Genomic DNA, 54,706 nt, shown 5'->3' with positions numbered 1-54,706 from the left:
ACCGGCTGACCACCGACCGCCGTCGACCAAACGCATCGACCGAGTTACGAGACAGCCCTTAGCGAGCAACTCTCGCCGAGCGGCGAGGAAGTCGAGATAGTTGTCGACCTTCCACAGTTCGTGGTCCATCGGGATCCACTGGCTCTCCAACGCGCCGGGATGCTTTTCCTGCACGTCGGCGAAGTAGTCCTCAGGCGCGCGTTTGCCGATCGACAGGTTGGTCTGCTGCGTGAGGAAGCAAAAGTTGGCGACCGCGTTGACCTCGGCCCGGTGGTAGCCGGTCTTGTAGAGCAACGCCTTGGGGAAGATGTGGTGCACCTGGAGCGAGGTGAGGGTGTCCGAGGATCTCGCTTTTCAGTGGTAGGCCGGTGCCGAAGTCGCGGGCGTCGAGCACGCGGGTCAGCAGGTACAGCAGCGGGTAGAACCGGGAGCCTTTGCCGAAGCCTTCGAAGTCTTGGCCGTCGATGGTGAGTTTGCCACCGCGCCACCGGGTGAGGCTAGCGATCAAGCCGTCGATGCCGTCCCGGTTGAGCGCGTCGTAGTCCTGGGTCAGCATGGTCTCCGTGGAGCCGGCGAATCGGCCGCGGAGGGCGGACTGCACGTACCAGAACAGCATCCGGTCGCGCTGTGCGCCATCGGCGAAGCCGCCGCCGTAGCAGCTGATGAGGCTGCTTTCGGCGTTGTAGCCGAACTCGGCGACGCCGCTTGGTCCGGTCGAGCGGGTTAGCAGACAACGGTCGTTCCAGATTTAGTCGGTGACGTGCGGGCCGCCGACCCGGGTAGCGAACGGACTTGCGGAAGTGCAAGTTTGATTATTGTGCGGGCGGATCGAGGCGGTGTGGGTTCGAATCCCCCTACGGACCAGGCGACGGCGCCTGCCGGCTCCGGAATTTTGGAGACTTTCGGCTGGTCACGCTACAGATGCGGGCCGGCGTGGAGGTTCGCCTTCAAGGCGGGTCCCGTACAACATGGGAACGCGGCACGTCCAGCGACGACGCTGCGTTCGTCGTCGTAGACGCCGCTTGGGCGCTACCGGCGAGGGGTAGTAAGACCGGCGATGTGTCTCGTGGGGGAGTGAGCTGCAGACGCCTCGCGATAGGCGGCCACTCGAACCCGGTGGACCTTGCTGGGATCGAACCCGGTGGACCTGGCGGCGTTGACTTCGCAACCGAAGATCGCCGCGCGCGACGCCGCGCCAAGCTTGCCATCCTCGCCAAGCTCCACTTCCGGCACCGTGCGGTCAACGCCTTTAATTGGAACTGGGCGCACCAGGCGGCCGCAGCCTCGGACTTCAAGGCTGCACGCCGGGTCGTTGCGGACTTCATAACCTCCCGGCGCACTGCCGAACACGCAGCCGCTGAGGAGCAGGAACGGTTACACCGCTACGCCGGGTCGGATGGCGTTGACAACGATGGCCGCCGTCTCGACCGACGGGAGTTCAAGGAGACGATGCACGCACTCAACTGGTTGGCACGTGCCAGATGGGGTGGTATCGGAACCACGGCAAGCGGTACCAGGCGGATCTACTGGAGAAGTTCGGCAACGACTTCACCGATCAGGGTTGCCAGCGGAGCCGGGTATCACGATAAGGGTGTCTAAGAACGGCCAATCCTGGTACGCCTGGCGGCGCACCGTGAGCGGGTGGTGCTTCGCCATCGGGGCGGCCGGGCCGCCGCCGGATCAGTGGCAGCACGACGGCCCGGAACCGCCCCAGGGATTGCCAGGCAAAGACAAGTCATGGGGTAACGACTCTTCCTCCACGGAAGCGAGCCGCAATTGGAAGCTTTAGCTACGGCAGCGCTACTTTTGCTTTCGTCGCCGTTGCGTTCTCTTGTCGTATGGCGGCTCGTTGTACCGTTCCAGCATTGGAAAACCAGCCGCTGTCACCTTGAACACTGCCTCATCAGGCGGTATTTCAGGCAGAACATCGTGATTTGGGTGCAGGTATATGTACTGGTAGGCATTGTGCGCCAACATCTGGTTGGCGGTAACTGCCGTTTCAATAGATGCCGGGAACTTGGGTGGCAGCGGTTGGACATCCAAACACAGGATAAGGAGAAGCCTAGGGCTGAGCGGAAACCAGATCTCTTCCGCATTCAGAAACCCGATTCCCCTCAAGGGGTTAGGACGGCTGGTATAGCGAACCACGGGTTCGTCACAAGTGAGCAATAGCGGGCCGGAAAATTCCGCCAGATACCAGTGGCGACGCATGAGCATCTTGTAAATTCTAAAGGAAGCCTCGCCCATTATCCTGAGATGATCGTTCGGATCGGGCACGAACCTATATTCATCGAGGTTCTGAACGAATTCGGCCGCCTCCCGTACGCGATCCTCCGTTGGCTCCTCACCCTGCTGGCGCATGCGTTGAACTATTTGCGTTTCGTCGATACCTGACAGTTGCAGTCGCGTCAACAAATCGGCTTGCAGCTCAATCGACTTCCTCGTCCTTTTGCCGCGCACCGCCTGAAACGCAAGCAGCGTTGCAAGGGCATGCTTATCATCTGGTGGGGGCGGGAAAATGCCGAAGGTAGGATGGACGATGTTCGAAATTGCGGAGCTTGCCCGGCCCTCGATATGGGACAGAAGTTGCTCTAGGTAACCCGAGAACCCGCCCTTCAGGTCAATGAAGGTGTAAAAGTCCTTCTCAGCGCCCGCTTCCTTAATGTTGACACGGCGTCTGTCACCGCCCGGCTTCTCCACTACCTCGATCTGGCGGGCCGTATTGGCCCACCGCTCAAGGTAGAAGCGAGGAACGATGTGGTGACGACTCCCGACGCCTACATTCGGGTCTCCGGGAAACGGCCACTCTTCCGCTCGGCCCTCTTCGTCATTGCCTGCCATGCGTACCGCCCAATAACGTCCAGTAACCCACCGCGTTCGGCGTGCCTACGGTAGACAGGCCGGACAACACCCGCAACCAAGAAACGTTCGCCGTGTCTGGATGCAAGGATCGAGTCAGGGGCACGGATGCCGCCGAGAGACGCGGCAGCATCCCCGCCTGTTCTTCTAGGCCAGTGCCTTGATCCGTTCCTCTATCAGCTCAGCCGATTCGTTCTGCTCCAGGGCTGCATCGGCAAGCTGGTGATAAGCATCCGCGAAGCGGTCGGCCTGCGGTGCCTCGACGTAGTGCTGTCCACCCAGCCCATCCTCGTACCCGACCGGCGGGTACGGGTGCGGCATCTCGAACAGCCAGAACCGACCGCTGAGGCCGGGGTGGATCGCAACCTCGCTTGGCAGCACGCGGATGACCGCCCTGTCGCCCTGCTGGAGGTCACGCAAGTTGACAAGCTGCGCGCGTAACGTTTCTACGCCGCCAACCGTCCGGTGGAGCGCCCATTCGTCAACGACGGCCTCGATTTTTATGTCAGCGGCAGCCAAGGCGCGCTGAAGGTTGCGGCGCTGTTCACTGGAGCGCGCGTCCTTGCTGCCGGGCTGGGCGAAGCGGGCTACCAGCTCGTTGTACCGCGGCGTCTGCACGGGCTCGGGCACCATGCCGGGATCGGACAGACACAGCCGCTCGGCGCGCGCCGCCAGCCACGGCAGGTCGATGAATGACGCGTCCGCATCGTCGTCGGGCTCCGGGCTCCAGCGATGCGTAGGCCAGACGTTCTCGGCCAAGCGTAGCGACCGGTCGCGCTGAGCCGAGTCGTGGATGCCGTACAGCTCCAGCAGGTTCACCACGTCGGCGCGCGGGATGGGCCACTCCGCCTTTTCATAACGGGCGAGTGCGGACGGGTCGCGGTTCAAGTGTTCCGCGACGAGCCTGAGCGTCAGACCGCGCTCCTCGCGGAGCTGGCGCAGACGTTCCCCAAGCCACAAGCTCCGCCAACTGGCGGATTACTGCATTGCTCTCCTGAATGCTGCGCTTAAGAGGTATGAGGCACGGACGCGTCGGTAACCCGTTCCCCCTTTCGCGCTGCGGCCTTGTCATGTCCTGCTCTCGGCGGCTTGTTGAGGCGAACAATCTCCACGATCAGGTAAGCGAAGAAGGCGGCCAGGCTGAGAAGGAAGAGTCCCGTATATATCCACCGCTTAGTAGTAGACAATGCGGTTTCGCCGTTGGTCATCTCCATCAGCGGAAGAACCATACCCGCCACCGCTATTCCGGCGAGAAGTAGGACGGCGACGATGAGTCCTTCCGGCTTGCTTACGCCAGCGAGAGCCTCTCGTGCGTGGCTCCGGTCACGCTCCGTGTCTTGCATTGCCTGCTTCGCAGCCGACTCGTTCGCGCGCAACTGAAGATACGGGGCAGACTTAATGCCGCGAGTCGCTTTGCTCCATGACTCACGGTCAAGTTGAGGTAGCTCCCACGAAGTATTGGGAAGCAATCCAAAGAGGCCGGACCCACGCCTTGTCCGTGCGGCGTCTTTTCTCCGGTGTGTCTCCCACTCCGCTTCGAGCAATCTGGCAATTCTAGCCGCAACGCGCCGCTCGACGCCATCCGGGAATCGTTGCAGGAAACCATCGCGTTCTTGTTCGTTCGACCATGTACGTCTTCCTTCATCCAACAGGCCCGCCTTTTTCGCCTCGGTCATCACCAATGTTGTGGCAGCGACGGCCTGATCGTAATAGGTACGCAACTCCTCGCCGTCTTTAAGCTCGTCATCGTAGGACGCGTAAGCCTTCTCGAAGGTTGGCTCTTTCTCTGCAAAGACATGATCGAGCGCATATTCGATGAAAGTGCCACCGTCCTCGTCCAGGCGAGCACGGTGGATCTCGGCGTACTCATCGCGACGCGCGACAGATAGTTCGGCCAGCTCGCGCTCGCGGCGTTCCAGCGAGCTGCGCTCACCGACCAGGGCGACGAGCCGAGCGATCAGGAGACCGGCGATGATCGCCACCAGCGCAGCACCGGACTGGACGAGCGTGGAGAGCAAAGGCGTGCCGTCGACAGCTTCCGCGGGTAGAGGTAGCGGGCTGCCAGTGGCGGGCACGACGGATGGCGAGACCTCGACGGCTGGCGTCGGCGTGACGACCGCGGTTGCCGCCGGCGACGTGGGCGCTGGCTGTGCGTGGAACACCTTTACTCCTGTTGCAGACCGACTGATGATCATATAGCCAGCACCCCAGCCCCTAGCGCCTGCATCCGTACCGGCGCATCAGGCGCTGCTCTGCCACCCGTAGTAAGTGGATCGCCCGCGCAGCTACGACGCAGAAGTGTCGTACCGGCTCGCTATCTTGGCCCACGCTTCAGGCATCGCTTCCCATTTGAAAGGTCCGACAGATGAAGCTTGCCCGACTCCGCAAGACTCCGAGGAAGATTCATGTAACGCCTGACGAGGTGAAGACCGGGTGCGGAGCCTTCATTCCGGAGGATGCTCAGCTCAGCAGGGACACGGCCGAGTGGTACCTCCATACCAACTGCTATAACTGCACCTACCGACTCTGGCCAGCTAACACCGGCTACATCCGGCCACGCGACGGCCAGGACTTCCCACCACGGCGCGAGTGTCCTCATTACCCTGGCCGGGAGCTAGATCCAAAGAGCTGCCAGACGTGCACACCCTTCAACCCGGCTATCGCGCGCCCGTGTCCCAAGGGTTGCTCGGAACCGCACGACCCGCGCCTGGGCCTGCCGCCCTGTACCGTCTACCCTCCGCAGCGCGAAGTGCCGGACGGTGAACGGTGTCCAGAGGGATGTGAGACGGAGTCCACCGTGATGGGCCGTGCCAACCCCGGAGTATTCCTGGACTTCGACTTCTCTGACGGTGCAATGACGCGCTGTTGTCACTGCGGTGAGCGCGTCCCGCCATACAACTACGACTAGAACGGTGGCGGGTCGTCAGAGGATGGAACTGGAGCGGGCCATTGCCAGACCGCACTCGGCAATGGCAGATTCGTAACGACGAACAGGTTGAGGATATCGGTGCGGTCCATAAAAAGGATCTGACTACGCTTGGAGGCATCGAGCTTGTTGCCGAGCCAGTTGCGGGCAGCCTTGGTGATCTCGCCACCCGCGACAATAAAGGCGTGGTCAACGAGAACTCTCTTGCCGATCTCAGGATCGAAGATTGCGTGACCGAGCATCATAAGGGCCTGATTGTGGATCTCGGCGACGTTGGCGTTCCCCGTCTTCGTCACCCCAGACGAATCAAGCTTGCCCTTCTTCGCCTGGATACCGAAGTACAGCACGTGCTGGGTCGGCAGCGTGTACCGCATCCAGACGTCCTTGCCGTATTCCAGGGCCTTGTCCTTGTGACCGGCCGCGGTGATCCGGTGGAAGCCGAGCTGTCGGAACAGCGGCAGCAGGACCTCCTCGATCAGCTCGTCTTCTGAGCAGGTCTCGACAGAGGTTGGTGATCACGGGGGGGACTTTTAGGGCGCCTGATGGCTTAGGCCACAACCCCTACAAGGCTGTGACCTCACCGGAGACAAGCTGCGGGATCAGCGCGTCTCGGAGTTGGCGTGCGGCTTGGATGACCTGTTCGTGCGCCTGGATCTTGTCGTGTATGGCTGCGGCGACCTTGACCACGATGTTCTGGATCTCCAGCGGGGGTAGGGCGAGGGGTAGCCTGCTGACGATTTCGCTGGTGAGACTGGGCACGACGCCTTGCTGGATCTGGCCGGTGAGGAAGTCGTGAACCGATGGGTGTCTCAGGTAGCAGTCGAGGTAGCACGGCAGGAGAGCCGAGCGGGCGGCGTCGGTGACGCGGATCCGGATGGTGGAGCTGCCCATCAGCCACCGCGATTCGGCTGTGGTGATAAGGGCATGGCTGGTGGTGGCGCGGAGCCGGGCGAGCAGGATGTCGCCTTCGGCAAGCTCGTACCGGTCGAGACGTCGTGCTTTGTCACGGCTCACCATGTAGGCCGGTGTTGACGTGATGCGGCCGTCGCTGATGTCGGTGGTATTGACGACGGGGATGCCGGAGGCGACCCGGTCTGCCGCCTTCAGGACTGATCCGCCAGGTCCGGCTTGTACGGTGCAGACCTCGTCGAGTCGCCGATGCTGCCAGTTGGCGGGGGTGGGGCTGATCAGTGGTTCCATGGGTGCAACCGATCGAGGAGTTGGTCTAGGGCGCGGTTGGCGGTGGCGGCCGTGATGTCGAGCGTTCGGAGGATGGCGCGCAGGTCGACGACGGTCGTCGCTCGCGGTTCCAGCGCAGTGTCCGGCGCGGCAGGGCGGTGGTAGGCCGCCGCGCGCAGGTCGTAGCCGGTCTGTTCGAGTCGGTCGACGGTGACCGCCGTCGCGGTCACGCTGTTGACCCGCTGGAGCAGGTCGCCGCTGCCTTCGAGCCATTCCTGGTAGAGGGCGACGATGGTGTCGCTGCCGACGTCGGTGAGGACGCGGTGTGTGGCGCCGTCGCGTTCTGTGGCCTCTTTCCCGTCGATCAGCAGGACCTTATGGTGCCGTCGCTCCTCGGGACGGCCGAGAACCCACAAAGTGATTGGACTCGTTGTCTCCCGGAACAGTCGGCCGGGCAGCTCGATGACGCAGCGCACGGCGCCTCGCGTCACCATGGTGGCGCGGATCTGCTTGTCCTTGGGGTTCCGGCTGGAGGCTGTGGTGTTGGGCATGATGACGACGGCCCTGCCTGCGGGAGCCAGGGCCGTTGCGGCTAGTTGCAGCCAGGCGAAGTTCGCGTTGTGGCGGGGCGGCTCGCCGTAGGGCCAGGCTGCGGGTGGGAAGGCTGCCGAGGGCTGCCAGTCGTCCATCTTGAACGGTGGGTTCGTCACGATGACCTCGTAGGGGCCGACACCTATGTCGATCACGGTGGGATGGTCGGGCGGCTGGTCGCCGAGGTCGATAGGCGCGCCGTGAACTGCGGCGTTCATGACGGCGAGACGCCAGGTCCGTGCGGCTAGGGCGCGACCGCTGACCCGGCCCGGCGGTATTGGGCCGAGTCCGGACGGTCGCTGATGCGCCAACACCGCAGTCAGGATCTCGCCGGACCCGCAGCACGGATTATGCACTCTGTCGACCGGCTTGGGATCAGCGAGCCGCACCATCAGCCGGGCCACTTCTGCCGGGGTCAGGTATTCGTCGGTGCTGCGGTGGCGGGCTTGCGCGAACCGGTCGAGGAGGAAGTCAAACGCGTCTGGCGCTGTCATCCGCCCGGCCTTCTCGACCGGTTGCGGATCAAGGCCGGGCAGGACGTGCCTCCGCAGAGCGTCGACGGTGGCGCTGAGACGGTTTCGCCACCACCCGTCCTCCGTAATCTTGTTTATCATGTCGGTGCGCATGATGTGGGCAAACGGCTGCGCATACCAGACGTGACGGAAGACCTCGGAGATCCGCTGCGCAGGTGCGTTCGCGATCAGCGCCCATCCGTCCGGAGTCATCGCTTGAACGCCAACCAGCGACATGACCAGTTCCTGGTACATGCTGGGGTCTTCGCTCTGGTCGTAGCCGGATTCCAGATGTTTCCACAGGCCGGTCTTGAGCCGGGCGACCGGTGAGCGGACTGCGGATTCCGCGCGGAGAACAGCAGTGTGTAGGCCGGTCGCGCTGCGGAACCGGTGACCGTAGGTCACGCCGGGTGCCTCATTCGCCCCCAGGTCACTCTTCTGGACCTTGCGGCGGTCAAGCCATGCCGCGACATCGACGGCGGGAAACACCATCTGCTGATCTCCCTGGATCGGCTTGGGAAAGTCGGAGTGCCGATGCGCCCACTTGCTGACGGCCTGCTCCGTGACCCCGGCCGCCTGGGCGATCTGTGCCCGGGTCATCAAGGACTGTTCTCCGGGGTTCTCCGGCACGCGCCGGCCGGGGTCAAACACCGTCGCGGTCTCCCTTGTCCGGACCTCGGAAGGCGCGGATCAGCCGCTCCAGGCGGTGTGTGCGACCCTCGTTCAAGATCACCCATCCGACGAAGCCGACGAACAGCACCACCGTCGGGACAACAATCCGTGCGTCAACGGTCCCCAACACGTCGATCAACCTGGCAACCATGCCCGGCTCCTCCTCTGATGCGCTTGCCATGGAGTTGACCGTAGGCAGGCATTCTCACGCGGGCCAGCGCGTAGCCATGGTACGCCCTAATCTGTTTCCTCCCTGAGCCGAAGCCGGAGGCGATAGTTCCCCGTATGCGTAAACGCGCGTCGATACACGCGGCTGCGGCAGTTGCGCCGCAGCTGGTTAGGTCACTCGCCGATGACCGTCACGGTGACGTTGCCCCGTTTCGGGCGGCGATGCCGTGCGGTGCCCACCGCACCACCTCGACCACCTGGACCGGCAGGTCTGACTCTCGGTTGACGCACTGCGTCCACAAACAAACGTCCCCACCCCGATCAGTACCGGGTCCAGCTGCGCGGTCACCAAGTCCAGGCCGCGCAGCACTGGTGGCGATCACCGGACTATGAGCCGCCGAGGAGAGCGCTTGGCCAGGGACGCCTCCACTACCATGAGGATCCGTGATGACACCCGCGGGTGACGCCCATCTGGAGCCCAGGCTGGTGGGTGACATCTCCGGCCGGTTCTACGTTCCCGCCTACCAGCGCGGCTATCGGTGGGGCGCGGTCGAGGTGCGCCGGCTCCTCGACGATATCTGGGGAAGCCGCGACGAGCCGTACTATCTCCAGCCGGTGGTTCTGAAGCCGCACGGTAACGAATGGGAGCTGGTAGACGGCCAGCAGCGGCTCACGACACTGTTCCTGATCTTTCAGTTCATGAGGCGCGAGGGATTGCAGAGCACCGGTGCCGGTTACTCCCTTCGGTACGAGACGAGGGAGGGAAGCGCCGCCTACCTGGAGGAACTGGATCCGGAGCAGAGCCGGCAGAACATCGACTTCTTCCACATCCACGAGTCCTACCAGTGCATCCGCGCTTGGTTCGACGCGCACGGCGGCCGGCGCCAGTACGTCGCAAACAAGTTCTACGGCGCGCTGTTCGAGCAGGTGCGAGTCATCTGGTACGAGGCCACAGACGACCTGGACGCCGTCACGCTGTTCACCCGGCTGAACGTCGGCCGCATTCCGCTCACGGACGCCGAGCTAGTCAAGGCCCTCCTGCTGTCGCGAAGCCGCGGTGGTCCCGGCGTGACCGACCGTGCGCTGGAGATCGCGGCGCAGTGGGATGGCATCGAGCGCGACCTGCGCAACCCGGAGCTGTGGGCGTTCATCACCGGTACGGCGTCATCCAGCCCGACGCACATCAGCTTGCTGCTGGACAGCATTGCGGGCGGGCCTCTCGGCCGCGAACGGCCGCCGTTCCACACCTTCGAGACGCTCAGGAAACAGATCGCGGACCGACCGCAGGAGTTCTGGAACCAGGTGGTCGACCTGCATTCCCTGGTGGTGGGGTGGTACGAGAACCGCGACCTCTTCCACAAGATCGGTTTCCTGGTGGCGCAGGGTGCGTCGTTGCGTGGCCTGATCGATCTCGCCAGGAACAAGACCAAGTCGAGGTTCGAGAGCGACCTTGACCGACTGGTGCGGGACCGGCTGCGGTTGTCTGAGGCCGATCTGCGGGAGCTCGGCTACGACAAGGAGGACAAGGCAGGCCGGGCGCTGCTGCTGATGAACGTCGAGACCGTCCGACGCAGGAGAGGCTCCTCCGAGCGGTACTCCTTCCGAGAGCACGCCGCCGGGCGGTGGTCGCTGGAGCACATTCACGCGCAGAACGCCGAACAGCTCAGCACGGTGGCGCAGTGGACGCAGTGGCTGCAACTGCACCGCAAGGCGCTGCTGATCCTCGACGACGTCGACCCGGCCACAAAGATGGCCGTGCTGGAGCGGGTCGACTCGGTGCTGGCCAGTTCGGCCATCACAGAAGCCAACTTCCGTGCGTGCGAACGGGAACTGACTGCGCTGCTCTCGCCCGATGCCTCGGGTGTCGGCGGCGTGGACTCGATCGCCAACCTGGCGCTGCTTGAGCGGAGCGACAACAGCGCGCTGCGCAACTCCGTGTTCGCCGTGAAGCGGGCCGTGATGATCGACCGAGATCGGAAGGGGTCGTACATCCCGGTGTGCACCAGGAACGTGTTCCTCAAGTACTACTCGCCGGCCGGCGAGCACCAGATGCACTTCTGGAGTGCCGACGACCGGGAGCACTACTTCGCCGAGATGCTCGACGTGCTGCACGCCTACCTGCTGCCCGACGCGGAGGTGACGCCGTGAAGGGCTACCTGACGTCGTATGTGGGCCTCTTCACTGCCCGGCCCGAAGGTGGGCCGGACATCGGTGGCGTCGAGATTCCACTCATCCAGCGTGACTACGCCCAGGGCCGTCAGGACGACCGGGCGCGGGAGATCCGCGTCGACTTCCTGGAGGTTTTGCTCGACGCGATCGCCGGGAGTGAGCCAGTCGGCCTCGACTTCGTGTACGGCCGGATCGAGGGCACGACGTTTTGTCCCCTCGACGGGCAGCAGCGGCTGACCACGCTGTTCCTACTGCACTGGTACCTTGCCTCGGCGGCCGGCTGCCTGGACGCCGGGGCGGCCTGGACCCGGTTCTCCTACGCAACGCGCCCGAGCGCGCGCCTCTTCTGCCAGCGACTGGCCGCCAACCCGCTGCCCCCGGCCGCGCATGCGCCGTCGACCTGGATCACCGACCAGGCGTGGTACCTACACGTGTGGCACAACGACCCGACCATCCAGGCCATGCTCGTGATGGTCGACTCGATCCATGAACAACTTCGGCGCCTCCATCCTGACCACGATCCGCAGGCCATGTGGGACCGCCTCACCCACGCCGAGTCGCCCGCCGTGTCGTTCTACGTGTTGCCGCTGGACGACATGGCATCCGACGAGGACCTCTACATCAAGATGAACTCCCGGGGCAAGCCGCTCACGCCGTTCGAGAATTTCAAGGCACGCTTCGAGCAGGACATCCGGCACTCCGACCGAGCCGACGAGTTCGCGCACAAGATCGACGGGCCGTGGTCGGACCTTCTGTGGCCGTACCACGGCGGTGACAACCTCGTTGACGACGAGTTCTTCAACTATCTCGGCTACATCACCGAACTATGCGAACTCCGCGAGGGCCGTGTCGAATCTGGACAGCTTGGCCGCCGGGCACGCGCCGTGTTCGGCGAGGCTAACCCGCGCGCCGGCGACCACATCGATTTCCTGTTCGGCGCGTTCGACAACTGGAAGAACGCCGCCCACATCGCTGCGACCTTCAGCGATGTGCTGTCGACGGTGCTGCCCGGCCAGGATCGCTACGACTGGCGGAAGGTCGTGCAGTTCGGCGGTGCCGGCACCGACCCGTTCGGGCAGTGTCTCCGGCGCGGTCCCGGAAACCTGGCTGCCCCGCAGCGCCTGCTGCTGTACGCGTTCCTCCTGCACCTGATCGAAGGCACCGAAGACTTCCCCCGCCGGCTCCGCATACTGCGCAACCTCATCGCGGCCTCCGAGAATGAGCTGCGCGCTAGCTACATGCCGGCCCTGGTCAAGGACGTCGAGAAGCTAATCGTCAACGGCGACCTTGACGCCGTGACTAGGTTCAGTGGCAACCAGATCGACGACGAACGCCGCAAGCATGAGTTCCTTGAAGCCAACTCCGAACTCGCGCCCGCCCTCTTCAGGCTGGAAGACCATCCAATTCTACGGGGCGCGCTGAGCGCGTTCGAGCTCGACAGCGAAACCTTCACGCGACGCGCGCGAGCACTCGAGACCGCGCTCGCGGACCGGCGGCAATGGCTCGGTCTGACCGGCGCGCTCCTCACCTTCGGCGACTATCAGCGCCAGCGACCAAACTCCGGGTCGTGGCAGTTCGGCTCCGCCGACAACGAGGCCGTATGGCGGGATCTCCTCACCGGGACCACGTACCGGGGCCTCCAGTCGATACGAACCGTCCTCGGCCACCTGCTGGACGGCCTGGCCGGCAGCGACAGCGACCCCGGCGACTACTTCGAGCATGTGATCGGCGCGTGGCTGGCCGAGCGCGAGGACTCCAAGACCTTCGACTGGCGCTACTACCTCGTAAAATACCCGTCCATGCGAACCGGCACGACCGGCATCTACTACGGTGTCGACGGTCAGCTCGGCTACTCCATGTGCATGCTGCGCACGACGCGGCTCAACGGCTACTACCGCGACCCGATACTGCTGCAGGTCTGGCAGTCCAGCGGCGTCGGCAATCGGGTCGAGGACCCTTGGTTCACCGGTTACGAGACGAATGCCCGCTGGCTGCGGTTGGTGCAAAGCGGCGTCGGCATGCGCAGCATCGACGTCGGCTTCGCGCTCGATGTTCCCGACGATGAGGCCACAAAGGCAAAGTTCGCCGTAGTCTTCGAGCAGCACGGGCTCGTGCGCACCGTGGACGGGGCCGTCATGCTCTCGATCCCCCAGCAGGAAGGCGCCCTCGGCCTCGTCGACGCGATTGATCGCGTTGTCGCCGGGGCGGCGTTCCTGCGCGATCTGGTGCAAGCCGGCCTGTAGGCGTCAGGTCACCTGAGTGAGCACCAGGCAAGGCCGGTCCCTGGTTCTGCCAGATCCGCCCGGTCCAACGGCCGCCGACTCCACCCGCCGCACTCGCACCCCCAGACACCGACTGTCAGGTCAAATGCGACCCAGCCAGAAGATTTGGCTGCCACAGCTACGACATCGCCGGTACAGCCGCAGAGGGATGTTCAGGCGTTGATTTACACCCCTGTTCGGACACAGCGGCGGCTGTGCGCTACGAGTTGTTATTGGTGTCGCCCTCCTCTTCCGGGTCGACCTGGTCGGTGATGTCGACGGTGCGGCGGTACTCGGGGTGGTCTTTGTCCATCTGGATGGCGAGGTGGACTGGAGCGGGGTAGCTGGTCCGGCCTTCCCAGGACAGGGCGTGATGGCAGAGTCGCGCGGCGAGGACGGCGTAGCGCAAGGGGTCGGTGTCGTAGTGGGCGACGAGGATCTCAGTCGGGGTGTGGGCGTACCAGGTCTTGCGTTGCTCCGCGCCGGTTGCGCTCCATCGGGTGTACTTGCTGCCGGCACGGCTGTGGACGGTTCCACCGTCGAACTGCCGTGGGACGTTGGACAGGACCCAGGTGTCCTTGGCGTGATCGAACTGGTAGAGCGCCCGGGTGGTCTTGACGACCGTTCCTATCTCTCTGCCATCGACGAGCTTCGGCCGGATCACCTGCACCGGACGCGGGATCTCGGCGGAGCCAGAAGTGACGCGAACGATGGCGCGTGGGCGGTGGAGTCGTGGGAGCCGAAGGCCGGGAAGCAGCGGGCGGCCATCGACATTGCCGGAGTCGTCCGGTTCGCGTTCGAGGTTCTTGTTGGCCAATCTGGCCCACAGGCTTCGGGCGTTCTCACCCGACACGAAGAGCACGTAGCCGGCGCCACCGGCGATTGCCTCGGCAAGCTGGGCAAGGGCAACGTCGACGGCCTCGACGAAGTCGGCGTCCGTCCGTCGCCCCTCCGGGAGCCGGTTGGCGCGGAACGCGACGTTGGCGCCGGTGTAGTCGAGCCATCCGGTCCGGCCGCCTCGTGGGTGGGCTTTCGGTACGTACGCCTTCACCCTCCAGTGCTCTCCGTTGGGAAGCAGGGCGACCAGTGACCAACTGAGCCGCGGTTTGCCGAATCGGCGTAGTTCTCCGCGCTGCTCGCGGACGTGGAGTCCGACGTATGCCATGGGTTCTGTGGTGCCCAGGCGGCCGTACGAGAGTGCTCGACCGAGGCGTGGGTGTACCAGCCCTGCGGTACGCAGCATGTCGGCGACGGCGTTGTGACCGGCGTGGTCGCGCCGGAGTGCCTGTCCGAGGGCCGTGAGGGGGTCCGCCTCTGCTTCGTCGGTGAGGAGGTCGGGGTTCAGCGGATCGGTGATGTCTTCATCGTCCGTGGTGGGTACGTCAGGCTCGCCACTGTCCGCATCAATCTGGTCGGCGCCGGTGGCGAGAAACTGCGCGGCGACCTTTCGATCGGCCAGGAGCCGACTGACGTGCGGCTTCGCATCGGTGAGGTCCGGGCTCGTGACGCCGCTGTTCGAGCGGCGGGCGAGCTTCCGCAGCTTTGCCCATTCTTCTTCGTCGTACGCGGTCTCGCACAGCGCCACCGTTCGGGTGCCTTCTGGCGCGTCGATGCCGATCAGGGCGTCGACGAGTGCTGGGCGCTTGTCGTGCTCTCCGTGGTCGAGTAGGTCGCCGGCGGGTTGCATGATGACTTCGACGCGTTCGGCGAGGCGTACCTTCGTGCCGACCTCGATGCCCTGTTCGGCAAGGTCTGGCCTGGCGAAGTGGTAGGCGAGCAGCCGCTGGATCCGGCCTCGGGTGTGGTCGTTGCGGTACAGCACCAGGATCCGCAGGGTTTCACAGCCCGACGCGGTGACAATCGAGGGCAGCTCATCGGGGTGCAGGAGTTCGGTGTCGCGGCCGTGGTCGAGGCGCCGACGGTCGGCGTTGGAGAACTGGTGGCCAGCCACGTTGTGTGCGGTCACCGGCTCGGTGCCCAGCACCTCGGTCATGTGCGCGCTCAGCTCCCGTACGAGATGCATCCCGACGCCTCGTCCGACCGGGAACCGTACCGACTTGGGTACCAGGGCTCGCACCGGGCTGGTCTTGCTGGCCAGGTCGAAGTCGGTGCCCACGATCGGTGTGGGCTGCCCGCGGAGCTGTGCGAAGACCTTCAGCGCGACCCGCGACGAGTATTCGATGGCGCGGTTCTCCAGGCCGATGACCAGCAGCGGGGCACTCGCGTCGCGCTGTTCGAGCCACGCGTTGCCGGCGGCGTTGGCCCAGCGGGTCAAGCGGGAGACCTGCGGCTGGACCACCACGACGGGCGAGGTGATCCAGGGCAGGGTCTTCATGTTCAGCTCGACCCGGAGTGTGGCGTAGGAGGGCGGGCCGCTCGGCTTCCACCGGCCTTCCCACAGCAGTTCGGGATCCCAGACGATCAGGTTGCCGTCGGTGTCGGCGCGCAGGTGTACCGTCCGGCCGTCGATGGTCCACGGTTGTTCGGCGTGCGCGATTCGTCGGGCGATTTCCCAGGTGGCCGCGGCGTACACCCAGCTCGGTGCGTCGGGCTGGCTGCCGCAGTGGGTGACGTGGTCGACGAGCCGGGCGGTGGTCGGCTTGACCTTGCTGATGAGGTCGGCGAGCTTGCTGGTGAAGGAGAACCGGATGTCGGCGTCGGCCACCTTCAGCACGGCCTGGTGCCATACGGTGATCGCGTCGTGTAGGTCCTCGGGCTTGAGCCGATCTCGCGTGATCATCCGGAAGGGTGGGGCCGTCTTCGAGGTGGGATCGAAGTTGACGCTGGTGCGGCCGACGGCGCGTAGCGCGGTGGCCAGGCCGGCGTATGGGAGGTTGCCCTCGGATCCGGTGGCGCCGTAGAAGTCTTCGCGGACCTCGTCCCACGCCTGCCGGATGCGGTCTGAGAAGTCGTAGACGTGGACCGTGCCGAGTAGGTCGGCGGTCATCGGATACGCCAGTAGGGTCAGCTTTTCGGGTCCGGGGGTCACCTACGCTCCTGTCACGGTCGGGTGTAGTCGATGCCGGCGAATTCCAGCCAGGACCCCAGCGTGGAGCCGTAAATCCGGTCAAGGGCGGCCTGGTGGTCCGGGCTGAGGCTGTTGTAGTAGTAGCGAAGCAGGCTCGGCAGGTCGCTGCCGAGGGTGGCGTCGTGGAAGGCGTTGTCCACCAGGTACAGCCGGACCGGTGTGCCGCCGCGGCGTGCGCGGCCGGCGAGCTGGATGAGGTCGACGAGCATGCCAGCGATCGCTTCGGCCTTGAGATACCTGGGAAGTCGGCTAAAGCGTGGGTCGCTGGACAGCAGTGTGAACAGTCGGCCGAAGGCGGCGCGGCGCTGCGCGGCCAGCACGATCGCCGGATCCTGGCCGGGTTCACCCACGGCCAGCGCGGTGGCGTTCACGCTGGCCAGAATCTCCGCGGGCGCGTTGAGTTGCATGACCGGACGTACGCAGACCCAAATCGATGCCAGCGCCGAGCGTTGGGTGCCGGGCACCAGGATGTTCAGGCCCCGGGCCACCAGGCTCAGCGGCGCGGTGCACACCTTCACGGCTGGGTACTTGCGGGGCAGATCCTCCAGGTCGTCAACGGTGATCCGGACGACCCCACTGGGGATCGACGCGCTAGCCGGTCCGGGTTCCTTGGGCACGACCACGGCAACCCAGCCCGGCTCTGCGACCAGCCGGGCGATACTCGCGCCGAGCAACGCGGCTTGCGGGTAGGAGTTGCCGACAAGCAGGCAACGCTCGCGGTCCGGATCGGACTCGGCCAGCGCACGCAGGTGCTGGTCGAGGCGCTGCTCCCACAGCATCCTGCCGAGATCCTGAATGAGGTCGGCCTTGCGGCGTTCCAGTTGTCCGCCCACTGACAGCGCTCGATCACCGTCAAGGGCTTGGCCCGGCAGGGTGGTGAAGGCTCCGGGCGCGGCGTCGGTCATCGCGTAGGTGGGCTCCGCGTGGATGTGCTCGCGGGCAGCGCCGGGGAAGAACGCGGTCGCCGACAGCCCCAGCACAACACGCCGCACACCTGCCGCAGCCAGCGCCACCACGTCGCCAAGCCGCGCCACCGTGGTATGAGGATCGCCGGCAATCGCCTGCACCGACAACTGTCCACGCGGCACGCCGTCACCAGCCCGGTCGATGCGGAAGCCGAACAGCAGATACCCCAGCGGTCCATACGGGATGGTGGCGTGCTGCACGAAGGTGCCGAGCTGCTCGACCAACGCACGGGCGGCCGGTAGATCGGTATCGGGCGCCCCAACCGCGTACGTCAGAGCGGTCAGCGACTGGTGCAGCGCACCCAGCCAGGTGCGGACCAGAAGCGCGTTGACGACCTCGCGGCGGATCTCCTCGTGGGTGGGCTCCTTCACCGGCTTCCTACGGTCTGACTTGGGTGACTGTGCGACCGGGACGTCCTTGGCCGGCGTCGGCTGCTCGCGCCCGTCCGGGGCAGATGTCTGCATCCGTCGGGCCGTTGCGCGGAGGATCTTGCCTACGATTGGGTGGAGGTCGTCTTTGACCTCGCGGATGCGGTCGATGCCGTCGTCGTTGCTGACCAGGGTCCGTAGCCGCGCGGCGACGGCGGCCATGTCCTTGGACAGGGCGACTTCGTCGTCCGCGCTGCTGTCGGGGAACAGGGCGTTGAACTGGTTGTAGACCTCGCGTGGTACCTCGTCGGTTGCCTGGTCGACGCCGAACAGGTGCATGAGCAGTAGCCGGTCGTTGGACCCGGGAATGTGCCAGCCGGAGCCGTCGCGGTACTCGTCGTTGTCGAGCCAGCGCGCCGCCTCCAGCCACAGGTCGCCTTCGAGCACGTAGTTGAGGAACTGATCGGCCAGGAATGTGGTGCGTGACAGCGGCGGGAGCACGTTGCGGTCCTGGCGCGGCAGCAGCATCACCCGTTGGGCGTTGAGCTGGGCCAAGGGAAGGTCGGCCAGGCCGGTGTTCGCGGCCAGGATCAGCTGCCGAGCACCCGAGTCGAACATGCTGCTCTGGAAACGGTCGATCTCGTCGATCACCAGCACCGGGCAGCGGCGCATGACCAGCTCCAGCACGCTGATCCGCGCATACGTTTCATCGTCGATGCTGACCGGCAGGCGCACGGTGCCGTGAATGAGGTTGTGATGGTTGGTCACGATGATGTCCGCGCCAGCCGCGTCACGGATTCCTCGGTGCCGGTCGCACACGCTCAACCGGGGGCAGACGTGCCGCTTCGGCTTGCCGCGCGTCGTCGCCGGATCATCCGGTCCCGGCTGGGGCAGCAGCGAGGTGCATGGCTCGTTGCCATGCTCGGGAGGTGGGCCATCGACCAGCCACGCGGGCAGCGCGCAGCCGTAGGCCAGCCGGTCAAACCGGTGCCACTCGTCGCGGGACGCGGCGTGTACGGCCTTCTCGTGCACGCGCGAGGCAGCGATCAGCGTCGCGCACCGCAGCGGGCTGCCCAACGCGTGAAGATCCTCGCTGAGGTCAGCACCGGTCTGCCGGGCGTGGGCGTCTTGCTCTGCGATGCTGTCGGCCGTGTTCTGGGCTTCGTTGATCGTGCCTACGACGATGGCCACAGGGATACCGCGCCGGGCTAGATGGATCGCGAGCAGGCGGGTCAACACGCTCTTACCCACACCGGTGGGCGCGTTGAACAGCCGGATCTTCCCGCTGCGCAGTAGCAAGTCGCTGACCGGTACGTCGTCGAGCTCTTTGACCCCGTCGAACAGGGTTTCGAGCACGTTTCGCTGCCACGGGTCGCCACGGCCTGCGGCGTCGAGTTCGTCCGCCAGAGCGAACAGGTCCTCCTTGCCGATCTTCACCACGTCCAGGACGGGGGCGGTCGTGATCACGATGGGGGCGACTTCCGTTGCCGCGATGTCCTCGGGCAGCTCGACCACGGACTCGCCGCGAAGTCCGAATGTCCATCGCCCGCCGGACGCCACCGGGTGCGGGCGTCTCGTTTGCAGGTACTTCGCCTCGGCCTCGCTAACCAGTTGCTCGGCAAGGTCCAACGGCTGCTGACCGTGCCGAGGCAGCAGATGCCTCACTTGCGATCGTGGGACGTCGGCCGGTAGCGCGTACGGGCTGTCCGGCCGGTACACCAGGTCGCGGGCCGTCTTGGTGAACCGGCCGTGGGAACCCAACTCGTTGTTGCGGATCCGCAGGAACCGTCCAACCAGCCGTCGGACGCGGTCGGGCTGGTGTTCCCAGTCGTCCCAAAGGTCGACCCGGCCGGAGGCGAACATGTGTGCGTGATCGAGCGACGCCAGTCGGCGACCTGCGGCGTCTGTGGTCGGGCAGAGCGCCTCCGCCAGGGCGCACGCGATCTGTGCCGCAAGCTCCTGCAATCCCGGGCCGGTTCCGCTCACCTCTGTGCCGCCTTCCCGCTGGTGAGTTCGGCGATCAGGCCGGAGCCGGTCAACACCCGGTAGCCGCGCCGGCCGATCATTTTCTGGAGAAGCTCGCGACTGTTTCGCTGGTGGTCGGGGATCACGATGATCAGACCGGGTTCGGCCGGATCGGTGTCCTTAAGTGCGTCGCCCAGCTTGGTCACCGATGCCCATGCTTTGGCGTCCACCTTCCACACCCGGCCGCCCAATGAGATCTTCAGGTCGTAGCGGTCCTTGTGCGGCCACATCGTCACCCGCGCTCCGAGCGATCGGGCGTGGTCCCGCAGTCCACACTCCAGCAGCCCGGGGAGCGTCACGTAACGCCACGTGGTGCGCGCGAGCGCCAGGTGCTCGGCCGTGGCGGGCGTCGCCCGCACTGGTGTCGCGGCGGCTCCCGCCGGCTGCAAGCGCGGTGCGCGATCCGCCGCCCGGTCCGGGTTACAGGTGTAGATCACGCCGTCGCGGGCATGCGCCTCGCAGCGCACCTCCCACACCGCACCGGCCCGGTTGACCCGCATGGGCCACCGGCAGAGCGGACATGCGAACCAGTACCCGCGGACCTGACACCACGACCACGCGCTGACCGGCTCATAGAAGTCCAGTTGGCTCAGCATCCCGTCCCAAACCCGACGGAGCCGGATCAGCTCCCCGGACGTGTGCCGAACCAGCAGCCCCCGCACTTTCGCGTACTCCTTCGGGGGTAGCCGCCGTAGCACCTCGTAGACCCGGCGCTCCTCCTGCTCGGCACTCACCCGCGCCCACGACCAGTGCTCATCCCAGGCCGCACGAGGCACGAGATGTTCCAGGCCCAGGTCAAGAGCCTCGTCATGCAACTGACCCGCCTCGTCGAGCAGAACAAGATCCCCCACCTCGTCAGCCGGAATGTCGCCGGGCAGCAGCAGGCGCACCGGGCCGGCTAGACCCCGCCGGAACTCGGCCATCGACGGCGCTCTCGTCGTCCGGTGCGCGGAAGCCAGAACCCCCAGGCAGTCCATCAGGAGCTTCCCCCGCTTGCCGGGAGGTAGAGCCTCATCGCTGACCGCCGCGGCGGCCAGGCAGCACGCAGTCACTGCCTGATCGCGCCGCACACGATCGACGTCAGAGAGTGCGGTCTTCACGACGCGTGAGGGTACGGGACAGGACCGACACTTCTGTGGTGGTTCGCTCGGACGGGTGATACCGACATATTGACCTCGATGTCGAAAGGTGCGGGTAAGGCGACGTCACGAAGACGGGATCGCAATGACCTCGACCTGGATGCCCCGGGTCTCCAGGTGCTGGGCGAGGCGGACCAGGGTGACCTGGCTGAACGTGAAAAGGTCATCGACGCGCAGCTTGTCTCGCCCGCCGATCGCGAGAACGACCTTGGCGGGTATCTCGGGCGCGGTTCGCTTTCCCTCGCTGAGGACGGCGATCTTCTGCACGAGCGCGCGTCGCCCTTCGGCGTCGTACAGGAGTTGCTCGATGGCGACGTGGACCTGCGCGAACAGGTGACTGGCGTCGTCGGACCCACGAAGCCGCTTGACGTGGATGAACTCGTCGTCTGGTCCAAGCAGGTCGCAGTGCTCGATACCCCGCGGGTGTACGGCGGTGTGGATCAGCTTGCGGTCGAGAACCAGGTACCTCCGATCACGGCGAGCGACGAGCTTGTTGTAGTCCTTCTCCTCCTGCCCCTTGCGCCAGGCGGGCAGGGCCAGGGCGGACCGGTTGGCGAGGATCCGGGCCGCTTCCGCGCGGACCTGGCCCTCGTAGTCCTGGGCGACCGCGAACCATCGGCCGTCGTGAAAGAAGTAGAGCTTGTCGTCGATGCGAGTCTCGAACGCGATCCATTTGAGGGCCGGGATCTGCGGGCTCAGCTGTGTGTCGTCGTCAGCCATGAGCATGACCTTGACCGTGCGGAACAGGTCGAGCGGGTTCCGGGACGGCCGCTCTCCGGCGATCTTCTTAAGCTCGTCGATCGACAGCCACGGCAGCGTGACATTCTCGGCGCCCGGGACGTGCAGCAGTCGAACGGTGTCGACGGCGCCGAACTCGTCGGACTGCTCCCACGGCCAGCCGGTGCCGAGCCGCTCGTCGGTCTCCCCGCGCAGGGCATCGTTCAGACGGGCGTCGAGCTTCTTGCGTTGCGGGTGGCGTGGCTGCAACGGGGTGAGCCGTGTCAGCAGCTCGAGATCGGGGTGGGTAATGGGCTGCGTCAGGGTTGCCCCGACAGCGGCCAAGTCCTTGATCAGTTCGGCCGGATCCCGGCCGAGTGGCAGGTTCAGCGCGTCAGCGCCGCGGATGGTGACCGCTTTGCTGCCGGGCGCGACGATCCCACGCCCCACGACCTTGCTCACGACGGTGCCGAGTTCGGCGAGGCCGAAGGCGCGAACGTCGCCGCCCGTGGGGATCGATCGACGATCGATCAATGCTCGGTGGTCGATGGTGTGCCGGGTGACGGATCGCAGGTCGTCCACGTCGGCCACGCGCGCCAGGTATTGCAGCCCGAAGCCGGGCTCGACCAGGCCATAGTCGAGCAGGTGATGGCCCATGCCGTAGCAGAGCGCGTAGACGTGTCCTTCGACCTTGAGCAGGAGCGCCGCAGCTGCGGTGTCGTTGTGGGCCTCGATGTCGAGGCCGGTGTAGCCGGCGAGGCTATCTGCCCACCGGACCGTCTCGGCGCGGATCTGTCCCGAGAGCAGGAGGCCGGTCGCGCCCGCGACGGTCACCCGCTCGGCGACGAACTCGGGTCGGTCAAGGTACTTGTCGCGGATCAGGGCGTTGAGCGGTGCGGTGCCGGTGAGCCGGTACACGGTGACACGCGCTCGGGAAGCGGGTGTCCGGGGCATCAGCATCTCCTTAAGAAGTCAGGCAACGGAGGTTCGACCGTGACGAGGGCCGATCCGCAAGATCGTTGGACCGGCCAGACGTGAGGAAAGCCAGCGGTTCCAGCCCTGTTCGGCAATCTCTCGCAGAGCATCGACATCGACGGCAGTGACGGTGGGTCCGTTGGCGTAGACCAAGCCCCAGCGAAACCAGGTATCCACAGCCGCTCGGGCAGCGGACAGCGAGCATTGTGGGTTGCTGTCGATGGCTGCAACGTTCACCAGCACCGCCTCGTCTACGGTGATCTGGTCGGCGAGCACCGCCGCCATCCGGCCGCGATAACCACAGCCCTCTGCCGTGGGTGGCTTGCCAGGACTCGTGATCCAGGTCGACTGGCTCGTCAGATGCCACCCGCGCCGATGCGGGCAGCGGTAGACGCGCAGCGCCACGCCGCGAGACCGCGAGCATCGGAGTGCGACCGTGATTGCGAACGTATCGCTGCAATAGGCATGTTTGCCGCAGTTTTTGCAAATCGTGACCACGATGATCCTCGACATGGTGGAGCGCGCAACAAGGTGGTGAACGCACAGCTGTGCGTTCATCGGGAGAAGTTGGGCGTAAGCCCTCGTGACACGTGATCACGACCAGCGCAGAGGGTGTAGCTGGATCGGGACCGAAGTCACAGCAGGCAACGATCACGTCCGGCGAGATTGATTCCAGCGGACCGACCGTGCAATCTCCTGCTTTGGCCGTGATAAGCGGTGATCCTGCCGCTGACGCTTGTGGAAGTGATAAGACCACTTATCACGAGGTTGCTTTGCCCATCAGCCGGAAGCCGCTAGAGTTTCCTTCCACGCCCAGAGCAGTCGGAAGGAGGCGAAGGTGGCAGCGTACGTCTCATCTGGACAAATCGCCCGCTATGCGGGGACACGACGGGCAACGGTGAGCAACTGGCGACGCCGTCACCCTGATTTTCCGGCTCCGGTTAGCGGCACCACCGAACAGCCACTTTTCGACGCCGAGGCGGTCGCGACGTGGCTCGACGGGCGACCGCAGCGGTCAGGTGAGCTTGACAGTCACCCCGCCGCGCGTACATACGGCGATGTGTTCCGCCACAACCTGAATGGTTCGGCTCACGGCAACGAGCTTGAACCGGGTGCCTTCCTGCAACGTGGACTAGAGCTGCTCCTCGCGTACGAGTCCGAGACCGCCGAAGCGTTAACCATCGAGACCGCTGAGCAACACGTGGCGAAGACCATCCAGCAGTTGCGGTCAGATCTAGGCCCAGCCCGAGCCGCCGAGCAGCTCTACGTCCTGGCTACGAACAAGGGATGGTCCGGCGCACGCTCAGAAACACCTCGTGGCATCTGTGAACTGATCGCCAACCTCGTGCCGGAGATGTACGCCGGATGGGACACGCTGAGCGTCACCGAACTGGCCGCCACGACGGGCAGGCTCCTGGCAACGACTGCCGACGCCGGTGCTCGCGCACTCTCGTTCTCCCGGGCGGATCCCAGCCAGCCGAGTCTGCTGCGCCTGCGCTTGCTCTGTCACGGTGCAGAAGCCCGCGAGGCCGAAGCCGTGTCTGATGTCGTGCTCGCGGACCCACCATTCCAGCCCGGCGAACACGCAGATAGCCCTGATCAGCCGCTGCAATGGGCCCTCGCCTCCGCTGACTGGCTCGCTCCCGGCGGCTTCGCACTTATTGTTGTCCCTCAGTGGGTGCTCAGCCGCAGGGGCAACCTGCCCGTCGTCAAGGCGCGCGATGCGCTGCTTCGTCAAGGGCGCCTGCACGCCATCATCCAGCTTCCCCGCAGCGTCTACCCGAACGTCGTTGGCGCTGATCACGCGTTACTTGTGCTCCGGGACCCCGGCAGCAGCCGGCCGCTAGCTGTCACCATCTGCGATGCCGACCAGATCCACCGGGAACACGGCGAGGGATGGATCGGCGAGACTGTCCGACTCCTCGCCGGCCCAAAGAGCGGCCGTGGCAAACCGCCGTGCGTCGATGTCGCACGCTCGCACCTCAACTCCGCCTCATCCCTCGTACCTGCGCACATACTCGTCCCATCGACCAACGCTGACGAACGTCTTACCCAAGCACGGCAAGCCCGTGCTGCGGCGACGCGCGTGATAGAAGCCGAACAGGGCGAGGTCCTCAAGGTGCTGGACCGGATCACCTTCCGGCCCTCCAGCACAGAGCCACGCCACACCACCGTCGGAGAGCTGCTGCAAGCCGGCCAGCTCATCCACCTGCGTGGTCACCGAATCACGCCCACCGCCATCAGCCGCAACGGCCAGCGCATCGTCGGCCGGGAAGAACTCCTCGGCCAGCAGCCAATCGGGATCCGACGCGTCGACCTGGCCAACCTCGCCAGCCACAATGCGGCCACCCTCACCGAGCCTGGCGATGTGCTCCTGCTCGCCGACCCCTCCCTGCCCGTCATCGTCGACGACGACGGCGGCAGTGTTCTCATGTTCCCAGCCCAAGGTCTACGCGTTCCCGGACACCGCAAGCACGCCAGCACCTTCCGCGACGAACCACAGAAACCCTGGATTGGCCCCCACGCCCTTGCGGCGCTGCTGCGCGCCTCCCGCAACGCAACCCGCACCGGCCGATCACACGTACGTCGTTCCGGCCTGCTTCAAATGCAACTGCCATACATCAGCGATACCGCCCGCGACCGGCTCGACGACGTCCTTTACCAACTGCACGAGGCCACCCAACTGGCCCGTGACAGAGTCGCCGTCCTGGAGACGCTGCAGGCCCGCATCGGCGATGGCATCGCCGACGGAGCCTTCACGCTTGGCCCCGACGAACTAGCTACGCCGAACAACCGACGAGGGAGATGACTGTGCCGCCACGCACGCGCAAGCCGGCCGACGACAAACCGGCCGACCTAAAGGACATCCTATGGAAGGCCGCAGACAAGCTGCGCGGCAGCATGGACGCCGCCGAATACAAGCACTTCGTCCTCGGCCTCATCTTCCTCAAGTACGCCTCCGACTCCTTCGACGAACGCCGTAAAGAAATCGCCCAGGAGTTGGAAGCCGAGGATATTACCGGTGACCGGCAACTCGGCCTTCTCGAAGATCCCGACGAATACGCCCGCAAGAACATCTTCTGGGTCCCTGCCGGTGCCCGCTGGGCCACCATTGCCGAACGCGCCAAGACCGGCGCGGGTGAGGCAACGGTCGGCCAACTACTCGACGGCGCGATGCGCGCTATTGGCGAAGCCAACGCTGACCTCAAGGGCGCCCTGCCTCAAGGGCTGTTCAACAGTCGGGGTGTCGACGCCCGCCGCTTGAGTGAACTCGTCGATCTCATTAACAAGCTTGGATTCAAGGACGAAACTGGCGCAGACGGCAAGCCTCGTACGGCCCGCGATCTGCTCGGGGAGGTCTACGAATACTGCCTGGAGAAGTTCGCGCTCGCGGAAGGCAAGCGCGGCGGCGAATACTTCACCCCCAAGAGCATCGTCAAACTCATCGTCGAAGTCCTCGAACCGCAACAGAAGGACCGTGTTTACGACCCGGCATGCGGCTCCGGAGGAATGTTCGTCCAAGCCGAGAAGTTCATCGAAGAACATGGCGGAAATCCCTTCGACATCTCGGTCTTCGGACAGGAATCCAACAAGAACACCTGGCAATTGGCGAAGATGAATCTTGCCATCCACGGCATTAGCGCCAACCTCGGCCCTCGCTGGGGCGACAGTTTCCACGAAGATCAACACCCAGATATGCGCTTCGACGTCGTAATGGCCAACCCGCCGTTCAATATCTCCGACTGGGGCGGCGAACGCCTACCGTTCGACCCCCGATGGGAATACGGCGTTCCACCGGTCGGCAACGCCAACTACGCGTGGCTTCAGCACATGGCCCACAAACTCTCTCCGAAAGGCCGCGCAGGCATTGTGCTCGCCAACGGCTCTATGGCCAGCAAGCACTCTGGTGAGGGCGACATTCGTCGCAAAATGATCGAAGCTGACCTGGTCGCGTGTATGGTCGCCCTGCCCGGCCAGCTCTTCCGTTCCACTACCATTCCGGTCTGTGTGTGGTTCCTTGCCAGAGACAAGAGCCCAGGTCGTGGCCGGAGGCTCATCGACCGCACCAATCAACTTCTATTCATAGACGCCCGCAGCTTTGGCAAGATGGTGGATCGAACGCTGCGCGAACTCACGGACGACGAGATCAAGCGTGTCGCCGACACGTACCATGCATGGCGCGGCACCGACCGCACCATTGACTACGCCGACGTTCTCGGATTCTGCAAGTCCGCCTCTTTGGACGAGATTCGCGAGCACGATTTCATTCTCACTCCGGGGCGATTTGTCGGAACGAGGCTGGCAGAATCTGATGACGACGAACCCATCGAGGACAAGATAACGAGACTGACGAAGGAGCTCTACTCGCACTTCGATGAGGCAGATCGCCTCGAAAGCATCGTGCGCGAACAGCTCGGGAGGATCGGTGCCTGAGTCAGTCGTAACTCCGCTTGGAACCTCCTTGCCTGCTGGTTGGCGACTCGAACGGCTGGGGCCATTGTGTTCGAAGATTGGTAGTGGTGCTACACCCAAGGGTGGGGCAGCCGTGTACGAGGTACATGGGACGTCATTCATTCGATCCCAGAATGTCCTCGATCACGCGTTCCTGCGCGACGGTCTCGCCTTCATTAACGGGTATGCCGCCGACAAGCTGCGAGGTGTGGCAGTGGAACCTCGCGATGTCCTTCTCAACATTACCGGAGACGGGGACACAATAGCACGTTGCTGTGTTGTTCCAGCCGACGTCCTTCCCGCAAGGGTTAATCAGCATGTCGCCATCATTCGGCCAGGGAACGAGCTTGTCCCGGAGTTTCTTCAGCGCTACCTCTCGCATCCATTGATTCGCGAATACATGCTCAACCATAACTCCGGAGGATCACGGCGCGCCCTAACTAAGGGGCACATCGAACGATTTGAAGTCGTCATACCGCCTGAGGCCGAACAGCGTGCCATCGCAAGCGTCCTGGGAGCCCTGGACGGCAAGATTGCGATCAATGAGCAAATCGCGCAAACCGCATTGAACCTTGCCGGTGCAATTTTCGACCGCGCGGCAAAAGCCGAGGTAATGCAACTCGGAACAGCGGTTGACCTAGTCTACGGCAAGGCTCTTCGCGACTCGGAACGCCGACCCGGCGAGGTCCCAGTGTTCGGCTGCACTGGCCGAATTGGATGGCACTCAGACGCCCTGACGTCCGGTCCAAGTGTCGTGATTGGACGGAAGGGCGCAAACGCAGGTTGCGTTTCGTGGTCGCCAACACCATGCTGGGTGATCGACACGGCATTCTACGCCAAGCCGAAACTCGGCTACCTCTCACCGGAACTCACCTATTTCTTGCTTCGAAATGCTGGGCTGAGTGAGTTGGTCGGGGACTCGGCTGTCCCCGGCCTGAATAGGAACATTGCAGCGACAGAACGCGTCTCCCTTCCTGCGGAATCCGAATGCCGCAGCCTCACAAGTAAACTCGCTCCCCTGCTGCGGCTAATGGCCGCGAGCGTTGACGAGACTCGATGCCTATCGGCCCTTCGGGACATGTTGCTGCCCAGGCTGGTCTCCGGTGCGCTCCGAATAAAGGACATAGATCGACTGCTTTCCGTCTAACCCTGGTTGAAGAGACTTACGCGGCCCAAGCAAGACCGGACGAACGGATGGTGACGCATGGCCGATGACTCGACCTTCCCGCGCGACCCGTCGGAGGCGGAGTGGGAAGCAGATGTTGTTGAGCAGCTTGGCGACTGGTGGCAACACATCGATGGCGTCGAACTGGCACCACGAGGTAGGCCCGACGCCGCCCGCAAGTTTTCCGGTGAGCGCTGGCGGTGGGATGACCTGATCCTCTACCGCCGGCTGCGGGACGCGATCGCGCGTATTAACCCGCAGCTTCCTGAGGAGGTCGTCAGCGAGGTCGTTGACGAGTTCGCCAAGCGGGAGTCTGCCGACGCATTCCACGAGCGGCATCGGCTGCACCGGCTGCTGACCGGTGATCTGAAGGTGACGTACGAGGACCCGGTGTCGGGTCAGACGCGCACGGAGACCGTGTGGGTGATCGACTTCGTCGACCCGTACGCCAACGAGCTTGTCGCGGCGAACCAGGTAACCGTCAAGGACGGCAAGCACTCTCGGCGGCTGGACGTTGTTGCCTACGTCAACGGTCTTCCCCTTGCGGTGTTCGAGCTGAAGGCTGCGGGCGCGAAGGAGGGGTCCCGCGAGGCGTACGACCAGTTGATGACCTATCGGCGTGAGTTCGGGGCGGGCGCGCTCGCCCTGCCCGTCTTCGCCGTGGCCAGCGATGGCATCACCGCCAGGCTCGGGACCCTGTTCACGCCGTGGGAGCACATGGCGCCGTGGGACGTCGATGCAGACGGCCATCCGGTGAACGTGTCTGATGGCTCCGCACTGGAGACGATGATCGCCGGCGTCTTCGACCCAGCTAAGTTCATTGACCTTCTGGCGAACTTCACGTCGTTCTCGCGGGAGCGTGGCGGTGGCGTCGACACCGTACGGGTCGCGAAGGCGCACCAGATGTTCGCGGTGAACAAGGCGATCGACAAGACGGTCACTGCGGTCGCGAGCAACGGCAAGATCGGCGTCGTGTGGCACACGCAGGGCTCCGGCAAGAGCATGGAGATGGTGTATTACGTGGCGAAGGCGATGAAAGAGCCAGCGCTGCGTAACCCGACGTTCGTCGTGCTCACCGACCGCATCGACTTGGACAGTCAGCTTTATGCGACCTTCGCTGCCAGTGAGCTGACGCCTGAGCGGACGCTCCCGCGGGCTGAGACCAAAGAGCAGATCCAGCAGTTGTTGGCCGACCGGCCGTCGGGCGGCATCGTCTTCACGACCCTGCAGAAGTTCTGGCGCACGAAGGAGGACCGGGAGAACAACGTCTACTTCCCGACGCTGTCTACCCGACGCAACATCATCGTGATCGTCGATGAAGCGCACCGCAGCCACTACGAGAACATCGAGGGCTATGCACGTAACCTTCATGACGCGCTACCCAACGCTGCGTTCATCGCCTTTACTGGCACGCCAATCTCAAAGGTGAACGCGAACACCCGCTCCGTGTTCGGCGACTACATCGACGTCTACGACCTCGGCCGGGCGGTGCGCGACGGCGCCACCGTCCGGGTGTTCTACGAAAACCGGCACATCCCAGTGCACCTGCCTGAAGGCAAAGAGCCGATCGAGTTCGATGAGGAAGCTGACCTGCTGACCTCCGATCTCGACCCCGACGAGCAGGCGGAGGTGCGTCGGGCATTCGCCCTCTACGAGGACGTAGTTGGCGCACCCGAGCGCGTGACGAAACTAGCCGGCGACATCGTCACGCACTGGAAGGCTCGCCGGGCCGACATGTTCGCCCTGACCGGAAACAACGGCAAGGGCATGATCGTCTGCTACTCGCGGAAGATCGCCGCCAGCCTGTACCAAGAGATCACCAATCTTGAGCCCACCTGGCACTCCGACAACGACGCCGAAGGACTGATCAAGGTCGTCTACACCGGCAGCGCCAAGGACTCCGCCCTAGTCGGAGCGCACAACCGCTCGAAGGGCGAGATACAGAAGATCCAGCGCCGGGCCACCGACGACACCGATCCGCTGGAGTTGGTCATCGTGCAGTCGATGTGGCTCACTGGGTTCGACTCGCCGCCGCTGCACACCCTCTACCTCGACAAGCCGATGCGAGGGGCAGCGCTCATGCAGGCCATCGCTCGCGTCAACAGGCGATGGGGCGAGAAGCCCAGCGGACTCGTCGTAGACTTCCTCGGCATCGCAGACAACCTGACCAAGGCGCTCGCGGAATACACCACCGCCACCGACGCCGAGCCGCAGAAGTCCATCGGCGAGACGACGGAGGCTGCGGCCGACATGGTCATCGAGCTGTGCGGGATTCTCAACGATCAGCTCAGCGGCATCAACTGGCGGGCGACCCGTGACTCCGGCCGCAAGAAGGCATTCCTCAAGGCCGCGCTCGATGTGGTCGACTACCTGAAACGGCCCGAGCCGGATCCGGAAGACGGGAAGCCTACACTGGCCCAGCGCTACGCCGACACAGCGCGCAAGCTCGCGCAGGCATACAGCAACTGCTCCCGCTCCTCGCGGCTGCGCCCCTTGCGGCCCGACATCGAGTTCTACAACGCCGTACGCCAGTACCAGGCCAAGCTGCGTGCCGAGGAACGCGCCGAGAGCGGCCTGGCGAGCCGTGCCGATATCGAACTGGCAATTCGCCAACTCACGGCCAGCGCGGTCGCCGTCGACGAGGTCGTTGACATCTACGAGGCGGCCGGCATCCAGCGTCCCGACCTGTCCCACCTGGACGAGGACTTTCTGCGTAGTCTCCGGGAGAGCCAGCGTCCTAATTTGGCCGTCGAGGCGCTACGGCGTGCGATCGCACGAGAGATACGTGTCGTGCATCCACACAACGTTGTTAAGCAGGAAGGTTTTACCGACAAGCTGCTCAAGACCATGGAACGCTACCGGATGGCGGGTCTCACCGCAGCGGAGATCATCGAGGCGCTGGTGCGTCTGGCGAAGGAAATCTCAGCCGACCGCGGCCGGGCCGCTGAACTCGGACTGACCGAAGACGAACTCGCGTTCTATGATGCCGTCGCCCAAAACGACTCCGCCAAGCAGCTCCTCGGGGATGCGGTGCTCGCCGACATCGCCAAAGCCTTGGTCCAAGAGCTGCAAGACCTCCCGCGAGACTGGCACATCCGCGACCAGGCGCAAGCACTCGTCCGGAGCAAGGTCAAGCGACTGCTTGCGAAGTTCGGTTACCCCCCGGACGCGCAGCAGGCCGCGGTTGACCTCGTACTGAGGCAGACCCGTACCTACATCGAAGACCAGGACGTCTGACCGCTGACCGCGAGCTTGCACGGGTGACTCGTGGTCCGGGGCGGCCAGCATGAGGTTAGCCCCGGTATCGGGCTGGCTCGCTCACGATCATGGGTTCGGACTCCGGGTGCCTGATGCAGGCACATGCGCCCCGAGCAGTGGCGTGCGTCAGCAGGGCCGGAGTTCGGCCACCGGTTCGGGCGCCCGAGTCTGGTCGCGGCCACCTGGCTAGGCGCGACCGGGCTGCCAGCCTGCACGTCTGTGAATGTCTTTGCCTAGCCGGACATCGATGAGTAGTTTGGTCGCAACTTACAGTGGTGACCTGAGTCTGGGGGCAGGCGTTGCGGATCTTGTCCTTCAAACCGGGTCACGACGGTACCGTCGCCTTTATCCGGGACGGCGTGTTGGAGTTTTCGATCGAGGCGGAGAAGGACTCGTTTCCCCGGTACGCGGATGTGACGCCCAGCGCGGTGCTGGACGCGCTCGACCTGGTCGACGACGTTCCGGATGTGCTGTGCCTCAGTGGGTGGGTCAAGGGGTTCCATTCGATGGACCGGCGGCTCGGTGCTGGCTACTTCGGTTGGGACGGCCAGCACACGCAGGTGGGTGAGCGCCGCGTGTTCGGCAAGCACGTGCGGACGTTCTCGTCGACGCATGAGCGTTCGCACTTGTTGTCCGCGTACGGGATGTCGCCGTTTCCGCAGGGCGAGCCGTGCTATGCGCTGGTGTGGGAGGGCAACATCGGCTCGTTCTACGAGATCACGCCGGACGTCACCGTGATCCGGGTGGCGGACGTGATGGAGGACCCGGGCAACAAGTACCAGTACATCTTCGCGCTGGCCGATTCCACGACCACGGCGGTAAACGGCGGGTTCAGGTTTTCCAACGCCGGCAAGCTGATGGCGTTGGCGGGATACGCTGACGGCTCGCCGATCACGCCGGGCGAGCTTGACCTCATCGACTGGGTCCTGTCCCGTCGCTCGATCCTGTTGACCAGCCCGAAGAGCGAGCTGGCCGCATCGCCGTTCTACGACGCGGGTGTCACGTCGCAGGCGTTCGCCAATCTCGCCGCGCACCACTCTGCCACGATCTTCGACTCCTTCTACAGGGTGGCCCATACGACGCTGACCAAGGGGTACCCGTTGCTGATCGCCGGTGGCTGCGGGCTGAACTGCGACTGGAACAGCCGCTGGCGCGAGTGCGGCCTGTTCGCCGAAGTGTTCGTACCGCCGTGCCCCAACGACAGCGGCTCGGCGATCGGTACGGCCATCGACGCCCAGTGGTACTTCGAGGGCAATGCGAAGGTCTCCTGGAGCGTGTACAGCGGAGCGGACTTTGTCGAGGACGTGCCCGTGCCGGACGCGTTCACTCGACACCCGTTGGATCTGACTCTGGTGGCCGACCTGTTGGCCCGGCGCCTGGTGATCGCGTGGGCTCGGGGGCGGGCGGAGATCGGCCCGCGGGCGTTGGGCAACCGATCCTTGCTGGCGGCTCCATTCGACCCCGACACCCGGGATCGCCTCAACGTGATCAAGCAGCGCGAGCCGTACCGCCCGATCGCGCCGGTGTGCCGGGAGCAGGACGTGTCCGCCTACTTCGATTGGACCGGGCCGAGTCCGCACATGCTGTTCTTTCAGCGGGTGCGCGATGGCCGACTGGGCGCGGTCACCCATGTCGACGGTACCGCCAGGGTCCAGACGGTGGCGGCGCACGAGAACCCGGTTCTGCATGACCTTCTCGGCGCGTTCGCCGCGCGGACGGGCGTGGGGGTGCTGTGTAACACCTCGCTTAACTTCGCGGGTCGCGGCTTTATCAACCGCACGAGCGACCTCGTCGAGTACGTGGGTGAGCGGAGCATCGACGGGTTTGTCATCGGCGACCACCTGTACGTGCGGTCCGATGCGGGAGGTGGCTGACGCGACGATGGAGGCGGGCACAGTGGCCGATCAGGTCGACCAGGCCGAAGGGCAGTTGGGCGAGGTGCTACGGCTGTTGCGCTTGGAGGCGCGCATGTCGCAGCGGGATCTCGCGCTGCGGATCGGGTTCCACGAGCACGCGGTGTCCAGCTTCGAGCGTGGGGAACGCGCGCCCAGTGCCCAGTACCTGACCGGGTTCATCAGCGTGCTACGCCTGCCGGAGGCTGCCGCCGATGGGATTTGGCGGCTGTATCGCCGGGAACCGCAGTCAGCGTTGATGCACTCGCCTGTTGTGGCCGGCGAGGATTTCCCGTGCCCGTATCGCGGCCTGGCCGCGTTCCGGCAGGCGGACGCCCGATTCTTTCACGGGCGTGATGCGGCGATCGCGCGGATCACTGGAAAGCTCGACGCCAGTCCGCTGGTCGCGGTAGTGGGTGCGTCGGGTAGCGGCAAGTCGTCGGTGGTGTTCGCTGGGGTCGTTCCTCGGCTGCGCCGGTCAGCGGAGTGGGACGTGGTGTCCTTGCGGCCCGGCCCCGACCCGTTCGCCGCGTTCGCCAACGCACTAAGCCCGCAGGATACGGGTCAGCACGCCGATTCGGCGACCGAGGTGTCCACAGTGACCGAGGCGTCCATCGCGGCGGCGCTCGATGTTCGTACGCGTCGGTCGGGCGCGGGCGCAACGACGCTTGTGGTTATCGACCAATTTGAGGAGCTGTTCACTCACGGTGCCGCTCCGGCCGTGGTCGACGGCTTCCTGACCTTGCTGGTGCGCATGGCCGCAGCACGTCGTCGGGTGCCGGTGAAGGTGGTGCTGACGTTTCGGGGTGACTTCTACGGCCAGGTGATCGCCCGCCGCGACTTCTCGGACCTGTTGCAGGACAACGTGGTTCACCTGCCGCCGATGAGCCGCGCCGAGCTGCGCCAGGCGATCGTCGAGCCGGCTCGCCTTGTCGGTCTCGCGTTGGATAGCGGCTTGGCCGATCGGATCCTCGATGACGCGGGTACCGAGCCGGGCAACCTGCCGCTGTTGGAGTTCGCGCTGACCCGGTTGTGGGACATGCGGCGGGGCATGTCGTTGACGCACAAGGCATATCAACAGATCGGACACCTTGCCGGTGCGATCACTGCCCGCGCTGAAGAGGTCTACGTCGGTCTGTCGCCCGAGCAGCAGTATGCCGCGCGGCAGCTGCTGGTGCGGCTGGTCCAGGTCGCGCGTCCGGAGGAGGACGGCAATGACGCCCGCCGCCGCACTCCCATCGTGGAGCTGGCCTCGCTGCCGCGGGTGGACGTGGTGATCGGGGCGTTGGCCAACGCCCGCCTGGTCGTCACCGATGCTGACTATACCCTTGGCCCGACAGTCGAGCTGTCCCACGAGGCGATCATCCGGTCCTGGGAGCGGCTTCGTGTGTGGCTGGTTGAGGACCGGCAGTTCCTGCTGTGGCAGCAGCGGGCACGCCAGTGGCTCGCCGAATGGCGTCACGCCGCAGGTCACCAGGATGCCCTGCTACGTGGCAGCCTCCTGGAGGAGGCGCAACGCTGGTTGGCGGTCAAAGGACGCGATGCCGTCGCGGCGGACCTGCTTGACTACGTCGAGGCGAGCATTCGGGAACACGATGAAGAGACCCGCCGCCAGGCATTGAGTCGCATCGACCAACTTCTGAGCGTGGTGCCGCGGGAGGTACTCGAGGTCGCCGAGACATTCGCCGAGGAGAGCGAGGATGTGCACGCCGTGTTGCGCGGCCGGCTGGAGGGTGGGGCGGCAGGGCAGCGGTGGCGGGTGCGCGTCGCGTTACTCAGTACGGATCCGGCCCAGGCCGAGCACCTGATCGCGGAGGTTGGCCAGCTGTGGCCGGACGAGCTGATCGCGGTCCGTGACGCAGTGCGCCCCTTTCGCGCCGCGCTGCTGACCCGGCTGTGGGACATGGCCACGGCAGACGCGGTGGGCGCCCGGGAGCACATGTTCAGCGCCGTCTTGCTGGCCGACTTCGCGCCCGACGACGAACGGTGGCCGGCCTTCGCGATGGGCGTGGCGGCCCGGTTGGTCGGCCAGAATCAGCTGCACCTGCGTGTTTTCGTCGACGGGCTGCGGCCGGTACGCGAATGGTTGTTCGAGCCGCTGCTGGACGTCTTCGCCGACACCACCGAGCTGCGCGCTGCGGCCCAGGCGACCACAGCCGCGATTCTGCTCGACCTGGCCGCCGACCAGCCTGAGCTGCTCGCCCGGATGGTGGTCCACGCCAGATCCCAGAACTTCGAACAGATCCTCGACGCCCTGCAGAACGTGTCGACACCTGCGGCGGTCGAGGTCCTGCACGATGCCGCGCATACCGCCCCGGTCGGGGCGGAGACCGAAGCGCAGCGGGTCTGGACCGGCCGCCGCCGGGCTACCGCGCTGTGCGCCCTGCTGCGGCTGGGCTCCCGGCCCGACCTGGACGACCTTTTCGCGCCGGCGTCCGACCCCGAGCTGTTGACCCAGTTCACCGTACATGCGCAGCGGCTGCTGGTATCCGCCACCGACCTTGCTGGCCAACTTGCCACGGTTGCGGGCAGCCGAGCCAAGTACACGCTGCTGCTCGCCATGGGCCAATACCCGCCGCCCGATCCGGCAGCGTCTTCTGCCCGTGCTATCTCGGCCAGGGTTGCCGACTTGCGGGGCGACGACGACGCGGGCGTGCGCGCCGCCGCGGTGTGGCTGCTGCGCCGGTGGGAGGTTACCAGCGGCCAGCCGGCGCCAAGGGCACCGTATGACCCTACGGGGCGGCGTCGATGGTTCACCGTGGACAGCGGGAACGAGTCCATGACGTTCGTGGTGGTGCGGCCGGGTCACGTTCTCATGGGCTCGCCGGATGACGAGGCCGAGCGCAGCGACTACGAGTCGCCCCGCCAGCCCGTTACCCTGACCCGGTCGTACGCGTTGTGCGAGCGCGAGGTGACCCGCGCCGAGTTTGAACGGTTCATGGCCGCCACCAACACCCGAGGGCTGCCGAACATCGACGAATGGAGCCCGTTGGGTGTCGAGCCGGTCGTCGCCCCCACCTGGTTCGAGGCCACCGCGTACGCCGATTGGCTCAGCACGGAAGTGATCGGTGTGGGGGCGTCGGCGCAGGATAGCCGAGGCGCGCAGCAGTGGCGGTTTCGGCTGCCCACGGAGGCTGAGTGGGAGCACGCCTGCCGCGCTGGGACCTCGACCGCGTACAGCTTCGGCAGTGACCGCGAGCTGCTTGGCCTGTTCGGTTGGTACGCCGACAACTCCGGCCTCAAGACCCACGAGGCCGGTCTGCTGCGGCCCAGCCCGGCCGGACTGTTCAATATCCACGGACAGTGCTGGGAGTGGTGCCAGGATTGGTACGGACCGTACAGCGATCAGCCCCGGGCCGACCCGGTCGGACCGGACGACGGCGATCGCAAGGTGCTCCGCGGCGGCTGCTGGAACCTCGGCCCCCGCTACGCCCGCTCGGCCTGCCGCAACGCCCACATCCCGTCCAACCGCAACTACTACATCACCTTCCGGCTCGCTGTCACCGTCCCCGAGATCGATCCACACTGGACGCCTGACCGGCCCAACCCACTGCCGTGGACCGGACGATGAGACGCCGACGCATCAAGCCCCGCCGCCAGGGCGCCGCCCCGCACCCCGCACGGCCGCGACGACGAGGGACAGCCTGGCCGGCGTCCCGCGTGGGGCTGGCGATCATGCTCGGCGGGATGGCGGTACTCACCGTCGGGCACGTCCACCACCACGGCTGGACCTGGAACGGGCTGCTCGACGACCTCTACGCCAACGTCGGCTCGGAGCTCATCGGCATGGCCTTCGTGATCCTGCTCATCGACCGGTTCGCTGCCCGCCGAGAAGACCAGCGACTACGCCGCCAACTCGTACGTGAGCTTGGCAGCACCGACCGGGGACTGACCGCCCGCGCCGTGATCGAGTTGGACGCACAAGGCTGGCTCTACGACGGCACGCTGGAAGCCGCCCAGCTCAGCGGGGCCAACCTGAGCGGCGCTCGCCTCGAACGGGCCAACCTCCAGACCACGGTCCTCGCCGGTGCTGACTTGACCCACGCCAACCTCTCTGGCGCCCGCATGGCCGGCGCCAACCTCGCTGACGCCGTGCTGGAACGGGCCAACCTCGAAATGGCCGACCTGAGTAGCGCGATCTTGCCGCAGGCGCGACTTGAACGCGCCGACGCCGCCCTGGCCACACTCGCCGGCGCCAACCTCGAAGGTGCGACCCTGCAAGACGCCGATCTCACCGGCGCTGACCTGAGTGGCGCCGACCTGCGCGGAGCCGACCTCACCGGCTGCCGCGTCGGCCGGGCAAGCCTTGACGGCGTACGCTGGAACAGCGCAACCCGTTGGCCGGCAGGCTTCGCGCCGCCACCCGGCCGCGATGACGGCGACATGGTTGATCACGTTGGTGGATGACCGGGTCCGGTAACCGGTCGTTACGTGGAAGGGTACGCCGATGCAGTTCCTGCTCATCGCCCACGACGGCGACGACGACCAGGCATTGAACCGGCGGATGCGAGCCCGGGACGAGCACATCGCCCTCGGCGACGCGATGGTCGCCAAAGGGCAGATGCTCTATGGCGGCGCCATCCTTGACGAGGCCGGAAACATGATCGGATCGGTCCTCGTCCTGGACTTCCCCGACCGTGCCGAGCTGGACGCATGGCTGAAGATCGAACCCTACGTGACCGGCGACGTGTGGCGCAGCATCGACGTGCAACCGTTCAGGGTCGGGCCGTCTTTCGTCGGACTACACCGCTGACCTGTCCATGACTGCAGCAATAAGGTAGCGGCCACGCGTCGCCATGACGCCCGGCGCGATTATCGCCGCCGCCCACCGGCCAAAGTTAGCAGCCGGCGACCCATACGCCGTGACCGCCGCCCGCCAGCCCATACCCGCGAACAGGCTCTCCGAGTCGTCACAGCCTGACTTCCACGGATGCCCGCTCGCAGCCATCTTGGTCCGCCACGCCTCCATACGCGGACTGTCCAATGATGTCTGTGTCACGTAGTCCGCCAGCAGACGACTACCCGACGCGGACATGCTTGTGATCGCCTTGAGGAGTTGGTCGCGCTCATGAGCGGACAGGAAGTACAGCAACCCCTCAACCAGCCACAACGCCGGCTGCACAGGTGAGAAGCCGGCGTCAAGGAGCGGTGTCGTCCAGTCTTCGAGGAGGTCAACCCCGATCGGTCGCAGGTCACAGCCGGGCTCGGCGCCTGATCCGTCGACCAGCGCACGCTTGAGATCCAGCAGCGCCGGGCGGTCCAGCTCGAAGACCACCGTCGCAGCCGGCCAGACCAACCGGTACGCCCGGGTGTCCATCCCAGCCGCTACGAACACGAACTGCCGCACGCCGCTGGCGGCAGCGCGGCCGATCGCCTCGTCGAAGAACCGGGTACGTACCGCGAGGGCCGGATCCTGGACCCCCTGCTGCACCTCGCCCTCGAACCCGCGCATGATCTGCGGACCCTGCTCGGTCGCAAGAAGCTCCGCCAACGGCTCCTCAAACAGCCGATCATCCCGGGCATGCTCCCTCGCCCGCATCGACGCCGTCCACAACGCCGTCCGCGCCAGCGGATCCAGGTCGGCACCCATCTACACAATGTAGCGACTCGGATACCGTTCACCTGCCAGACGGTGACGGTTCGCAGTCCCTAGGGCTAGCGTTGCCGACGTGCCGGGCATTCCTTCGGGCGAGGATTTGCCTCCGCAGGCCAGTACGGTACCGCGGGCGGCCTCTGCCAGGTCGCGGGCGAGCATTCCGATCGGGTCTGGAGTGGGCGGCGCTGTCATGTGGACGGCCAGGCCGGCGTCGGTCAGCATCGCGGCTAGATGTCGATGGTGGTGGTTTGCCGGCGCCCTCTGGGCAATCAACGCTGACCAGCATTCCACGAGCGCGGCTCGTTATCTCTCTCTTGGCGAACGCAGCGGTGCCGGCTGTCAGAACAGTTGATCGGGCGAGCTGGTTGGCGCGGCGCCGACGAGATCGCCCAGCCGAGGCGGATCGCCGCCCGTGCTGGCGGCGAGATGGACGAGCAGCCGGGCGGCCACGAGCGCATCGTAGGCGGCTCGGCGTGGGCGCAACCCTAGGGGCAGGTCCTCGTCCAGTCGCAGCGTCCGGACAAGCACACCGAGGCGGTAGCTGGCCTGGCGGGGTAGCCGGGCACGAGCCAGCCTGAGGGTGTCGATGACCGCGGCCGGTTGCCAGCTGGGCAACTCCCGGGCCAGCACATCGATGTCGATGCGCGCGTTGTGTGCGACGAGGACGGCGCCGTCGAGATATTCGCGGATATCCGCCTCGACAGCTGCGATGCCCGGCAGCTCGACGACATCCTGGTCGGTGATGCCGTGGACCTTGGTGGCCTGCCAGGTGATCGGACTAGGCGGGCGGACAAGCCAGCTCACCGGGTCGCCGATGACACCCGCATCGATCGGCACGACCGCCAGCTCCACCAGTCGCGGTGGCTGCTGGCCGTTGTCTTCCACATCGACGGCCACGAGCCGCGCGCTCGTCCACGCTGCCTCGTCATCCATGCCTCTCCTAATTAGTTAGGCCCGGGTCGGCTGGTAGGACGCTCGCGGGGGCGCACTATTGCCGACTCGGCGATGTCGAGAGCACGGAGGAGGAGTGTCAGTTTCCCTGCGCTCAGGGTGCCTGTGTCAAGGCCACACGTGGCGACGAGCGTATTGAGCTGGCTGACCTGTTGGTGGCAGGCGGCGGCGAGGCAGGTGGGGTGGGTCAATAGGTCGCGGGCGGCGTACCCGTCGTCAAGGGCGTGGAAGATCAGCTCCACGGCGATCTGCTCGGCGGCTGGATGACTGCTATCGAGCGCGTCTAGGAGGGTGAGGCCCAGCCGGGTGTGGAAGACGGTGAGTCCGGGCTTGGCGGGTCCGAGGGCGTGGTAGGCCGTCAGTGCCGTGTTCGTGTGGTCTCGGGTGTCGGACCCTGGCACCAGCAGGAGTAGGCAGGCGGTGACGGCGTTCTCCCACAGCTCGCCGGGTTGGGTGGCCTCCAGGATCGCGTGTGCCTGCTGGTGGCGGCCTGCTGCGGCGTGGGCGATGACGGTAATCTGCCTGCCGTCGAGCATGCGTGCGCCGACGCCTTTGTATTGGGTGAGGCGGTGGCCGGCTTCGTCCCATCGTCCGGCGCTTGCCAGGGCGTGGGCGCCAGTGCCGAGCAGGACGGTCCATAGCCAGGTTCGTGCTGTGGCGTAGGCGCCGGGTGCCTCGGTGAGGCGGGCGGCGGGGATGGTGAGGCCGTCGATCACGATGTCGGTGCGGCTGTCGATTGCCTGGAACAGGGCTTCCAGCAGGTCCCAGGCGGCGGGGCCGTCGCCTGCGCGGATGTGGAGGCGGGCGATGTTCACGACGGGTTCGAGTGCGTGCCGGGGATCGTGGTCGTGGTCGAGAGCAAGGTTGGCGAGCCGGTGGCACCAGGTGCGGGCCAGGTTGGGCATGCCGCAGTCCGATGCGAGGAGCGCGGCGAGGTTGAACACCCCGGTCGCCGAGGTGACATCGCCGCGCTCCCGGGCGAGGACGGCGCGTTCCTGGAGGTCGACGATGCGCTGGGTCAGGGGCGTGCAGACGGGTCGGCGCCGGGCGATCAGTGGGAACCTGCGGGTGACGGCCGGATTCATGAGTCGCCACCCGGGGCGAGCACAGTGAGGGTGGGATCGGGGCCGAAGACGATGGTCTTGGCGGCGATGGCGAGGGCCGCTTGATGCAGGCCGGGGATACTGCGCCGGTTCCAGGCAAAGATCACGTAGTGAGCGAGGGTTGCGCGGAGGCCGCGTTGCAGCCGTGCGGTCTGGTTGAGCCGGTTGAGGGTGTCGCCGGCGGCGGTGTAAGCCTCGAACCAGGTGCGAGCGCCGGCCAGCGGCGCCCCCTGGTTTGTAAGGCTGGCCGAGTCGACGTTCAGAAGCCGTTTCACCGAGTGCAGCAGGGTATCGACGAGCGCGGGCTCGGGCGGTTCTCGATGCTCGGCGACGCGAGCCCATACGTCGCCCTGCTCGTACCAGTCAAGGCCCGCGGCTCGCATCATCGCCGCAACGAGCATGATCGACAGCTCACGGTGGTGCGCGGGTGTCTGGCCGGTGACGGGGGTGAGCAGGTGGCGGCTGTCGTGGTGCCAGAGCCGGTGGGCTGCGTCCATGGCTGTGATGCCGCCGAAGGCGTGGATCTCGGGCTCGTAGATGCCGGGGACGGCGGCGCTGATGTGGCGGTCGTGGCACAGGCGGGCCAGCTGGCCGGTCAGGTAGTGGTCGGCCTCGGCGGTGCTGGAGCCGGGGAGATAGCGCAGCCGCCAGGTTTCTTTGCGGACGTAGAACCAGGCGGTGATGAGCTGGCGGGTTTCGGCTTCCGCCAAGATCGGTGCGAGATGAGTGATCGCTACTTGGTCGGCGGCATGGGGGTCCGGGAAGCCGATGGTGGTCTGCCGCCATTCGGGTGAGGTCATGAGCGGTCCCTGGAGTTCAGGCGAGGCCGAGGAAGGTGTCCCAGCACGTCGCCGAGGTACCAACGGTGGCGGTATGCAGGGCCAGCGCGGCACCGGCCGCGCCGTTCATCAACTCCGGATCACCGTGGGCTTGGGCGGCGAGCTGTGTGGCGAGTTCACGGGCTAGGCCGGGCAGCTCGGCGGCGAGTTGGACTGCGCGGTGCGGGTCGGTGCTGGCGGCGGCCATGCGGCATGCTGCCTGTAGGAGGCCGCCTTTGCCGTGGCAGAGGCCGATCTCGGGCAGCCGGGCGCGTTGGGTGGCGTCTTGCAGGTCGGCGAGCATCGCGTCTTCTGCGCGGCGCTGGCGGGCTTTGTCGTGTAGGGCGAGCCCGGCGAGTTGCTGGGCGCGGGCGATGCCGGGGGTGCCGTAGCACCAGGAGGGCCGGTGCCGCCGTGGGCTGGTGTCGGGGGTGACGTAGCCGGGCCACCATGGTCCGGCGGGGCCGTCTTGGCGGTGCTGGTCGGTCCAGTCGCAGAGGATGGCGAGCGCGTCCAAGGCTTCGGGAGTGGTGTGGCCGCGCAGTACGGCGTACGAGAGCAGGGCGATGACCGCGCTGATGCCGTGGGCCGCGCCGATGTTGCCGTGTCCGTGCGGGAAGTCCGGGTGGGGTGTGCCGCCGAGCCCGGACGATAGCCACCACGGCGGCTGGGCGCTGCCGTCGCCGAGCGGTTCGGTGAGGCGGTCGAGGTAGGTCACCACGCCGCGGCTGATCGGGTGGTCGGGGTGTGCGTGTAGGTGGTAGAGGCCGAGCCCGGTCAGTCCGTGTACGAGGTCGAACTCGTGCATCGTCAGCGGGTTGCGGCGGTCGATGCGGGCGTGGGCGGCGGCCAGTCGTTGGTGGGTGAGGGTGATCGTGGCGTCGTCCAGGGCGGCGAAGGCGCGGCGGTAGCCGCCCAGCGGGCGTGCCGTGTGCAGCACGAAGGCCAAGGCGGGGGCGCCGTGGAATGGGTCGATGGCCGGTCCGGTGCCGAACGGGTCGCCGGCCGCGACTCGTATCCAGGTGTTGGCGGTCGCCGGGTCGCCGTGCCCGGACACGGCGCGCTCGATGTGCAGCAGGGCGATACCAGCCGCACCCCCGGCAAGGGACTGCGGCCCGGTTCGCCCGTCGTCCGACGGGCGGACGACGCCGGGGTCGGCGAGCGTCGCGGAGATGGACGCGAGCTCGTCCAAGAGTTCGGGAGTGACGGTCGGGGTGGTCACGTGTTGCTCCTTGCTGTCCAGCTCAGCGCAGCGGCGCGGGCAAGATGCAGGCAGGCCCGTTCGCTGTCCAGGTCGAGTCCGGCCACGCGAACGTGGTGCAGGTGCAGCAGATCGGGCAGCAGCTCGACCGGCGGGACGGCGCTGACGGCGGGCAGGCTGTCGCGCCAGGCGGCCAGGACGCGGCGGCGTTCTTCCCAGCAGGTCAGCAGTTGCTCACCACCGGGGAGGGCTGCCAGCGCGCTGCGGTCATACGGGTTGGCCAGCTCGATGGCCTGGTCGTAGACGGCCCGCTGGGGCGCAGGCCGGTGCGTGCGCGTCCGAGCGATCAGCCACCGCAGCGCCGCATGAGGATCGCCGATGACTGACGTGACAAGGTCGACCATGCTGGCAGCGGTCACGGCCTGCCAGTCAGGTGCCCGGCGGCGCCCGGTGACGGCCAGTTGGGCGAGCACGGCTGCGGAGTCCGCCGCGAACACGACCGTGGTCGCCTCGTACGCGGCTGGGCTGCCGAACCGGCCGGGCTCGGGGAAGTCCGTGTCCCATTGGACCCGCCGGGTCAGGTCCGCGTCGGCCAGCTCCCGCGTCCAGTCGGTAATCGCATCGGCGGGCAGCCCGGTCGTGCGCAGCCGCAGGTGCGGCTGTGGATCGGCGTGGCGCAGGAACCACCACGTTCCCGCAGCGGGGAGCTTGCCGGCGAGCCGGGGCAGGTGGAGGTTCAGGATGCTGGTCTGCTCCTCGGGTCGCGCGTAGATCTTCACGTATTGGTGGCGGCTGCCTGGCAGGATGCCGTGGGCGCGAACATCAACCGGTGTGCTGGTGAGGCGTGGGGCCGGTGGCGTGGGGGTGGTGGCGGTCAACGGGATGACCACTTCGTGCGGGTGGCCGCCGATCCAGCCGTTGCCATCGGAGGCGGCGCGCAGAAGGGCACTGGGGTTGCGGGTCAGGTGGTCGCGCAGCAGCGCCCGGTGGGCGGCTTCGTCCAGGTCGAGGCCGAAGGTCTGATCGCCGATGCCGAGCGAGACGGCCGTGGGGCAGCCGGTGATGTCGAGCCAGCCGGTCAGCGCCTGGTCCCACTGTTCCCAGTTCGCTGTCCGGTCCGGCAGCTCGGCGGCGGTGAGCAGCCACCGCGCGGGGCTCAGGAGGGTGCGGCCATACCGTAGGCCGGGCAGGAATGGCATGCCCCGGCCCGCTGGCCCCCACTCGAACGGCGAGCACCCGGTAGCGAGGGCGGCGGGTGCCTCGGCGAGGAATCGGGCGAGGGGGTGGGCGTGCCGGATCGGTTCGACCGCGTTGACCGCGACAGGTTGCAGCGCACGCTGGCGTGAGATCGATACGAGATACAGGCGGTGGGTGTCGGCGGTGACCGCGATGTCGTCCAGTTCGATCGTGGCCGGGGACGGGGCGTGATATTCGCCGACTGGGATCAGATTGGGCAGCACCTGGGCGGCGCGGTTGATGTCCAAGCTGATGGTGTAGCGGGTGACCGCTGACAGCTGGGCGAGTAGCGCTTCGCTGCTGGCTGGCCGGGTGCCGGTGGCCCACGCGGCCATCCGCCGCCGATCGGACTCGTCGAACAGGTCCAGGAACCGGCCTGCGGTGGAGAAGGCTTGTGCGGACGCCCGCACGACCGACATGTGAAAGTTCCCGTCCGCCACCGCATTGAGCGAGGACGCGTGCACGCGCACGGTCAGCTCTGCGGTCGGCCGGACCTCGCTCGGCGCGGGACCGGCGAGACTGTCGAGCAGGGTGTCGTCCAGAATGATCTCGTGTTCGCGGCGTAGGGCGGCGCGCTGGGCCAAAGCGAGTAAACCCCGGTCCCGGTCGGTCACTGTGGACGAAGCCGCCGGCGGCTCGCCGGTGAAACCGTCTGGGTAGCCGAGACCGACCTGGGCATCGATCGCGTCCAGGATTGGTACGAGGGCGTGGAGGCCATACCGGTTGAGGAACCGGGCGTGCCAGTCCAACCAACCGGCCTTGGTGGGCCGGACGAGGCGGGTTAGTGCGGCGGCGGCCCGGCGGGCCTCGGCCGTCACCGTCGCTGGCAGTACCAGATCACAGTCCAGGCGCAGATCCACGCCGACCGCTGGCCTGGCGGCGGTCACAGCGGCGGCGGCCTCGCTCAGGTCGCGGCGGTGGGAGCGAGATGTGGCCAAGTCCGGCGTACTGTCGTGGCGGATCTTCAGGTCACGAACACGGCGCAGGCGTGCTAGCGGCTCGCCCACCTTGCCGCCCTCCGCTTCGGCGGCCTCAATCTGATCTACAACGTGGGTGAGCGGGTCGGTCGCGGTGGACGGTGGGCGCAGGCTGGTGACCAGCAGCCGCTGCGACACGAGTTGGCCGACCAGCCGCTCGGCACCCTCCTGGGGTGCCCCGCACTCGGCGGTGAGCTTGCCGGTGAGGTCGGTCCAGAGGATTGGCTCGGCGGCCGACGCCAGCGCCGCGCGGATCATGTTGTTGGCCTTGATCCGCAGATGCACCGGCCCGCCTCGAAAGTCCGTGGCGGCGCGGTATTCCAGCACCACCCGATCGCCGCGCTGCATCACCAGGCCGTTGGCGCGCACCATCAGATGTGGCCGAAGCCGCGGGTCGGCTTCCAGGTCGTCGAGGACGGCGGCGAGCCAGGGCGCTTGAAGACGGGCGACCGGGCGGTGGGTGATACCAAGCCGAACGCTGCCCGAACGGCTCGCGGTGGCGGGGGCGATACCCGCGAACAGCCCGTACGGTGTGGCGCGGGTGGCGGCGCGTAGCAGGTACCGCATGACCGCGACCACCACGCGGCGGGTGTCCGCCTGCGCCGCAGCGCCGTTGATCGCGGCGCTTACCCGCCGGGCCAGATCCGGCGTCGCGTATTCAATGGCATCGGCGAACCCGGGAAGCTGCAACGTTTCGCGCAGCCACGGCCGCCAGGTGGCCGCCGCATGCGGGCCGGTGAGGTCAGGCCATCGGCCGAGCTGGTCCAGGCGTAAGAGCGCCGCCCTGACCATCAATGCGTCGTCGATGCTCCGATACACACCGGCCTCCCCAAGGGATGTGATCGACCGTTGGTGGCGGCGAGTGCCCGGCCCGATGCGCTCGTCACCCCTGAGCCGGGCACTCACTCTGACTGCTTCTACGGCCCGCGTTTGCGGCGCGCCCTGTGATGCCGGGCTACCATTCGCGCGGGCCGCCGATGGATGCGCTGCTAGGTCAGCAACTCGTGCAGGCCGACTGGCAGGTGGTGCCGCAGTTGTCCTCGGTCATCTTGATGATGTGCTCGACGGTGCCGCCGGCCTCGATGAACTCGATGTCCAGATCGAAGTCGTCGAGGACACCGCCTTCGACGTCGGACCCAGCGGTGGCGAGTTGGGTCATGGAGACCTCCCGTGAGATGGGGATAATGGGTTCCCCGGCGCTCTCGCCGGTGTGACCGGGGAGCGGGTGAGCGCCGAAGTCTTCAGGGCCAGGCGACGGCGAGGACGCCGTGTCGCTTGGTGGCGTGCCACCCGAGCAGGTGGCCGGTGTCGGCGGTGTTCGGGTAGTAGGTGATGTGCGCGGCGCCGCGCCGGAAGTAGCTGTTCGCCCAGTTGCGGATCATGCTGAGCAGTTCGCTGCCGATCTGCTCCGCTTCCGGGCCGTGGGCCACGACGCCGGTCTCGTAGCCGCTAGCGGTCTGCGCGTTCTCCCGCTTGATGCGGTACGCGAAGCTGCCGCCACGCACGAGCGCCGGGGTGCCATTACGGACCGTGCGGTTGACCACACCCTGATCGACCGCGGCTTGCGCCGCGTACAGCATCGGCAGCTCCGGCCCGCTCGTCAACAGGAACAGCTCCAGCTCGTCCGGCATGTCGAACGGGGTTCCTGACCAGCTCACGACTGGCGGGCTATTGAGTGCCTTGCGCAGCGCCGGTACGTCGAAGGCGGCTGTGCTTTGCTGATCGAGGCGTAGGCCGATGTTGGGGGTGACAGCGATGAGCTGCTCGGTGGCGGCGCCACCGCCCTGCATCGGCACGAAGGAGCCAAGCCGGTAGTTGCTGGCCGTCAGCGCTAGGCTGCCTGGACTGCGATCGAACGCGATCAGCCGAGTGATTCCGGCGAAGCGCAGCGGAACGACGATCCGGCCGGTCGGCGTGAGCTGATCGAGCCACGCAGGGGGGATGTCCCACGCGCCGACCGTGACGATGATCCGGTCGTACGGGGCATGCTGCGGTACGCCGTGCTCGGCGTCAGCGAGCACCACATTGACCTGCTCGTAACCCGCCCGGCTCAGGCCCACGCGGGCGCGGTCGACGATGTCGGCGTCAATGTCGACGGTGGTGGCCGAACCGGTTGGGCCGACTAGCTCCGCGATCAGGGCAGCGTTGTATCCACCCGAACCGATCTCCAGCACGCTCATCCCGGGTAGCACGCCGGCCTGTTCGAGCTGAATGGCCTGGATGTGCGAGGCGGACACGACGCTGGTCTGACGCCCCGCGGCGTCAATTTTGGGAACCAAGGTGGTGTCTGTCTGGTACACCTTCTCCAGCGGCTCGCCGGGCGCGAACGCGTGCCGGGGCACAGCATTCATGGCTGCGGCGACGCTGTCGGTGGTGATCAGGCCCTCGTCGCGCAGTACGGCCACCATCGCCTGACGCAGAGCGCCTGCATCGTCAATTTGTAGTGTCAAAGTAATCCCTTTGGTAATAGTTTCCGGTTGTACGGTCCTACTGAGCGGTGCGGACGCCACCGTTCATGGATCCATGCGGTTTCCTTGGTGCATGGAGTTTCGCGTTGCGTGTCCGCTGCGGTGACTCGTCGACATCGCTCTCATTCGGCTGGGTACAGGGGCGCCCATAGAACTCAGCGCAGCCTCGGCACATGCCGTGCTCTTCGACGTTGTGAACGAGCACCGTCGCTTCGCCGCGATCGACGTCCTTACCGGCGAAGGCCAAGCTTCCGCCGTGGCCACGCTGGTGCCGGTAGGTGTCAGCTGCCTGGGCTGACCGTCGTGGACTGGGTCGTAAAGGCGGATGTCGTTATCGTCTTCTCCAGGAAACGCTTCCGATACGGGGCGGCGTCGGCCAATCTTCAAACCCAAGTCGACATTCTCGTCGGCGGCGGCCGGGGTTGCGGTGTCCATCCGCTGTCCTCCCATCGTGGGCATGCTGGCCCGCAAGGTTAGGGCCAGGAGATCACTACCCTGGTGTGTCGTTTGTTGATCACCAGCGCGCGAGATGTGGGAAGGCGGTCGTCCGGTGTCGCCGCCGGAAACACGGTGACGCGGGCTCCGGCGCCGGCGCGGTGCTGTCGGTCCCAGACCCGGATCTGTTCGACCAGCTGCTGGGCCAGGGCTTCGCCGTCGGGGCCGTGGCCGTAGGCGCCGTGCTCAAATATGGTCCGCTGCTGGTCGACTGGTTGGGGCCTGCTGCGGTACGCCAACGAGCGACCCTGGACCATGGCCGGGGTGGACAGGTGCCAGGTGGGGGTGACCAGTCCGGCGTCGACGGCGTCGCGGGTGGCGGTGAGCAGGCAGAAGCCGGTCAGGGTGGCCATCAGCCACAGGTCCAGGTCGCTGAACGCCTCCCCACGGCCGACAGTGACCTGCGACCACACCTCCGCGCGCGGGCCGTCCAACGCGGTCGCCATCGCCGCCGCGTTGACCTCCAAGTCGCTGTCGACCCGCAGGGCCACATCCTTGCCGTGCAACGCGATCCGCCGTTCATCGACCGCGCCGGCGCCCTGCATGGCGACGAACCCGCACTCCAGCACGCTCGAGGCCGTCAGCTGGTCCTGCTCAGGCACCAGCGCGAGCGAGCGGGTGATACCCCGCATCCGCAGCGGCACCACGAGCCTGCCACCGTCGGCGAGCTGATCCCACCAGGCCGGCGGCAGGTCCCACGCCCCGACCGTCACCACGATCACATCGAACGGCGCGGCGTCAGGTGCCCCGAACTCGCCGTCGGCGCACACCACCCGCACCTGCGCGTAGCCGGCCGCCACGAGGCAACGTATGGCCCGGTCGGTCACCTCTGGGTCGATGTCCAACGTGGTCACCTGCCCGTGCGGGCCGACCAGTTCGGCCAGGAGGGCGGCGTTGTAGCCGCCCGAGCCGATCTCCAACACCCGATCACCTGGCCGGACCCCGGCCTGCTCCAGCATCATCGCCACGATCGCCGGCGCCGACACCGAGCTGACCGCCACGCCATTTGGATCGCGTTCGAGGACCACCGCGTCGTCCGGCGCGTACGCCTGCTCCAAGGCGGCGCCGGGCGTGAACAGGTGACGGGGCACGGCCCGAAACGCTCGTGCTCCTGCCTCGCTGCGGATGAGGCCGCAGGCTTGGAGCTGGTCGACGAGGGCGGCGCGGAGCCGATCAGCGGCGCCGAATTCGTTCTTTTCAGTCACGTTAGTGTCCATTTGCCGGAGTGTAGGTAGGAACGGGCACCCGAAGTGTTCAACGGCGTGTTGCGCTCGTCCGAGGTCAGGTCCGAGACGAGACGGCGACGCGGCGGACGCCGACCAGGTCGGGACGGGTCAGGCCGCTGGTACGCCGGGGCAGTCGACGGGCCTGGGCGAACGCGGCAGTGGCGGCCTCCCACCACAGGCACGCGCCCGGGATGTCGCATGTGCGGCATCGTCCGGTGGCCGTCAGCGTGATGTGCTCGTCGAGCGCCTGCTGCGCGGCAGCCGTCTGGACGCGTTCGCTGGCGTACACGGTCACCAGGCCACCTCCTCCCTGTGTCCGCGTGCCGTGAGTGGTGCCTGTCCGCCGCCTCGCCTGCGCTCGGCAGCGACGGCGGACAGGAGCTTGCGTCTAATCGCGACTCCCGCTCAGGTGGTCCCAGGCGGCGGTCAGGACCGTGCGAGCGAGGTCCTCCCGAACCTCGGGTGGAATGTGGAGCTGGTGCTGGTCGGCGAACGCAGCCACCGCGCTAGCGGCGACCGTGACCGCCACATCCGAGACCTGACCCGAGTGCCAGCCGGCCGTCGGCGAGGGTGTGCTCATCACAGGCCTTCCTTGATGTGGTTGAGCAGGGCGATCGAGTCCATCGGACTATCGGCGACCTCCATCGCGAGATGGTTGAACGCCTTGCTGTACTCCTCCGCACCCTCGGTCTCGACCAGCAGCGCCCCGCCCAGGTACTCGACGAACACCACCTCCGGGTACGGCTGCGGCATCCGATAGACGGTGAACCCGCCGTATAGGCCCGGGTGCGCGGACGCCTTCTCCGGCACCACCTGCAAGTCGATGGTCGGATGCGTCCGAAGCAGGCTGACCAGGTGCTCCAGTTGGGCCTTCAATGCCGCCCGGCCCGCGACCGGCCGGCGCAACACCGCCTCGTCCACCACCATCCGCAGCCGCGGCCCCTCCCGGCCGGTCAACGCCTTGGCCCGGACACTGATGTCGTGGGCGCGTTTGCTGCGCTCGCCGGGCGATGGCGGCCTGTGCGGACGCACACACGCCATCACCTCGTCCAGATAGGCGGCGGTCTGCACCACCTCCGGCAACACGGTCGGGCTGTAGAAGCAGATCTCCTCGGCCCGGTCATGGATCCACCACCGATCCGGCATCGGCCCCAGCTTGGCCTCCGGCTCCAGACCGTCCTGGTACCAGTGGTTTGCCCGGCCGGCGTTCGCACTCAACGCGACCAGCGCTTCGCGTTCGCGGTCGTCGTAGACCCCGTACATGTCCAACAGGGCGGCCACGTGGTCGCGGCGGAACGGCCACTCCGCTCGCTCGTAACGAGCGAGCGTCGAGAACTCCACACCCAGGTAGCCGGCCACATACTTGAGCGTCAGCCCGCGATCGTCGCGAAGCTTACGCATCCGCTGCCCCAGGAACTGCGCCCGGATGGTCTGCACGAACTCAGACCGTTTCGTCGGCATGTCAATTCACCCTTCTGAACTATGAGGAGACGATCGAGGTATCGAGGTCGACCGCAGCTTTTCGCAACTGGTCGAACACACGTAGATGGCTGGTGGCGTAGCCGTTCTCCAGGAACAGGCGTCCGCCGAGGTACTCGACGTGCACGACGAACGGCGGATTCGGCGGACGCAGGCCGAACACCGTGAATCCGCCCGGCGACTGCGCGGTGCCGGCTTTGGCCGGCCGGACATCTATCTGTACGTGGGGCAGGTCCGCCATCCTGGCCAGGTGCTGGAGCTGACCGGACCAAACCGCAGGGTCGCCGACCGGGTGGCGCAACACGCACTCGTCCAAGACGAACTCCGAAACCATCTGCTCCCGCCGTCTACACAAAATCTGTTGGCGCTGGGCCGCCAACTCCATCCGCGCATTGACCTGCTCCGGCAACACGGATCGGCCCAGCGTCGTGCGAGCGAAATGCTCGGCGTACTCGGCCGTCTGGAGCAGATCCGGAATTAGAGCAGGGCTGTAGCAGCGGATCTCGCTGGCCTCGAACTCCAACCACAGCAAATCCGCGAACGACTCGTCGGGAACCGCTCCGTCGAAGTCCACCTCGGACCGGGAGGGCCACGCCGCTTCCGCCAAGCGCAGCAGCCCGTCGCGCCCCGCGTCGTGCTCCCGGTAAACATCCAGCAATGCGACCATCTGCTCGCGAGCCGGAACCCATTCACCGCGCTCCAACCGTCGGACCGGGCCTACGTCCACACCCAGGAACACGGCTACGGACTTGATCGTCAGACCGCTCCGGTCACGCAGATCACGCATCAGCCGCCCCAGCAGGAGCGCCCGAAAAGACAACTGATCTCTACTCGCCATGGCGGGTTCCGACCAATATGGACAGACGGCGAGCGTAGGGTGGGTGTGCCGTCGCCGGAACGGACGGCGGCACACCCACCCAGGGGAAGCCGAACGCTAGATGCTGCGGGAGGCCCAACGCCCAGTTCCCTCCGAGTCGCACGAGTCTGGTCCGCGCCCACCGGGACACAAGGTCGGCCAGCGGGCTGCGTTGTTGGACACGCCTCGTTCTGTCCTTGCGTGAAGAGACAAGATCACGAGCGCCTCCCATCGCAACGCACTTGGCGTCCGCTCTAGTACCGACCTAGCCCGCCTGGGGCGGACGCCTAAAGACTGTCGGATACTGAGTGGCCATCTCCACCACCTGTCGCTGCCATTGGGCTGCCGGCAATCTGTCATCGTCCTGCCATTTACGTTGATGTCCACGCTGGTGTCGCGCTGCCACGTCGTATTGCCTTACCGTGATTTCGTGGCCATGTCACATCACATGACGCTTCTCCAGCGACTCATTCGCGAAAGCCCGCGAACGGTCGAGGAGACCTGCAGAGCGTACGAACAGACCGCCCGCGAGATGGGCGAACAGGCCACTCTTTCCCCGCGACAGCTCGCACGCTGGGCAAGGGGCGATGTAGGCATGGCCCGTCCGGTCTCCCAGCGTGTCGCGGAAAGGTTCTGGGGTTACAGCTTCGGTCGACTGGTCGGGCCAGCGCACATCGACGACACCGAGCCCACCGACGCCGGAGGATCCCAGGAGGTGCCGTCAGTACGCCATCGACCCGTCCACCAGCCGGGCCACTCATCGGGCCCAATATCGATTGTCGAGTTCGTCATCCGAACCGGGCAAGACTCACGGGATCACGCAGCGAGCGCGGCCGCTGGAGGAGTCGCCGGCGCCACGCTTGAGCAACTCCATGCCGAGGTGCGCCGGCTCGCGCACGCATACGCGTCGACGGCACCACTTGTGCTGCTCTCCGAGCTCATACGTACTCGCGACCTGACGTACGAGCTACTCGACCAGACCGGCCGACCAGCGCAGCTCGCGGAGCTGTACCTTGTCGCGGGGCAGGTATGCGGCCTTGCGGCGACAACAGCGTTCGATCTCGGATACAGAGACGTGGCCGAAGACCACGGCCGCGCAGCCTGGACCTACGCCGAAATGCTGGACCACCGGGCACTGTGTGCCTATGCCCGCGGTGTGCAGGCAACGATCGCATTCTGGTCGGGCCGTCCGCGCGAGGGACTGCGTTACGTCAACTCCGGTCTTCCCTACGCGGTCGGCCCTGCGGCGGTACGTCTGCACGCGATCGGCGCCCGCGCGTCAGCGCTTGTTGAGGGCGGTGCAGACAAGGCGCGAGAGGCACTGCGACTAGCCACCGAGATCGCTGACTGCAACGGGCCCGGCGATGAGATGACCGACGAGATCGGCGGTGAATTCGCGTTTGGCCGGCCCCGCTTTGCCCTTTGCGCCGGGGCAGTGCAGGTCACTCTTGGCGACGGGCAAGGCGGCGCTCGCTCCGCAGGCGAGGCGCTCGACCTGTACCGACACCTCGCAGCGGATGAGAGGCGTTGGGCTGTCGAGTACGGCGCGTGGATGGACCTCGCCACCGCACGAATCCTGCAAGACGATCTCGAAGGTGCCGCTGAAGCGCTTACGCCCGCGCTCGCCCTCGACCAGCAACGACGTACCGCGCGCCTGGCGCAACGTCTCGTAACCTTGCGCGCGTCGGTTGGACAGGCGCGCTATCGCGACTCGCCGACAGCACGACATGTCGCCGATGCCATAGACGACTTCACGTCGGGTTCCCTGGTCCACTCTCGTCAGCTGGCTCTTACCGCTGGTTCCTGAGGAACTCGTCCCAGGCAGCGAGTAGGGCAGTCTCGCGTTCTGGGTCAAGCCCGTGCATCGACTGCCGAGCGAGCTCGACCGGTTGTCCGCCAGCGGCCATCCAGGACCAAGTGTCTGACACGGTCTGTCGCAGCGGGCGGCAGGACAGCCCTGCTTCCCCCGCCCTTCCGGTGTCGATCGCCCAGGTACCCGGCGCGGTACGCCATAGTGGCAACTCAACCCATTCGCGGACGCCGTGGGTCTGAAGCCATTTGTCGTCCACCCATGTCACCGTGCCACGGTCACCGGTCGCGGTGAGGCAGGCGGTCAGGAAGTCGCCGAAAGTGTCTCGACCTGGTGGACCAGCAACGTTGAACACGCCAGGAACACCGTTCTCGGCAAGCTTCACGATGAACGCGGCCAAGTCGCGAACGTCGACCGGGCGGATCGGACGATGCGGCGAACCTGGTGCCACGATGCGTCCACCACGGACGGCTCGCCGCAGCCACCACGTCAACCGGCCACCGTACTCGTACGGACCGAGAATCACGCCAGGCCGCACGATCGTCGCCCGCTCGACACCAACCTCGCGCCGAACGGCGGCTTCCGCCCCCGCCTTCAACGGACCGTAGACGCCAGTACCCCATGCCCAGTCATCCGGATTCGCGTCAGGCGCGGCATCATGCAGCGTGGACTCCTCGCTGACCGCCACTGCCGGCCAGTCGCGATAGGCACTCACGGTCGACACGAACATGTACTGCCCGACCACCGTCGCCAGATGCCGAGCGGCATCACGGACCTGCGCCGGGACGACCCCCGGCACATCGATGGCCGCGTCCCAGGGCCCAGCGCCTGCCAACCGCCGCAGGTCACTCTCCCGCTCGCGATCTCCACGCACATGTCGAACGCTTGCCGGCAGCTCGACAGGGGTACGACCCCGGTTGAACACCGTCACCTCGTGACCGGCGCCGTTCGCCGCCGCCACGATCGCGCGGCCGACAAACCACCCACCGCCAATCACGAGAAGGCGCATGGCCTTTAGCCTAGCGAAGGAAGGTTGGTGTCCGCCGCACCGCACGCCCAGACCCGTCCGCAAGTCCGGGTCGGACACTGGCGAACGAACGCGATCGGGACTGTCAAGATAACGGTGTAACTGGATCTTGCTAACTGTCTACTTGCGACCGGCGGACAG

At 66.2% G+C, this 54,706-nt stretch carries 39 protein-coding genes; 11 read left to right on the top strand and 28 right to left on the bottom strand.

Going from position 1 to position 54,706, the window contains the following annotated elements:
• The 8 genes from V6V89_RS28495 to V6V89_RS28460 form a co-directional block, all read right to left on the bottom strand.
• A partial coding sequence (locus tag V6V89_RS28495) for a hypothetical protein (protein ID WP_334622546.1) occupies positions 1–318 on the bottom strand: 318 nt, incomplete at its 3' end.
• Between the two features lie 1,482 nt (positions 319–1,800).
• Positions 1,801–2,841: a DUF4238 domain-containing protein gene (locus V6V89_RS28490; RefSeq protein ID WP_334622545.1), complete on the bottom strand. Its 1,041-nt coding sequence runs from the start codon at positions 2,839–2,841 to the stop codon at positions 1,801–1,803.
• A gap of 165 nt (positions 2,842–3,006) precedes the next feature.
• Entirely contained in the window at positions 3,007–3,819 is an 813-nt protein-coding gene (locus tag V6V89_RS28485; RefSeq protein ID WP_334622544.1) for a helix-turn-helix domain-containing protein, read from the bottom strand.
• A gap of 47 nt (positions 3,820–3,866) precedes the next feature.
• Positions 3,867–5,021 (bottom strand): hypothetical protein, encoded by a 1,155-nt coding sequence (locus V6V89_RS28480; RefSeq protein WP_334622543.1) that lies wholly within the window; start codon positions 5,019–5,021, stop codon positions 3,867–3,869.
• A 742-nt stretch (positions 5,022–5,763) separates the two neighbouring features.
• Positions 5,764–6,159 (bottom strand): hypothetical protein, encoded by a 396-nt coding sequence (locus V6V89_RS28475; protein WP_334622542.1) that lies wholly within the window; start codon positions 6,157–6,159, stop codon positions 5,764–5,766.
• Between the two features lie 187 nt (positions 6,160–6,346).
• Positions 6,347–6,985, bottom strand: a complete 639-nt coding sequence (locus V6V89_RS28470; protein ID WP_334622541.1) for a restriction endonuclease subunit S — start codon at positions 6,983–6,985, stop codon at positions 6,347–6,349.
• Positions 6,973–8,718, bottom strand: coding sequence for an HsdM family class I SAM-dependent methyltransferase (locus V6V89_RS28465; protein ID WP_334622540.1), 1,746 nt, complete (start codon positions 8,716–8,718; stop codon positions 6,973–6,975). The genes V6V89_RS28470 and V6V89_RS28465 overlap by 13 nt, the downstream gene beginning before the upstream one ends.
• Complete coding sequence (locus V6V89_RS28460; protein WP_334622539.1) at positions 8,711–8,878, bottom strand: hypothetical protein; 168 nt, start codon at positions 8,876–8,878, stop codon at positions 8,711–8,713. The genes V6V89_RS28465 and V6V89_RS28460 overlap by 8 nt, the downstream gene beginning before the upstream one ends.
• A 476-nt stretch (positions 8,879–9,354) precedes the next feature.
• Here V6V89_RS28460 and V6V89_RS28455 point away from each other — a divergent pair, with 476 nt between their 5' ends.
• Both V6V89_RS28455 and V6V89_RS28450 read left to right on the top strand, forming a co-directional pair.
• Positions 9,355–11,055, top strand: a complete 1,701-nt coding sequence (locus V6V89_RS28455) for a DUF262 domain-containing protein (RefSeq protein ID WP_334622538.1) — start codon at positions 9,355–9,357, stop codon at positions 11,053–11,055.
• Entirely contained in the window at positions 11,052–13,319 is a 2,268-nt protein-coding gene (locus tag V6V89_RS28450; RefSeq protein WP_334622537.1) for a DUF262 domain-containing protein, read from the top strand. Before V6V89_RS28455 ends, V6V89_RS28450 begins: the two co-directional genes overlap by 4 nt.
• 238 nt (positions 13,320–13,557) lie before the next feature.
• Here V6V89_RS28450 and V6V89_RS28445 read toward each other — a convergent pair whose 3' ends face one another.
• The 5 genes from V6V89_RS28445 to V6V89_RS28425 form a co-directional block, all read right to left on the bottom strand.
• A complete protein-coding gene (locus tag V6V89_RS28445) occupies positions 13,558–16,326 on the bottom strand; it encodes an RNaseH domain-containing protein (protein WP_334622536.1) in 2,769 nt (922 codons plus the stop codon).
• 11 nt (positions 16,327–16,337) lie between these two features.
• Positions 16,338–19,685 carry a hypothetical protein gene (locus V6V89_RS28440; protein WP_334622535.1) on the bottom strand — a complete coding sequence of 1,116 codons (3,348 nt, stop codon included), beginning with the start codon at positions 19,683–19,685 and terminating at the stop codon, positions 16,338–16,340.
• Positions 19,682–20,647 carry a restriction endonuclease-related protein gene (locus V6V89_RS28435; protein ID WP_334622534.1) on the bottom strand — a complete coding sequence of 322 codons (966 nt, stop codon included), beginning with the start codon at positions 20,645–20,647 and terminating at the stop codon, positions 19,682–19,684. Before V6V89_RS28435 ends, V6V89_RS28440 begins: the two co-directional genes overlap by 4 nt.
• 282 nt (positions 20,648–20,929) lie before the next feature.
• Positions 20,930–22,534, bottom strand: coding sequence for a DUF6119 family protein (locus V6V89_RS28430; RefSeq protein ID WP_334622533.1), 1,605 nt, complete (start codon positions 22,532–22,534; stop codon positions 20,930–20,932).
• Between the two features lie 18 nt (positions 22,535–22,552).
• Positions 22,553–23,113, bottom strand: a complete 561-nt coding sequence (locus V6V89_RS28425) for a hypothetical protein (protein ID WP_334622532.1) — start codon at positions 23,111–23,113, stop codon at positions 22,553–22,555.
• Between the two features lie 280 nt (positions 23,114–23,393).
• Between V6V89_RS28425 and V6V89_RS28420 the strand changes: the two genes are divergently transcribed.
• Together V6V89_RS28420 and V6V89_RS28415 are read left to right on the top strand one after the other, a co-directional pair.
• Positions 23,394–25,364, top strand: coding sequence for a hypothetical protein (locus V6V89_RS28420; RefSeq protein WP_334622531.1), 1,971 nt, complete (start codon positions 23,394–23,396; stop codon positions 25,362–25,364).
• A 2-nt stretch (positions 25,365–25,366) separates the two neighbouring features.
• Complete coding sequence (locus V6V89_RS28415) at positions 25,367–26,989, top strand: class I SAM-dependent DNA methyltransferase (protein ID WP_334622530.1); 1,623 nt, start codon at positions 25,367–25,369, stop codon at positions 26,987–26,989.
• Between the two features lie 133 nt (positions 26,990–27,122).
• On the opposite strand, the gene V6V89_RS28410 is transcribed toward V6V89_RS28415, so the two are convergent.
• Entirely contained in the window at positions 27,123–27,419 is a 297-nt protein-coding gene (locus V6V89_RS28410; RefSeq protein WP_334622529.1) for a hypothetical protein, read from the bottom strand.
• Here V6V89_RS28410 and V6V89_RS41875 point away from each other — a divergent pair.
• From V6V89_RS41875 to V6V89_RS28385, 6 genes are all read left to right on the top strand, one after another.
• Positions 27,333–28,154, top strand: coding sequence for a restriction endonuclease subunit S (locus V6V89_RS41875; protein WP_442935235.1), 822 nt, complete (start codon positions 27,333–27,335; stop codon positions 28,152–28,154). The genes V6V89_RS28410 and V6V89_RS41875 overlap by 87 nt on opposite strands.
• 57 nt (positions 28,155–28,211) lie before the next feature.
• The gene (locus tag V6V89_RS28405) at positions 28,212–31,409 is read left to right on the top strand and encodes a type I restriction endonuclease subunit R (protein WP_334622527.1); all 3,198 of its coding nucleotides are present in this window, start codon (positions 28,212–28,214) and stop codon (positions 31,407–31,409) included.
• A gap of 380 nt (positions 31,410–31,789) precedes the next feature.
• On the top strand, positions 31,790–33,304 hold the full coding sequence (locus V6V89_RS28400) for a carbamoyltransferase C-terminal domain-containing protein (protein WP_334622525.1): 1,515 nt from the start codon (positions 31,790–31,792) through the stop codon (positions 33,302–33,304).
• Positions 33,288–36,893 (top strand): nSTAND1 domain-containing NTPase, encoded by a 3,606-nt coding sequence (locus V6V89_RS28395; RefSeq protein WP_334622547.1) that lies wholly within the window; start codon positions 33,288–33,290, stop codon positions 36,891–36,893. The genes V6V89_RS28400 and V6V89_RS28395 overlap by 17 nt, the downstream gene beginning before the upstream one ends.
• Positions 36,890–37,729 carry a pentapeptide repeat-containing protein gene (locus V6V89_RS28390; protein WP_334622524.1) on the top strand — a complete coding sequence of 280 codons (840 nt, stop codon included), beginning with the start codon at positions 36,890–36,892 and terminating at the stop codon, positions 37,727–37,729. The genes V6V89_RS28395 and V6V89_RS28390 overlap by 4 nt, the downstream gene beginning before the upstream one ends.
• Positions 37,730–37,769: 40 nt before the next feature.
• A complete protein-coding gene (locus V6V89_RS28385; RefSeq protein ID WP_334622523.1) occupies positions 37,770–38,075 on the top strand; it encodes a YciI family protein in 306 nt (101 codons plus the stop codon).
• Here V6V89_RS28385 and V6V89_RS28380 read toward each other — a convergent pair.
• The 13 genes from V6V89_RS28380 to V6V89_RS28320 form a co-directional block, all read right to left on the bottom strand.
• On the bottom strand, positions 38,064–38,912 hold the full coding sequence (locus V6V89_RS28380) for an SAM-dependent methyltransferase (RefSeq protein ID WP_334622522.1): 849 nt from the start codon (positions 38,910–38,912) through the stop codon (positions 38,064–38,066). The genes V6V89_RS28385 and V6V89_RS28380 overlap by 12 nt on opposite strands.
• 345 nt (positions 38,913–39,257) lie before the next feature.
• Positions 39,258–39,815 (bottom strand): 3'-5' exonuclease, encoded by a 558-nt coding sequence (locus V6V89_RS28375; protein ID WP_334622521.1) that lies wholly within the window; start codon positions 39,813–39,815, stop codon positions 39,258–39,260.
• A gap of 47 nt (positions 39,816–39,862) precedes the next feature.
• A complete protein-coding gene (locus V6V89_RS28370) occupies positions 39,863–40,954 on the bottom strand; it encodes a hypothetical protein (RefSeq protein ID WP_334622520.1) in 1,092 nt (363 codons plus the stop codon).
• A complete protein-coding gene (locus V6V89_RS28365) occupies positions 40,951–41,772 on the bottom strand; it encodes a thiopeptide-type bacteriocin biosynthesis protein (RefSeq protein WP_334622519.1) in 822 nt (273 codons plus the stop codon). Before V6V89_RS28365 ends, V6V89_RS28370 begins: the two co-directional genes overlap by 4 nt.
• 16 nt (positions 41,773–41,788) lie before the next feature.
• The gene (locus V6V89_RS28360; RefSeq protein WP_334622518.1) at positions 41,789–43,012 is read right to left on the bottom strand and encodes a lanthionine synthetase C family protein; all 1,224 of its coding nucleotides are present in this window, start codon (positions 43,010–43,012) and stop codon (positions 41,789–41,791) included.
• On the bottom strand, positions 43,009–46,023 hold the full coding sequence (locus V6V89_RS28355; protein WP_334622517.1) for a lantibiotic dehydratase: 3,015 nt from the start codon (positions 46,021–46,023) through the stop codon (positions 43,009–43,011). The genes V6V89_RS28360 and V6V89_RS28355 overlap by 4 nt, the downstream gene beginning before the upstream one ends.
• A 175-nt stretch (positions 46,024–46,198) precedes the next feature.
• Positions 46,199–46,363: an FxLD family lanthipeptide gene (locus tag V6V89_RS28350; RefSeq protein WP_334622516.1), complete on the bottom strand. Its 165-nt coding sequence runs from the start codon at positions 46,361–46,363 to the stop codon at positions 46,199–46,201.
• A gap of 82 nt (positions 46,364–46,445) precedes the next feature.
• Entirely contained in the window at positions 46,446–47,714 is a 1,269-nt protein-coding gene (gene fxlM, locus V6V89_RS28345; RefSeq protein WP_334622515.1) for a methyltransferase, FxLD system, read from the bottom strand.
• A 431-nt stretch (positions 47,715–48,145) separates the two neighbouring features.
• A complete protein-coding gene (gene fxlM / locus V6V89_RS28340; protein ID WP_334622514.1) occupies positions 48,146–49,384 on the bottom strand; it encodes a methyltransferase, FxLD system in 1,239 nt (412 codons plus the stop codon).
• 64 nt (positions 49,385–49,448) lie between these two features.
• Positions 49,449–49,688, bottom strand: coding sequence for a hypothetical protein (locus V6V89_RS28335; RefSeq protein WP_334622513.1), 240 nt, complete (start codon positions 49,686–49,688; stop codon positions 49,449–49,451).
• A gap of 93 nt (positions 49,689–49,781) precedes the next feature.
• Positions 49,782–49,973 (bottom strand): hypothetical protein, encoded by a 192-nt coding sequence (locus tag V6V89_RS28330; RefSeq protein ID WP_334622512.1) that lies wholly within the window; start codon positions 49,971–49,973, stop codon positions 49,782–49,784.
• A complete protein-coding gene (locus V6V89_RS28325; protein WP_334622510.1) occupies positions 49,973–50,854 on the bottom strand; it encodes a helix-turn-helix domain-containing protein in 882 nt (293 codons plus the stop codon). The genes V6V89_RS28330 and V6V89_RS28325 overlap by 1 nt, the downstream gene beginning before the upstream one ends.
• Positions 50,855–50,873: 19 nt before the next feature.
• Positions 50,874–51,710 carry a helix-turn-helix domain-containing protein gene (locus V6V89_RS28320; RefSeq protein ID WP_334622509.1) on the bottom strand — a complete coding sequence of 279 codons (837 nt, stop codon included), beginning with the start codon at positions 51,708–51,710 and terminating at the stop codon, positions 50,874–50,876.
• A gap of 397 nt (positions 51,711–52,107) precedes the next feature.
• Between V6V89_RS28320 and V6V89_RS28315 the strand changes: the two genes are divergently transcribed.
• Positions 52,108–53,535, top strand: coding sequence for a hypothetical protein (locus V6V89_RS28315; protein WP_334622508.1), 1,428 nt, complete (start codon positions 52,108–52,110; stop codon positions 53,533–53,535).
• Here the strand turns inward: V6V89_RS28315 and V6V89_RS28310 are convergent.
• The gene (locus V6V89_RS28310; RefSeq protein ID WP_334622507.1) at positions 53,519–54,547 is read right to left on the bottom strand and encodes an NAD-dependent epimerase/dehydratase family protein; all 1,029 of its coding nucleotides are present in this window, start codon (positions 54,545–54,547) and stop codon (positions 53,519–53,521) included. The two genes, V6V89_RS28315 and V6V89_RS28310, sit on opposite strands and share 17 nt — an antisense overlap.
• Positions 54,548–54,706 lie beyond the last annotated feature (159 nt).

Source organism: Micromonospora sp. CPCC 206061 (assembly GCF_036906915.1).
Taxonomy (GTDB): Bacteria; Actinomycetota; Actinomycetes; order Mycobacteriales; family Micromonosporaceae; genus Phytohabitans.
Note: the sequence above shows the minus strand (reverse complement) of the source record. Positions and strands in the feature narration are given on the sequence as shown.

Coding starts and splice junctions, on each gene's coding strand:
- V6V89_RS28365 (WP_334622519.1), bottom strand. CDS start 41,772: ATGACCTCACCCGAATGGCGGCAGACCACCATCGGCTTCCCGGACCCC.
- V6V89_RS28380 (WP_334622522.1), bottom strand. CDS start 38,912: ATGGGTGCCGACCTGGATCCGCTGGCGCGGACGGCGTTGTGGACGGCG.
- V6V89_RS28430 (WP_334622533.1), bottom strand. CDS start 22,534: ATGCCCCGGACACCCGCTTCCCGAGCGCGTGTCACCGTGTACCGGCTC.
- fxlM (WP_334622514.1), bottom strand. CDS start 49,384: ATGGACACTAACGTGACTGAAAAGAACGAATTCGGCGCCGCTGATCGG.
- V6V89_RS28405 (WP_334622527.1), top strand. CDS start 28,212: ATGGCCGATGACTCGACCTTCCCGCGCGACCCGTCGGAGGCGGAGTGG.
- V6V89_RS28320 (WP_334622509.1), bottom strand. CDS start 51,710: ATGGCGAGTAGAGATCAGTTGTCTTTTCGGGCGCTCCTGCTGGGGCGG.
- V6V89_RS28385 (WP_334622523.1), top strand. CDS start 37,770: ATGCAGTTCCTGCTCATCGCCCACGACGGCGACGACGACCAGGCATTG.
- V6V89_RS28475 (WP_334622542.1), bottom strand. CDS start 6,159: ATGCGGTACACGCTGCCGACCCAGCACGTGCTGTACTTCGGTATCCAG.
- V6V89_RS28330 (WP_334622512.1), bottom strand. CDS start 49,973: ATGAGCACACCCTCGCCGACGGCCGGCTGGCACTCGGGTCAGGTCTCG.
- V6V89_RS28455 (WP_334622538.1), top strand. CDS start 9,355: ATGACACCCGCGGGTGACGCCCATCTGGAGCCCAGGCTGGTGGGTGAC.
- V6V89_RS28325 (WP_334622510.1), bottom strand. CDS start 50,854: ATGCCGACGAAACGGTCTGAGTTCGTGCAGACCATCCGGGCGCAGTTC.
- V6V89_RS28370 (WP_334622520.1), bottom strand. CDS start 40,954: ATGAATCCGGCCGTCACCCGCAGGTTCCCACTGATCGCCCGGCGCCGA.
- V6V89_RS28315 (WP_334622508.1), top strand. CDS start 52,108: ATGTCCACGCTGGTGTCGCGCTGCCACGTCGTATTGCCTTACCGTGAT.
- V6V89_RS28490 (WP_334622545.1), bottom strand. CDS start 2,841: ATGGCAGGCAATGACGAAGAGGGCCGAGCGGAAGAGTGGCCGTTTCCC.
- V6V89_RS28310 (WP_334622507.1), bottom strand. CDS start 54,547: ATGCGCCTTCTCGTGATTGGCGGTGGGTGGTTTGTCGGCCGCGCGATC.
- V6V89_RS28350 (WP_334622516.1), bottom strand. CDS start 46,363: ATGACCCAACTCGCCACCGCTGGGTCCGACGTCGAAGGCGGTGTCCTC.
- V6V89_RS28390 (WP_334622524.1), top strand. CDS start 36,890: ATGAGACGCCGACGCATCAAGCCCCGCCGCCAGGGCGCCGCCCCGCAC.
- V6V89_RS28470 (WP_334622541.1), bottom strand. CDS start 6,985: ATGGAACCACTGATCAGCCCCACCCCCGCCAACTGGCAGCATCGGCGA.
- V6V89_RS28410 (WP_334622529.1), bottom strand. CDS start 27,419: ATGGTTGAGCATGTATTCGCGAATCAATGGATGCGAGAGGTAGCGCTG.
- V6V89_RS28425 (WP_334622532.1), bottom strand. CDS start 23,113: ATGAACGCACAGCTGTGCGTTCACCACCTTGTTGCGCGCTCCACCATG.
- V6V89_RS28435 (WP_334622534.1), bottom strand. CDS start 20,647: ATGGCCGAGTTCCGGCGGGGTCTAGCCGGCCCGGTGCGCCTGCTGCTG.
- V6V89_RS28395 (WP_334622547.1), top strand. CDS start 33,288: ATGCGGGAGGTGGCTGACGCGACGATGGAGGCGGGCACAGTGGCCGAT.